The following is a 44,356-nucleotide window of genomic DNA, read 5'->3' as shown; positions in this document are numbered from 1 at the left end:
CGCCTGCCGCCGCGCCGGCCCCGGCTCCCGCCCCGTCCTCTGGCGGCGTGATGAGCCAGGAGGAAATCGAGAAAATGCTGGCAGGAGGCGCGCCTGCTGCCGCCCCGGCCCCGGCTCCCGCAGCCCCGGCCCCTGCGGCCCCCGCGCCTGTTCCTCCCGCGGCCATGCCTCCCGAAGGCATGGCGCCCCCGCCCTATTACCCGCCCTACCCGGGGCAGGAAGGGCAGCAGGGCGGATATCCCGGGTACCCGGGATACTATCCCCCGCCCTACTATGGCTGGCCCGCTCCCCCGGCTCCCCAGCCGGCAGATCCCAAGGTCATTCCCACCCAGCAGCCGAAAATGCCCAGGTTGGAAAATGGCCAGGAGTTAAGCCAGGAGCAGGCAGAAAACCTGGATTTGATTATGAACGTGCCCCTGGAGGTCACGGTGGAAATAGGCCGCACACGGCGGCGGGTACAGGAAATCCTGGCTTTTGCCAAAGGCTCCCTGGTAGTGCTGGATAAGCTGGCAGGGGATCAGGTAGACCTGTTTGTCAACGGCAAGTGTATTGCCCGGGGCGATGTGGTGGTAGTCGATGACAACTTCGGCATCCGGGTGACAGAAATACTCAAAAAACCCGATCTGGAGGACGTGGCTCAGTTAAAATGAGCGCCAGATACGAACCAAACTAAGAAAAGAGGAGAACTACAATGGCAAAGATCTTATTAGTTGACGACGCTGCATTCATGCGCAAGGTTATCAAGGATACCCTGAGCAAAAATGGGTATACTGACCTCCACGAGGCTGTGGACGGGGCCGACGCCGTAGAAAAGTTCACGGAGCTTTCCCCCGACCTGGTAATCATGGACATCACCATGCCCAACATGGACGGCCTGGAGGCCTTGAAGGCTATGAAGGCCAAGAACCCCGCCTGCAACGTGGTTATGTGCTCTGCCATGGGCCAGGAAGCCATGGTTATCGAAGCCATCCAGTCCGGGGCCAAGGACTTTATCGTAAAGCCCTTTAAGCCGGATCGCATTATGAAGACGGTTTCCTCCATCGTCGGGGAGCCGTAAGGAACCATGCCCCAGGGAGTTTTATCGCTCTTAGGCATGCTGCTGACCATAGGGGTGGTGCTGGTGCTGGCCTATTGGTGTACGCGCCTTATCGCCCGCCGGGGCCTGCCGGGCCTGCCCGGATTTCCCCGGTCAGGAGAAAAAGCCCATGAAAACATGGCCCTGTTGTGGCAGCGGAACGTGGGCAAAAATGAACGCCTGGTGCTGGTGCGTGTACACAGCCGCTGCCTGCTTTTAGGCGTGACAGGCGGGAGCATCCAGGTGCTGACAGAGCTTTCCCAGGAGGAAGCAAAACAGTGGCTGGAGGGCCAGCCCCCGGGCGGGGACAGCGCTCCCAGCTTTGCCCAGATACTGAAAGGGAGCTTTCCCTCAAAAAAATGACGAAAGGATGGTGACAGCGTTTGGACAGCGGCCTTGACAGCCTGAACAATCTTGTAAACATCAACGGTGACAGCGTGCAGGTGCTGGACATCATCCTTTTAACTACGATTATCACCCTTCTGCCCTCCCTGGTGATCATGTGTACATCCTTCACCAGATATGTGATTTCCCTGTCGTTCCTGCGAAACGCCATGGGCACCCAGCAGACGCCGCCCAACATGGTGCTGGTGGGCCTTGCCCTGTTCTTAACCCTGTTTACCATGGGCCCGGTGCTTTCCCAGGTGCAGGCAGAGGCTTACGAGCCATACATCAACGAGGAAATCACCCAGGAGGAATTTTTCGACCGGGCGAAAGCCCCTCTAAAGGAATTTATGCTGCGGCAGACAGAGCCATCCTCCCTGGATATGTACTGCGGGATGGCGGGCATCAGCAAGCCGGATACAGAGGAGGAGGCAAGGGAATTGCCCCTGCGGATTATCGTGCCCTCCTTTGCCACCTCAGAGCTGAAAAGGGCTTTTGAAATCGGCTTTTACCTCTATATCCCCTTCCTGCTCATCGACATCATCGTGGCTTCCACCCTTATGTCCATGGGCATGGTCATGCTGCCGCCTTCTATGATTTCCACGCCCTTCAAGCTCCTGCTGTTCATCACACTGAACGGCTGGGAACTGGTGTTTTCATCCCTGGTGCAGACATTCCGCTGAGGCAGATAGAGAAAGGCAGGTGGCAGTATGGGGACCACGCAAGTTGTAGACGTATTCCGGGACGGCATCGGTGTTGTCATCCGGCTGGCAGGGCCAATGCTGCTGCTGAGCATGGCAGTGGGCGTGCTCACCGCCATCATACAGGCCGTCACTCAAATCCATGAACAGACCATCTCCTTCATTTTAAAGCTGGTGGTGGTGGGGCTGTTCCTGGTTATCGGCGGGGACTGGATGCTGGGAAACCTCCAGGAATATGCCAGGGAACTGCTGGAACTGATCCGGGCATAACCTATGGACAATTTAGACAATCTGTTAAATTGGGACAGCTTAACCCTGTTCATCTATATCACAGCCCGCATGTCGGGCTTTGTGCTGTTTACCCCCTTGTTCAGCCGGTCTAATATCCCCCGGTATTTCAAGGCCGGGTTTATTATGCTTTTAAGCGTGTCGGTAAGCTATGCCTATACAGGCGTTGTGACAACCCCCGGCACCCTGCTGGAGCTGATGGTAAAAATTCTGCTGGAGCTGGGCCTGGGCTTCATGGTAGGCATGATCATGCAGATGTTTTTCTTTATCCCAGCCCTGGCCGGTACGGTTATGGACGAACAGATGGGCCTTGCCATGGCCGCCACCTATGATCCCGGCTTTCAGGGGAACATGACCCCCTCGGCAAACCTGCTGAATATCTATGCCATGCTCCTGTTCATTGCCGCTAATGGGCATTACACCCTTTTGCGGCTGATGATCTCCTCCGGAAACCTGGTGCCCTTTGGGGCGGCAGCTTTTGGGGAGGCCACGGCGGAGCGGGTGGTGGAAATTTTTGCAGACTGCGCCCTGATGGGGGTGAAGCTTTGTATGCCCATCCTGGCGGCAGAGTTTATGGGCCAGATAGGCATGGGGGTGCTGATGAAGGTCATCCCCCAGATAAACGTGTTTGCGATTAACATTGAGTTAAAAGTGCTGGTAGGCACCGTCATCCTGTTCTTCCTGCTTTCCACCTTCAGCGAATACATCCTGGCAATGGAAACCACCATGCTTTCAGAGCTGGAGAAGGCTGTGTCCCAAATCGCCGGCGGGTAGCCCCAGCCCCTCCAAAACCGAGAGGGATCCATAAAAAAAACCATTTCCCAAAACGAAAGGTTTTTGAGGGGGGCACGGGGGCAGGCAAGCACGCCGCAAAAGCGGGGAAGCGCAAAGGGGGGACACTGTGGGAGACAAAACCGAAAAGGCCACGCCGAAACGAAGGCGCGACGAACGGAAAAAGGGCAACGTGCTGCTGGTGCAGGACGTGATAGCAGTGGCAACCCTCATAGGCAGCGTCATGATGATCCGGGTGCTGTTCCCCACCTATGTGGAGAAGCTGCAAGGCATGTTCCGCTATACTTATTCCTATCTGGGCCTGATGGCGGAAGGCGCAGCCATAGAAGAATTCCTGGGGGAGATTGTGGTGCAGGGCGCCATCATTTTCGTGCAGACCGCCGGACTGATGCTGGCAATCACCGTATTGATGGCGGTGTCAGCCACCTTTGCCCAAACCCGGCTCCTGGTCACTGGGGAGCTTTTGAAACCCAAGTTCAACCGCATAAGCCCGGCCCAGGGCATCAAGCGGATTTTTTCCCTGCGCAGCATCGTGGAGGCCCTGAAGGGCCTTTTGAAAATCAGCATCCTGCTGTACCTGATTTACACCAGCGTGGAAGAACTGGTGCGGGTTTCCGGCAATTTCCTCTACACCGCCCTGCCGGAAGCCTGCGGCTACTTGCTGGAAGCCATTTTCTTCATGCTTTTGAAGGTAATTTTGGCCTTCGCCGCTCTGGCAGGCTTTGACTTCCTCTACCAGTGGTGGGATCACGAGCGGAAAATGAAAATGTCCAAACAGGAAATAAAAGAAGAATATAAACAGACCGAAGGCGACCCCCAGGTAAAGGGGAAGATTAAGGAGATCCAGCGGAAGATGGCCCAGGCCCGTATGATGCAGCAGGTGCCCCAGGCCGATGTCATTATCCGCAACCCCACCCATTACGCCATTGCCCTGGCCTATAAGCCGGGGCAGGACGCTGCTCCCAAGGTGCTGGCTAAGGGCCAGGATGAGCTGGCCATGCGCATTGTGCAGAAAGCCGAGGAGTGCGAAATCCCCACCATCGAAAACGTCCCCCTGGCCCACGCGCTTTATGACACCGCGGAGCTTTACCAGGAGATCCCGCCGGCGCTGTACGGGCCGGTGGCGGAAGTGCTGGTGTATGTGTTTAAACTGGCAAACAAGCTGCCCGGATAAAAGGCCTTTTACCTTTGTGCATTTCTGCCAAATCTCTGGCAGCACAAAAGGTGACAAAATGGTTTCAGAAATGACAAAATGTTTACAAAACTACCGTTTTTTCCCAAAAACCAGCAGTTTTTTGCAGAAAAACAGCAGGTTTTTCACCGCCTCGCAAAGGCAGGTTTTATAGGGAACAGGCTTGCAGGCGCGTTTTTTATGCATTTTGACGGCATGGCAGATATTTCTTCCCGCAATGCCGCAGGATAGTCTTTATTTATCCGGGAGTTTATGATATAATAGGCTGTACCCTTTAAGCAAGTCCAGAAAAAGGAAGGGAGGATGCCCATGAAGCGGATACTGGACAACGCGGTTTCCCTGTTTGTGGTGGTAGTGGTGCTGTTCCTGATTTTGCCCCTGCCCACCTTTATGCTGGATGTCCTTCTGGTCATCAACATAGCCCTTTCCGTGATAATCCTTCTTATCACCATGAATATATCGGAGGCCCTGGAATTTTCCATTTTCCCCTCCCTGCTGCTCATCACCACCCTGTTCCGCCTAGGCATGAACGTTTCCTCCACCCGGCTGATTCTGTCAAACGGGGGCAACGCGGGACAGGTTATTGCTGCGTTTGGGCAGCTTATCACCAGCGGCAACATTGTAATTGGCTTCATCATATTCTTTATAATTGTGCTGGTGCAGTTTATCGTTATCACCAAGGGCGCGGAGCGCGTGGCCGAGGTTGCCGCCCGCTTCACCCTGGACGCCATGCCTGGCAAGCAGATGGCCATTGACGCGGATTTGAACACCGGCGTAATCGACGAGCAGGAAGCCCGTATGCGCCGCTCAAAAATCCAGAAGGAATCCGACTTTTACGGCGCTATGGACGGCGCTACGAAAATCGTCAAGGGCGACGCGGTGATGTCCCTTATCATTACCCTGATAAACCTTATCGGCGGCATTCTTATCGGCGTGGTGCAGGGCGGCCAGGACATTGGGACAGTGGCCTCTATTTACTCCACCGCCACCATTGGCGACGGCCTGGTTTCCCAGCTTCCCGCCCTGATGATCTCCACCGCCACCGGCATGATTGTCACCCGCTCTGTTTCCGACGGCAGCCTGAACAGCGACGTGCTGGGACAGTTCAAGGCCCAGCCCCGGGCGCTGATGACGGCGGCAGCGGCGCTGGTGTTCCTGGCGGTTATCCCCAACACCCCCACTGTCCCCCTGGTGATAGTGGCCAGCGTTATCTTCGCCATGGGCTTCATGATCAGCCGCGGCGGCAGGGCCAAGCAGGTGCAGGAGCAGGAGGCCGAGGAGGCTGCCGCCCTGGAGCAGGTCCCGGAGGCCGCGCCTGCGGAGTCTGACTATTATAAGGATATCAGCAACGTGTACTCCCTGCTTTCTGTGGAGCCGATTGAGCTGGAGGTGGGCTACAGCCTTATCCCCCTGGTGGATGAAAGCAGCGGCGGCAAGCTGATTAACCGGGTGGTTATCTTCCGGCGGCAGTATGCCCAGGAAATGGGCTTCGTGGTGCCCACCGTGCGTATGCATGACAGCTCTATTATCGGCACCAACCAGTATGTGGTGCGCGTGAAGGGCGAGGAAGTGGCAAAGGGCGAAATCCTGGTGGACTACTACCTGGCTTTGGAGCCTGCCAAGCCCCTGGGCGAAATTGACGGCATTGAGACAGTGGAGCCGGCCTACGGCATCCCCTCCCGGTGGATTCTGCCGGAGAACAAGGAAATGGCGGAGATTTACGGCTATACGGTTATCGACCCCCTGTCCGTTATGCTGACCCACCTTTCCGAAACCATCAGGCGCCATGCCCACGAGCTGCTTACCCGTTCGGAGACGATCCAGCTTGTGGAGAACCTGAAGAATACATCCCCGGAGCTGGTGGAGGAGGCCTGCCCGGCAGTGGTTTCCTATGCCATGCTGGAAAAGGTGCTGCGGAACCTCCTGATGGAGGGCGTGCCCATCCGGGACATGGAAACCATCCTGGAAACCATGGTGGACGCCATGAACACCACCCGGGATCCGGATATTATTACGGAGAGCGTGCGCAGTGCCTTGAGCCGCACCATCACCCGGCGTTTCTGCGAGGACGGGCAGCTTAGGGCCATGACCCTGGACGCAGAGGTGGAGCGGAAGATTGTGGCTTCCCTGGTGAAAAACGACCATGGCATCTATTTGGCAATGGAGCCGGAACTGATACAGACCGTTATCACCCAGCTTGCGGAGCACATTCCCAAGTTTGGCGATTTGAACCAGTCGCCCATCCTGCTTACCAGCCAGGTGATACGCATTTATCTCAGCCGGCTTTTGTCCCAGTATTTCAACAACCTCTACGTGCTTTCCTTCAGTGAGATTGTGGGCACAGTGCAGATCCAGTCTATCGGCAACGTGACCATGCAGCAGGGGGCAAACGTGCGAAGGGCGGTGGGCACATGACGGATTCCGCCCGGAAGCCTTATGAGGAAATGACCACCGAGGAGCTTTTCGCCCTGTACGGGGAAACCCGGGATCAGGATTTGAAATGGGAAATCGCCTTACGGTATACGGGGCTGATACGCAGCATAGCCCTACAGATACGAGGCGTGTTCTGCAGCTTCACGCAACTGGACGACATCATCAACGAAGGCCTGATTGTGCTGGCCGACGCGGTGGATAAATTTGACCCGGAGAAGGGGCGCTTTGAAATGTATGTGGCAAAGCGCATCCGGGGGATGATTGTAGACCTGGCCCGGCAGCAGGACTGGGTGCCCCGCACAGTGCGGCAGCGCGCCCAGCGCATTGACAAGGCTGTAACGGAAATGTATAACCAGACGGGGAAAATGCCCAGCGACAGCGAAGTGGCGGAAAAGCTGGGCATTACTATAGAGGAATACCGGGAGGCCATGGCAAACGCCTCCCTGCACAACATCCTGTCTTTAGACGAGGTTTTCGAGGGCAATGACAGTTGGGAGGCCGCCGCGGATCCGGAAAGCGGGGGGCACCCCGAGCAGGCGCTGATGGGGGAAGAGCTGGTGAACACTCTGGCAAAAGCTGTCAGCACCCTGAAGACCAACGAACAGCTTGTTCTGTCCCTTTATTATGAGCGGAACCTGAAAATGAAGGATATTGCCACAGTGCTGGAAATCAGCGCGCCCCGGGTGTCCCAGATACACGCCAGGGCTGTGCAGAAGCTGAAGGTGCTGATGGAGGACTATATGCGCAGCGGGTAAGGCTGCGGCAGGGGCGGACTTACCCCCCAAACCAATTTCAGAAATCTTTTTCGGGAGGAAAAGGAAATGTTCAAAGGCTTTTACAACCTGGCGTCCGGGATGATTACCCATGGCAAAAACCTGGATGTCATTTCCAACAACATGGCAAACGTGGCCACTTCCGGCTTTAAGGAGGACTGCTTTACAGGGCAGACCTTTGATGAGGTGATGTGGAGCCGCGTAGGCAACAAGGAGAAAATCTATACGGATATCGGCGGCATCAGCTATGCCACTGTGCCCAGCCAGCTTTATACCGATTACACCCAGGGCGCCTTTGATGAAACAGGCATGCCTTTGGATTTCGGCATAGAGGGGGAGGGCTTTTTCGCCATTCAGACGGGGGACGGCATTGCGTACAGCCGGGCCGGCAACTTCACCCTGGATGACGAGGGGTATCTCACCCTGCCGGGCTTTGGGCGGGTGCTGGACATTAACCGGGAGGAAATCCTGCTGGTGACAGACAAGGTGCGTGCCGACGATTACGGCAGGATTTACACGGAAAACGGCGGCTTCTTAGGGCAGATCGGCGTTTACGAGTTTGCGGACAACGGGGAGCTGACCAAAAACGAGCGGGGCCTGTTTGTGGGCGGGGGGGAACCCCAGCTTGGCACAGCCAGGGTGCTTCATGGCATGGTGGAACGCTCCAACGTGGGCATGGTGCAGCAGATGGTGAAAATGATGTCTACCCAGCGGGCCTACCAGAGCGCGGCGCAGCTCACCAAAATGTATGATCAGGTGATGACCCACGCCACCACAGATGTGGGCCGGCTGCAGTAAAACCGCCGGGCAATGAGCGCGGTTCTATAAACACAGGGAAAGAGGGCATGAAACGATGAACCAATCCTTCTATACAGCGGCGGTGGGGGCCTGGCAGCAGCAGGAGCGGCTGAATGTCCATGGCAACAACATTGCCAATGTGAACAACTATGGCTTCAAGGCCAAGAAGCCTTCCTTCGCGGCGCTGATGTATGATTTCATTGCCGGGGCGCAGGCCGACGAGCTGCCCCGGGGCACCGGCACCTATATGGTGGGCGCGGACACAGACTTCGGCAGCACAGGCTTTGCGGACACAGGGCTTGATTTGGATTACGCCATTGAGGGCCACGGCTTTTTCGCTTTGTGGGATCCTGCCAGCGGGGAGTACAGCTACACCCGGGACGGCTCCTTTACCAAGGCCGAATTTTATGTGGAGGGGGCGGTGGATCCGGACACCGGGGAACCCACCCAGGAAGCAAAATGGTATCTGTCAGACGGCGACGGGCGCTTTGTCATGGGCCGGGACGGCAGGCTGATTGAGCTGACAGAGGAGAACGTGAAGAGCGAACTGCCCATTGGCATTTTCGACTTTGTGAACACCAACGGAATGCTGCATGTGGGGCGCAACCGTTTTGTGCCTGTAGAGAAAAACGGGCAGCTCCAGATGGGGCAGGGAAAGCTGGTGAAGGGCTATCTGGAGCGCTCCAACACAGATTTGGCCCATGAGATGGTGAAGGTTATCGAGTCCCAGCGCTCTTTCAGCTATGCGCTGAAAATGATCCAGACCTCGGATGAAATCGAAACCACAGTAAACGGCCTGCGCTAAAAAAGAGGAAAAAATCGAGGCTGGCATGGCGCCTGGCGGGCGGAAAAGCCAGACAGGAAAGGCTGGAATGCCTGAACAGAACGGGCAGGACGGCGTTCTCCTGCGGGGCTGGGAATGCGGGCCTCTGAGAGGAGGAACCATATGGAAATTAAGAATTATGACTACTTGGGCAGCATGGAAATGGATACCCTGCGGGAAGTGGGAAGCATTGGCACGGGCAACGCGGCCACAGCCCTTTCCGGGCTTTTGAACCGGCGGGTGCGCATTACCATGCCGGAGGTGCGCATTATGGAGTATAACGAGGCTATCGACTGGATAGGCGGCCCGGAGAATGTGACGGCCGGGGTGCTGGTGCGCATTGGCGGGGACATTGGGGGCATTATGCTTTCCGTGCTGCCCCTGGAGTTTGTAAACATGGTGCTGGAATGTATGCTTGACAACAAGGTGGAGGAGTTCGAGCATCTGGACGAACTGCAGCGCTCTGCCCTGGTAGAGGTGGGGAACATCATGATTTCCACCTTCATCAACGCCCTGTCCGGGCTGTCCGGCGTAACCATGGAACTGACCGTGCCCAGCCTCACCGTGGACATGCAAGGGGCTATTCTGGCAGTGCCCATGGCGGAATATGGCGGGCAGACAGACTACCTGATGACCATTGGCGGCAATTTTACCTGTGATGATTATGAGCTCCCCTGCAGGCTGCTGCTTTCCCCGGAGATTCGGGGCCTCAATTATCTTTTGCGTAAGTTGGGCGTGACAAATGGCTAACGGACAAAAGCTGGTGGTGAAGATAGCCGACATGAAAATGGCGCAGTATGGAGAGGAGCTTATAACATACGCGTTGGGATCCTGTATCGGCATCTGCCTGCAAGACAAGCGGACAAAGCTTTCCGCGCTCATCCATATTATGCTGCCTATCAATATGGAGGCGGGGCGGAAGAATACCATGAAATACGCGGACACAGGCATACGGGAAACCCTGAAACAGATGGAAGCAAGGGGCGCCCGGCGGGCAAACATTGTGGCAAAGGTTGCCGGGGGCGCGAAAATGTTTGAAACAGCCCAGGGGAGCGCCCTGGGGAATATCGGCAAGCGCAACGCCGACAGCGTACATATGATTTTGCGGGCTGAGAAAATACCCCTGCTGGCAGAAGATTTGGGGGGCACTACAGCCCGGACCATCTCCTTTGACCCGGGTACGGGGAAGGTGACGGTGCGCAGCTATGGCAAGGCGGACTATGTGATTTGACTCAGGAGAAGAAAGGGAGCGAGTGTAATGGCGGCCATCATGAATGATGAAATCCTGCTGGAATCTGGTACCAACGAAATAGAGATTATGGAGTTCACCATTGACGGGGTGCTTTACGGCATCAACGTGGCGAAGGTGACGGAAATCATGATCTCTGCGCCGGTAAAATTCATGCCCCACACCCATATGGCGGTGGAGGGGATTTTCAAGCCCCGGGACGCGGTGATTACGGTGATAAACCTGCCTAAGTACCTGGGCGTGGAGGAATGCGAGCCAAAGGAAAAGGATTTGTTTATTGTAACCGGGTTCAATAAAATGACCCTGGCTTTCCGGGTGCACACGGTGGTGGGCATTAACCGCATTTCCTGGACGGAAATCCAGAAGCCGGATAAGACCATCAGCGGCGGCGACGACGGGGTGGCCACAGGTATTGCCCAGTGCGGCGGGGATTTGGTGACTATCCTGGACTTTGAGAAAATTGTGGCGGAGATTGCCCCGGAAACCTCCATCCAGATAAGCGAAATTGACGAGATGGGCCCCCGGGAGCGGAACCTTCAGCCCATTTACATAGCGGAGGATTCCATCCTCCTTTCCCGCATGATCCGGGACGCCCTGACAAAGGCGGGCTACACCCACCTGAGCATGTTCCCCAACGGCAGGGAGCTGTGGGAGCATTTGCTGGAAAGCAAGCGCCATGGCACCATTGACAACGATGTGTCCCTCATTGTGACAGATATTGAAATGCCCCAGATGGACGGACACAGGCTGACAAAGCTTGTGAAGGATGATCCGGAGTTAAAGCATATCCCGGTGATCATCTTCTCCTCCCTGATAAGCGAGGAAATGCGTATTAAGGGCGAAGAGCTGGGGGCAAACGAGCAGCTTACCAAGCCTGAAATTGGGCGGTTGGTTTCCGTTATGGACGGCCTTCTCCAGGAAAAGGCGGCGCAGGGCGAGACAGCCTGACACTGCCGGGGAGAAGCAGGCCGGTTTTTTAGAGAAAACGCCTGATATGAGGAGGCTCTATGAGAGAAAAATATATTGTGCGGCAGCCTATTAAAAATGCGGGCAGCCAGGTGATAGGCTATGAGATACTGTATCATGGCGAGAACCAGGCATATGGCAATGAGGAGGCTACAAATGACTTTGCCGCGGCGGATACGGTATATAACTTTTTGCTGCAAAACGTGGAGCGCTCCCTAAAAGGCCCGGTCCACTTCATGACATTTACCACAAACCTTCTGATGCGCAAGGCCCCCCGGCTTTTTGGGAAGGAAAGCCTTGTCATCCAGATAGATGACAGCGTGATTATCCACCCCTTTGCCATGCGCTTTGTGCAGCAGTTCGCCAGGGATGGGTATAAAATCGCGGTGAACGAGTTCCGCTTTTCTCCCCGGTACATGGCGCTGATGGGGGAGATTGATTACATCAAGTTGAACTTTGAGACAACTGCTGACGCTTCTTTGCGCAACATTATTGAGATGGCCCACAGCATGAACAAGCAGTGCATTGCCACCCAGGTGGAAACAGAGGAGATTTATAACAAAGCCGTTTCCATGGGCGTGGATGCTATGCAAGGCTCTTATGTGGCCCAGAAGCTTGCCACCAAGGCCCACACCAGCGGGTATCTCCAGAGCAACTTCTTCCGGCTGATGGTGGCTGTGGTGCAGGAAGAGCCGGATATGGAGGAGATAGAGCAGATTATCGCCACAGACGCCACGCTGACCTATGGCCTGCTGCGGGTGGCGAACACAGCCTATTTCTCCACCAGCCGGGTTACCACTATCCGGCAGGCCATTATGACGCTGGGCATTGGGCAGCTTAAACAGTGGATTTACCTTTTGAGCGCCAGCAACGCGGAAAACGAAATTGACCCGGATTCAGAGGAATTCCTGAAGCTTTCCTTTATGCGGGCCAGCTTCTGCAGCGAGCTGATGCGCTATGCAAAGAATATGCCTATCAGCCGCACAGACGCTTACCTGATGGGCATGTTCTCCACCCTGGATTACCTCATTGCCGCTCCTTTGGAGGAAATCCTTTCTACTGTGCCTGTGGCAGAGGAGATTAAGGACGCTTTGCTGCGCCACGAGGGCCGCTGCGGCGCGCTGTATGACCTGGCCATCAGCTATGAGCGGGCAGACTGGAAAAACATCAATGTGTACGCGGAAAAGCTGGGCATTGCCACAAACCTTCTCACCAGCACCTATTTTAGCTGCACAGAGGAAGTAAACATGATTTGGAAGCAGCTTACGGAGATGGAATCTTACGCCCCTGCAGAGGAGGCGTAAAGGTCGCTTCTGGCTTCATGAAACAGCAAAAACAGCATGTGCGTTTTATAACACATGCTGTTTTTGCTTTATTGTCTTATGGAGGGGAGATATAGTAAACACACTTGAAAATCACTATACATCAGGCCCGCAGGCTGTTAAGCAAAGCGAAGCTTTCTTTGGCGTCGGGCAGGAAGTTTGCGCACTGGCCTTCCACGCTTACCCGGCCCTCATAGCCCATGACCCGCAGGGTGGAAAAGAGGGCGGCATAAGCCTCCCGATCCTGCTGCGGGTCTTGCCTGCTGGGATAGGCCCGGTTCTGGGGCCTTGCCATGTGGACATGCCACAGCAGTTCCCCTGCCTCTGCAAGGGAGGAAAAGGACTCGTTTCCAGCGGCCATGTGGTAGGTATCCCCCAGCACGCCTACATGGGGAAGCTGGAGCAGGGAGGCCAGGATAAGGGCTTCCGAGACAAAATGGAGGATGTTGCACTCCTGCCGGCGCAGAGGCTCTATGGCAATGCGCAGGCCGTTTTCCCTGGCAAGGCCGTCTGCCAGGGTGAGGAAATCCCCTAGCTGCCGGAAGGCTTTTTCATGGGGAAAGTTTTCCGGCACCCGGCGGCTGGCCCCGGATCCAAAGACAATAACCTTTGCACCCAGCTTTCGGACACGGCTGAAGGCCCGAGAGAGATATTCCCCGGCCCGGGATACATCTGCCTGGGGGCCTGTAAGGGGGATTTCCCCTGGCATCATCACGTTCATGGCCTCACAGGAAAGGCCCGATTCCAGAAGGGTTTTCTCGGCCTGCTGGAAGTCCTCCTCGGACATGGCGGCAACGGCGCTGAGGCTGGTTTCGATGTAATCAAAGCCGGCTTGGGCCAGGGCTTTGGCGTTTTCAACTCCTGTGCATACACCCAGCTTTATCATAATGGGTTCCTCCTTTATGGGTTTTCCTGGCTTTGGAAAAAGGCGGGCAGGTCGAGAAGGGAGGGCAGGACAGGGGCGGGGCACTGGGCAAGCCGCCTGACGCTCTGGTGGCCCTGGGCCACCAGCACACAGCGGCAGCCCATCTTTGCCGCCACCTCCCAGTCGTGGAGGGTGTCCCCCACGCACCACACCTGCCCGGGGGCAAGGGAGCGGGCCTGGAGGTATCTTTGGGCCACCCCGGCCTTCCCGGCACCCAGCGCGTCCTGGATGCCCAGGAGAGCGTCAAAATAACCCTCAATGCCCAGGGCTTTTACCTGCTCCTCCAGGGCCTCCTGATGGGAGGCAGAGGCCACAGCCTGTCCCACGCCCCAGGCCTTAAGCCGCTCCAGGGCTTCCTCTGCGCCGGGGCACAGGCCGCAGGCAGCGGCGGCCTGGTTATAGGGGCGGATATATTCCTCCGCCAGCAGAGGGAAAGGCTCCTTTGCGAAATCGAAGCCGACGGCGCGGTAATAGTCTTCCACGGGGAAGGTGAAAACCTCCCGGTAGCGGGCCATGGTGAGAAGGGGCAGGCCCCGTCTGCTGAGCATGGCGTTCATGGTGTCCACGCAGGTTTGGGCATCGTCCAGCAGGGTGCCGTTCCAGTCCCAGATAACGTATGCAGGCTTCACAGGCTTTCCCCCTCTCCTTTTTCTTCGGCTATCATCCGGTAGATATCCCCTTTGCGCAGGCCAGTGGCTTTGGCGGCCTCCTTGGCGGCGGCGCTGGGGGAAAGGCCTTTTTCCATCTGCGCCCGGGCCAGGGCGGCAGCTTCCTCCAGGGAGGGGCCGCTTTCCTCCTGGGGAGCGGGGGAGGCCCCCTTGATAACCAGCACATACTCTCCCCGCGGCTCCTGCTCCCGGTAACGGGCGGCGGCTTCCCCTAAGGTGGTGCGCCACACCTCCTCGTGGATTTTCGTAAGCTCCCGCACCACAGCTATGGGCCTGTCCGGCCCAAAGGTTTTAGAGAAGTCGGAGAGGGTTTTGCGCAGCTTATGAGGGGCTTCATAGAAAACCATGGTGCGCTCCTCCTTTTCCACTGCCAGCAGGTGCTCCCGGCGGCTGCGCTTATTGACGCTTAGAAAGCCCTCAAAGGTGAAGCGCCCGGTGGGCAGGCCGCTGACAGCCAGGGCGGAAATCACCGCCGTTGGCCCGGGCACCACGTATACGGGCAGGCCCTCCCGGGCGCAGGAGGCCACCAGGGCTTCCCCGGGATCGGAGATGGCAGGCATGCCTGCGTCGGAAACCAGGGCGCAGGTTTCGCCCCCCTTTAGCCGGGACAGGATTTGCGCCCCCCTGTCCAGCTTGTTGTGCTCGAAATAGCTGATGAGGGGCTTGTGGATGTCGAAATGGGTGAGCAGCCCCCGGGTTACCCGGGTATCCTCCGCCGCGATGAAGTCCGCTGCCCCCAGCACCTCCCTGGCCCGGGGGGAGAAGTCCCCCAGGTTCCCAATAGGTGTGCCCACTATGTATAGCGCGCCTTTTTCCAGCATGTGCCGCCCTCCTAAGTTCATGGGACTCTGTCCCATACCCTGCAACCCCTTTTGAAAAAAGGGGTTGACCCTAAAACCATGCAGGGAATTTTTCTTGTATCACAATAACCAGTGCAAGTATGCTTGTCCTTCTTACATGATTTATGTTGTGCGGTAGTCCCCGTATATCCCCAAAAGCTCTGGGGAGGGGGCGCCGGCGGGATGTTCCAGCAGCAGGGCAGGCTGCATCTCCAGGCCGGGCTTCCCGCCCTTGCGGCACTCCAGCAGGAACAGGTAAGGGGCTTTGTCCAGGCGCTGCTGCACAAGGCGCAGGCGCTTTGGCTCCAGGCCCATCTGCCCGAAGGCCAGAATTGCCTGGGCCAGGCGCTGCACACGCAGGCAGACGCAGAGCCTGCCCCCATACCGCAGGGCAAATTTCGCGGAGCGTCCCAGCTCTTCCAAAGAGAGGGTGCTGCCCACCCGAGCCAAGGCCCGGGCCGGGCTGGGGCTTAAAAGGCCTGTGCCCGCTGCCTGGTAGGGCGGGTTGCAGGCCACCAAGTCCAGGCTTTCGTGGGGCAGGAGGGACTTTATCTGCCGCACATCCCCTTGTAGAACCGTGATGACGCCGGAAAGCCCGCTGGCCTGGACCGAAGCCGCCGCAAGGGCCGCCGCCTCTTTTTGCAGCTCTATGGCCCGCACAGCCCCGGGCTTTCCCCGGGCGGCCCACAAAAGGGGGATGGCTCCGCAGCCTGTGCCAAAGTCTGCGCAGGACTCCCCGGGGTTTGGCTTGGAAAAATCTGCCAGCAGCAGGGTGTCTGTATTAAAGCTGTGCTCTTTTGTCACCTGCACCCGGCAGCCCGGGGCCAGGGTTTCCCAGCGCGGTTCCATGGCGCACCCCCTTCCTGTATACAAAAAGAGAGCCTGCAAAAGGGAAAGCCCCCTTCCCAGACTCCGCTTTTCTTGTTTGGCAATGCCAATCAGCCCTCGACAGGAGCGCCTACGGGGCAGGTGCCGGCGCAAGCGCCGCAGCTGATGCAGGTATCGCCGTCGATTACGTACTTGCCGTCGCCCTCAGAGATGGCGTCAACAGGGCAGTCGCTGGCGCAAGCGCCGCAAGCGATGCACTCGTCATTGATAACATAAGGCATAGGGAACACCTCCATATATTTTTACACCCACATTATATCACATTTTCTGAAAATTGCAATGCCCACAGCCCATTTCCCAGCAGGGAATTTCTGTTTTCCACGAAAAACCGCCGTTATTTTTCCCCGGAGGCCTGCCGGCGGAAGCGGCGGGGGGGATAGCCATGCTCCCGGCGGAAGGCTTCTGTGAAATAGCTGGGGCTGTTGAACCCGCAGGCATAGGCGATTTCCGTGACAGACTGCCCGGTGGTGCGCAGCAGGTGGGCGGCGGCCTCCAGGCGGTAGGCCATGAGGAACTCGCCGGGGGTTTTCCGGAAATATTTTTTGAAAATCTGGCAGCACTTGCTTTTGCACACGCCGCCGGCCTGGGCTATCTGCCCCAGGGTGAGCTTGCGGGGGTAGTTGCGGTAAATGTAGTCTGCCATCTGCTTCTGTACGGCTACGTCCGGGTCGGACCGGGGAGGCGGGCCGGCGTTGCTTTCCTGCTGGACAAGCTGGAAGAACAAGGCCCACATCTGGTTGAGCTGGCTTAAAACACGCAGCTCAAAGGCAGGGGCCTTTTCCCGGTGGAGCCGGGCGGCTTCGTCCAGGCAGGCGCAGAGGGGATGGCTTTCCTCCAGAAGCAGGTAGGGGATATGGGCGCTTATGACGGGATCGATATAATTGCTGCGCAGGGCAATGTTATTGCTGAGGATTTCCGGGCGGAACAGCACTGCCAGGTAGACGCAGTCCTCCTCGCTGGTGGCCTGGGCATGGTGAAGCTGCCTGGCGTTTATCAGCACAGCCTGGCCGGCGCCCAGGGGGATTTCCACGCCGTTGACATGGTAAGCCATTTTCCCTTCCCGCACGTGGATGTATTCAATGTCCTCGTGCCAGTGGGCGAGCATTTCCCGGTTGGGGAACATGGAAAGGCGGGAATTGTCGTTGACGTAAAAAGGAACCTCGGGATCGTTATAGTACATGATTTCCGAATCGTCCTCCCGCCGGTGGATTTGAGCCACAGGACACCCCTCCTTTGTGGGAAAAATACGATTGTTATAAAAGCAGATGTTTTTCTTGTAGAAATCTCAGGACTGTTCGGGTATGATTATACCATAAACCATAAGGAAATGTCCAGGCTGGCAGATTCTTCTCCAACTGCTTATAAGTTATCCTTTTCATACTACATCCTCATAAAAGGGAGGCCCCCGCAAAACCTGCGGGGGCTTCCCTTTTTGCGGTTCATTAGGGGCATGTAGGGCTGGCCGCGTGCCGCCAGGCGCCTGCCCGCACCAGGGGGCGGTGCGCGGGGAGCGGAGCGAGGGATTCTTAAGGGCGGAAGTCCTTAAGCGGGTTCTTCGGGAAGCGCCCTAAGCGCTGCGCTTGCGGGCGCGGCGGCGCTTTTTGAAGGGATACATGGGGCTTTGGGAGTTTGCGATGACGTGGTCTATAAAGTGGAGCAGGGCCAGCATCAGGACGATGGCGAAAAGGAGCATGGGCAGCAGGGCAATGAGCATGGGCAGGGTGAGGCTTACCAGAGAGAAGAACTGCCCCAGGAACAAAAGGGCCACCACGAACACGGCAAGCAGGCCACCGAACAGGAAGCCCCGCAGGGAATTGAAGGGGGTGCAGACCTTAAAGAGCATGATGAAGCCTGTGAGGGAGGTGAGGATAACCGCCAGGGTGGACATCTCCTGGGGGGCAAGGCCCAGGGGGCCGCTGAGGGCACACAGCAGGACAATGTTCGCGGTCATGGTGAGGGCGGCGGGGATGCACATTTTCAGGACGTTGAAGATGAACTTCCCCCGCAGGCGGTCCCGGTTCGGCTCCAGGGCCAGGATGAAGCTGGGCACGCCGATGGTGAGGGAGCTGATGAGGGTTTGCTGGATAGGCTCGAAGGGGTAAGTATAATTGATGAAAATAAACAGCACGCCGATGAGGGCGGAGAAGATAGTTTTTTGCAGGAACAGGGAGCTGGAGCGCTGGAGGTTGTTGATGGAGCGGCGGCCCTCCTGCACCACCAGGGGCATGGAGGCAAAGTTGGAGTCTAAAAGCACCAGGTTGGAGACGGTGCGGGCGGCGTCGCTGCCGGAGGCCATGGCAATGGAGCAGTCGGCTTCCTTTAAGGCCAGCACGTCGTTTACCCCGTCCCCGGTCATGGCAACGGTGTGGCCGTCCTCCTTTAAGGCCTTTACAAAGGCCAGCTTCTGCTGGGGGGTCACCCTGCCGAACACAGCGTATTCGCTTACAGCCCGGCGGATATCCTCGTCGCTGCGCAGGGTGGTGGCGTCGCAGTATCTGTCCGCGTTTTCCAGCCCCGCCCGTTTGGCTATCTGGGAGACGGTGACGGCATTATCCCCGGAGATAACCTTTAAGTCCACCCCCTGGTCGGCAAAGTACCGCAGGGTGCGGGGGGCTTCCCGGCGGATTTTGTCGCTTATCAGCACAAGGCCCATAGGCTCCAGGCCTTCCGGCAGGGACTTGTCCTCAAAGGGGCTGTCCGACCGGGCCAGAAGCAGCACCCGCTGGCCGTTTTTGGAGTATTCCTCCGCCTGGGGGAACCGCTGCTGGAAGGCTTCCCCCAGGATGAATTCCCCTGCGCCCATGACATAAGCCCCTTTGCCGGGGAAGAAGGCCCCTGACCATTTTCGGGCAGAGGAGAAGGGCACTGTGCCGGAGGCATACCAGGCGCTTTGGCCGGGGAGGTAGTCCTTCAGGGCCAGGAAGGTGGGGTTGTCATCCTGAAGGCTGCCTGTGAGCGCGGCAAGGGCTTCTTTCATCTCCGCCTCTGTGCGGCCTTCAAAGGGGGAAAGCCCGTCTACCTGCATGGAGCCTTCGGTGATGGTGCCGGTTTTGTCCAGGCACAGGGTATCTACCCGGGCCAAAGTTTCGATGCAGTACATATCCTGCACCAGGGTTTTGTGCCGGGAAAGCTTGATGACGCTGACCGCAAAGGCCAGGCTGATGAGCAGCACCAGGCCTTCGGGGATCATGCCCACCATGGCGGCGCAGGTGCTGACCACCGAGCCTTGGAAGGTGTCCCCCAGGACAAAATACTGCTTCCAGAACAGCAGGCCCCCAATGGGCAGGATGGCAAAGCCGATGATTTTTACAATCAGGTCAATGGAATCCATAATTTCGGAATTCCGCTTTTTGATGTATTTGGCGTCCCCGGCGATTTTGTTGGCGTAGTTTTCCGCACCCACATGCTCCACCTGGGCGGAGCACTGGCCGCTTACCACAAAGCTGCCGGAAAGCAGGGGTTCCCCCGGCTGCTTTAAAATGGGATCGGACTCGCCGGTTATCAGGGACTCGTTTACCTCGCACTCCCCGGCTGCCACTACCGCGTCGGCGCAGATCTGGTTGCCGGCGGTGAGCAGGAGGATATCGTCTAAAACCACCTGCTCCACCGGGATGGTCTGGCGCCTGCCGTCCCGCAGGACAGCCGCCTTGGGGGAGGAGATGAGGGAGAGCTTGTCTATGGTGTGCTTGGCGCGGATGCCCTGGAAGGATCCGATGACGATATTCGAGAGGATAACCCCCATGAAAAGGGCGCTGCGGGGGGAGCCTACCAGGATAACCGCTGCCGCCAGGGCGAAGTTCAGAAGGTTAAAAAAGGTGAACACGTTTTCCCAGATAATCTGGCCCTCGGTTTTGCTTTTCACGCCGGAATCCCCGTTGTGCAGGCCCCGCTGTATCTGCCCCGCAACCTGCTGGGAGGAAAGCCCCGCGGCCGGATCCGGGTGGAGCCGCTGCCCCCTTGTCTGGTCTGTCTGTGCCATGTATGCCGCTCCTTTCTGCGCCTGGAAACGCCGTCCCGTTTATTGGCTGTGCGTATGTTTTTTACAGTTGCAAAGCTGCCGGCGGAAAAGGCAGCACTTATAGTATACACCAGGGAAATGGCTTTTCCAAGCGGGATTTTCCCAGATTCCGGAATTTATTTTTTGCCGAATTTAAAAGCGCCCCGGCGGAAAGAATTACCTATAATGGCTAAAAATTCATGCCCTAAGGGGGGCGGTTCGCCAAAAAGCGGGGCCATATGCGGGGAAAACACCTTTTTCACAAAGGAGTGATATTTGACAGAAAGAGAATGAACCGCTATAATGATAACAGCGGAAAGCGCTGTGAAACGGCGCTGCCACGCGGAAAACAGGCAACAAGGCCCTTTGTATATTTATAAACTGTGCAATGGCGAGCTGAAAGGAAGTAAGGATATGGTTGGGAAGAAAACGGCAGAATTTATGATTGTAAACCGCAGGACTGGCAAGGCACTGCAGGCCGCTGGCGTGGAGAACGGCCAGGGAGTGTGCCAGACCGCCCCCACCGGAGAGGACGCTCAGTTGTGGGCCCAGGACGGCGGACGGCTTATTAACAGGCTTAGCGGCAAGGCCCTGGACGTGGTGCATGGCGGCGTGGAAAGCGGCGCGCGGGCGCACCTTTGGGAAAAGGTGGAGGACGCGTCCAGCCAGCAGTGGGAGCTGGTGAAGGTTACCGCTACTTACAAGAAGCTTTTGAACGTCCAGTCCGGCAAGGTGCTGGATATTGTGGACATGAGCGAGGAGGACGGCGCGTCTGCCCAGCTTTGGGATGACGTGGACGGCGTGGGCCAGCAGTGGAAGCTTGTCCCCGCCGGGGAGAGCGCCCCTGCGAAAACTGTCACCAAAACTGTGAAAAAGCCTGCCTCCCCTAAAAAAGAGGCGGTGAAGGACGCTGCCAAGAAGGTGGAGGAGGCTGTGAAAGAGACTGCCGCCACCGTGAAGGAGGCAGTGAAGGAAACGGTGGCAAAGCCTGCCGTGCGGAAGGCTTCCGAGGGGGCGGCCCCTGCAAAGGCCCCCAGGGCAAAGAAGGCCCCTGCCAGAGGGAAAAAATAAGAACCTGTTTGTAACCGGAGCCGCCAGATCCGGCGGCGGGCAAACGGGTTTTAAAAAGAGAGACGGAAAAAGGCCCCGGCAGGCTTCTGCCAGGGGCCTTTTCTTTAAGAAAAATCCCTTGGAAAAATCTTGCCAAAAGGCCCTGCAAGAGGTATTATATAGTAGAGTATATTTTTGAGAAGCTGTACCGGCAGTTTCCATGCGCGGCGATGGTGCGGCGGCTCCGGGACATACATATAGAAAGGAAGATAAACATGGCACAGCTTTTATCCATGGGCGAGCTTTTGATTGATTTCACCCCTGTAGGGACAACAGAGGACGGCAGGCTGCTTTTTGCCCGCAATCCAGGCGGGGCGCCTGCCAATGTGGCGGTGCAGGCCCTGCGGGCCGGGGTGTCCGCCGGGTTTTTAGGCCGGGTGGGGAAGGATATGTTCGGGGATTTCCTTGCGGACACCCTGCAGGGCTGCGGCGTGGAAACCCAGGGCCTTTCCCAGGATCCGGACTACGCCACCACCCTGGCCTTTGTCCAGCTTAGCGAAACAGGGGACAGGGACTTCAGCTTTTACCGCAATCCCGGCGCGGACACCCGCCTTGCTGCCGGGGAGCAGGAGCGGAGGCTGATAGATCAGTGCAGGCTTTTATGCTTTGGCTCTTTGCTGCTGACAGCGGAGCCTTCCCGCTCCGCTGTGGAGGAGCTGGTGGGGTATGCCAGAAGCCAGGGGAAGGTGACGGCCTATGATCCCAACTGGCGGCCGCCCCTGTGGCCCAGCCAGGAGGAGGGCGTGGCCCGGATGCGCAGCCTGGTTCCCCAGGCAGACATTATGAAGGTTTCCGACGAGGAGCTTTCCCTGCTGACTGCGCGGGAGGGCATGGAAGAGGGGGCCAAGGCCCTGCTTGCCAAGGGCGTCAGCGTGGTGGTGGTGACCATGGGTCCCAAGGGGTGCGCTGTGTTCACCCAGGGCTATTCCTTCCGGAAGAACACCTATGACACCCAGGTGAAGGACACAACCGGGTCTGGCGACAGCTTCTTCGGGGCGCTGCTGGCGAAAATTGTGCAGAGCGGCAAAAAGCCCGGGGAGCTTGCCCAGGAGGAGCTGGAGGGCTTTGTGGACTTCGCAAATGCCGCCGGGGCTGTGTGCGCCACCAAAACAGGGGCCATCCCGGCCCTGCCGGACGCGGCTGCCATTGAGGCGTGCCGCAAAACAGTGCCCCTTTTGAAGCTGTAAAGGCAGCGTGTGATAATAATACAAGTGAGAGAAAGGCTGACTGCATATGGTAAAGATTTTAACGGACAGCTCCTGCGATTTAAGCCCTGCGCGGTGCGAGGAACTGGGCGTGGAGATGCTGCCCATTACGGTGAATTTCGGGGAGGAAAGCTTCCGGGCTAACATAGACATTACAAACGACGAGTTTTACGCAAAGCTGTCCCAGGCAAGCGAGCTGCCTAAAACCGCCCAGATTTCCCCGGCCTTCTTTGAAAAGAAATTTTCGGAATACAAGGACAGCGGGGACGAGGTGGTGTGCCTGTTTATCTCCTCCCGCATGAGCGGCACCCTCCAGTCTGCCGCTGTGGCAAAGGACATCCTGGGGGCGGAGAACATCTATCTGCCGGACACGCTGAACGTGACCTTCGCTTTGGGCCTGCTGGTGGAGGAGGCTGTGAAAATGCGGGACAGGGGCCTGCCTGGGGCGGAAATTGCCCGGCAGGTGGAGGAACTGGTGCCCCGGGTGCGGCTGTGGGCCTTGATTGACGATTTGAAGTATTTGAAAATGGGCGGCAGGCTTTCCGCCACCAGCGCCCTGGTGGCCAGCATACTGGGCATATGCCCCATTATCACCCTGAAAGACGGCTTGGTTGAGGTGGTGGGCAAGGCCCGGGGGAAGAAAGCGGCTTTCAAGTTTATGCAGGGCTTAGTGGACAAGGAGCCGATTTCCGCCGACTACAGCGTGACAGTGGGACATGCCGCTGTGCCCCAGACCCGGGATGACTTTATGGAATTCATGAGCGGGGAGCTGAAAAAGCGGGAGGTACATAAGCTGGACATCGGCAGCATTGTGGGCACCCACACAGGCCCCGGGGCCTGCGGGCTGGCGTATATCAAGAAGTAGGCAAGGAACAAAAAGGCCGCCCGCCTGCCGCCCCGGCGAAGCCGGGGCCGGGAGGGCGCAGCCCTCCCCCAGGGCGCCAGCTTGCTGGCGGCAGGGGCAGGCGGGGCAGGCGCTACGGGCCGAGCAGGGAGAAGCCCGGCAGGTTTCGCAGCAGGGTGAAGGCTGCCGCCAGCAGGAGCACGCCTAAAAAAGCCAGGCGCGTCCCCTTCCTTTTATAGAGGGGCGGTTTTCCGGACCCATACCGCCAGCCCTCCCACAGGGCATAGATCGCCCCCAGGGGCAGGGCAAGGAACATAAAGGGGTTATGGGAAAAGGCCCTGGGGATATCCCCCCGCAGCAGGGCGGTTACCATCCGCTGGGTGCCGCAGCCGGCGCAGTACAGGCCGGTGTGCTGCAAAATCAGGCAGGGGGGCCGCAGCAGGTAGACGGCGGCCCCGCAGAGGGCCAGCCCGCAGAGCAGGGCCGCGGCTTTGCATACCCGTTTTTTGTCCATGATGTTTCTCCCCTTTCGCTGTGCTTCTTCCAGTATAGCAGGCGGGGCGGGAATTTGCCAGGGGAAAAATCTTACAGGTGTTTACAAAAAACTGTCTTGACTTTAAGTGTGCTTTAAGCTTTATAATAAAGAAAGGGAATGCCTGTTTTGAAAATGTGCGCGGATGGGGCATTCCAACGCGGCCCGTAAAAAACAGTTTTTCAGGAAGAAAACGAGAAGGAGTGCTGGCAATGGCTGACAAGTACTTAGGAGAAAGCATTAAAAAGCTGGGCTTTGGCCTGATGCGCCTGCCCATGAAGGATCAGGAAATTGACATGGAGCAGACGAAAAAAATGGTGGACGCCTTTATGGAAAAGGGCTTTACCTATTTTGACACGGCTTATGTGTATATCGGCGGCAAATCGGAAGTGGCTTTAAAGGAAGCTGTGGTGGATCGCTATCCCCGGGAAAGCTTCCAGTGCGCCAGCAAGCTGCCTATGTTCGACATCAAGAAGCCCGAGGACATGGCTCCCATTTTCCAGGAGTCCTTGGACAGGGCGGGCCTTTCCTACTATGATTTTTATCTGCTCCACGCATTGAACCGGGACACCGCCAAAAAGTCTGAGGAGCTGGACGCCTGGGGCTTTGTCCAGAAGATGAAGGAGGAGGGAAAGATAAAGCATATCGGCTTCTCTTTCCACGACACCGCGGACGTGCTGGAGGATATCCTTACAAAGCACCCGGAGGCGGAGTTTGTGCAGCTTCAGATTAACTATGCCGACTGGGAAAGCGACAGCGTCCAGTCCAGGCTGTGCTATGAGGCGGCCCGCAGGCACAATGTGCCTGTTATCATCATGGAGCCTGTAAAGGGCGGCTCCCTTGCCACCATGACCCCCGAGGTGCAGAAACTCTTTAAGGACGCCAATCCGGAGATGTCCATCCCCTCCTGGGCTGTGCGGTACTGCGCCTCTCTGGACGGGGTTGTGACAGTGCTCTCCGGCATGTCTGACGAGGCACAGTTAAACGACAATGTTTCCTATATGGCAGACTTTAAACCCCTTTCCGACAGCGAACGGGAGGTTGTGGGCAAGGCGGTGGAGATCCTGAACAGCATCCCCACCATCCCCTGCACCGGCTGCAAATACTGTGTGGACGGCTGCCCCCAGAAGATTAACATCCCCTCTGTGTTCACAGCCATGAACAAGCTTACCCTGTATAATAACCCGGAAAGCTCCAAGGGCGAATACGGCAGGGTGACAAAGGACGGCGGCAAGGCCTCCGACTGCATCCAGTGCGGGAACTGCGAGTCCCACTGCCCCCAGCACATTGAGATTATCGAGACTTTGAAGAAGGCTGCCGCCCAGTTTGAATAAAAACAGGGCGCGAGAAAGCTTTGGCCCCCAATCCGTAGGGATTGGGGGCCTTTTGCTGCTTATGGCTCTTTTTCCTCCAGCTCATCCAGCAGGCGCAGCACCTTCTCGATGACAACCAGCGCCCGGGCATAGGTTTCGCTGGCGTCTATCCGGGTGTCTTTCCCGCTGTCCTCTGTGCCCAGCAGATCCAGCCGCCGGTAGACCTCCTCCACCGGGCCTCTGGCCCAATCTGGCAGGGAGGAAATGCGGGGATACCGGGCTTCGTTTTTGTCATACACTGCCTGGGCTTCCTCCCGGGCAAGCTTTGCCACCTCGTCTCGGGTCATATCCGTACCCTCCATTCCCTTTATGATGGCGGGATAGTCCCGGAAGGCCCTGTTCATGTCGAAACGCCTGCCGTTTATCACGCCCCTGTCTGTATACTGCCACAGCCCTGCCCCCTGGTAGTCCAGGGTGTCGTTCCACTGGGCCACCCATTTGTCAAAGGGGTTTAACCGGGGGCTGTTCAGCCGGGTGCGCCACCAGTTTAAAGAGGAGTAGATGCCGCAGTACAGCCCGGCCTTTTCCATCTCCCGGCAGTAGGTTACGCAGTTGTCAATCAGGGTTTCCCCTGCGGGCAGGGCCACGTCCTCTACGTCATACCACACCCCGTACAGGGGCCTGCGCCCCTGGAGCAGCCGCAGGGTGTGGCGGGCTTCGCTGCGGGCCATGTCCGTGTTGCGGGCATAGGAGTACAGGTACACCCCGTAGGGCATGGCTGCCGCTTCGCATTTCCTTACATTTGCCTGATACTGTACGTCGTCCTGGGAAGCGTAGTCGCTGCCATAGCCGCAGCGGATTATGACGAAATCCACTTTGCCCTTTAGCGCCCCTATATCCACATCTCCGTTAAACTGGGAGATGTCTACGCCTGTCGCTACATACTCTGCCAAAAAAAGTCCTCCTTTCCACTTGCGCCCTGTATATGCTATGCTTTCCCCTGACAGGCTGTGCATGGCTGGGGCGGAAAGCAAAAAGCCCTGCCTTCCTGCTGGCAGGCAGGAGGGCAGGGGGATGGTTTGGGAAAGGGAGAGGGAAGGCTCAGGCTGGCTCCGGCGTTTCTTCCGGCTGCGCCCCGCTGGACTTGATACAGCGCTTGAGCCAGTTCATCCGCAGATAATAGACAGTGAACACCAGGGCTGTCACCGCCCAGGTGACGGGATAGTTCATAGCCACCATCTCCATGGTGGGCAGGAAGGGCACCGCCGCAAAAATCCATAAAACCCGCAGGCCGCACACCCCGAAGGTGGTGATAAGCATGGGCTGCAGGGCTTCCCCAGCCCCCCGGATGGCGCCGGAGAAGATTTCGATGAACACGAACAGGAAATAGGAGGGGCCTAATATCCACAAAAAGCGCTGCCCGATGGCGATAACCGTTTCGTCCCCGGTGAAAAACCGCAGCAGCGGCTCCATAAACGCCAGCATCAGGGCGCTGAGGGCCAGGGTGGTGCCTAAGGTCAGCCCCAGGCACACCTTTACACTGCGCTTTACCCGGCTGTACTTCCTGGCCCCGAAATTCTGCCCCACAAAGGTGGTGATGGAGATGCCGAAAGCGCCCATCACCATCCAGATAAAGCCGTCTATCTTGCCGATGGCTGCCCAGGAAGCAATGGCGTCGGTGCCAAAGGAGTTGATGCTGGCTTGGATAACCAGGTTGGAGAAGGAATACATGACAGACTGCAGGCCGGCGGGCAGGCCGATGCGGATGACGTTCTTTAAAATGCCCCTGTCAAACCGGATGTGCCGAAGCTCCACCCGGTAGCCCTCCCTTGTACACATGAGCCGCAGCATGATCAGGACAGCGCTGACCACCTGGGAAAGGACGGTGGCCAGGGCCACGCCCATCACCCCCCAGTGGAACACCACCACAAAGAGCAAGTCCAGCACAATGTTTACAAGGCAGCAGGCAATGAGCACATACAGGGGCATACGGCTGTCCCCGATGGCCCGCAGCACGCCGGTGCCCACGTTATAGATCATGCAGAAAACAATGCCTCCATAGTAGATGTTCAGGTACAGCAGGGCGTCGTCCAGGATTTCCTCCGGCACGCCCAAAAGCCCCAGGGAGGGCCTTGCGGTGAGCAGGCCCAGCACCATGATAACCGCCCCGCCTCCCAGGGCCAGGGCCACGGAGGTGTGGACGGCCTTGGAGAGGTTCTTCCAGTCGCCGCCGCCAAAAAACTGGGAAATGATTACGGTGGCGCCGGAGGAAAGCCCCACAAAGAAGCCTACCAGCAGGTTTATGAGGGTGCCGGTGGTGCCCACTGCCGCCAGGGCCTGGGTGCCCACATACTGGCCCACGATGATGGTGTCCACTGTGTTATAGAGCTGCTGGAAAAAGGTGCCGATGAGGATGGGGAAAAAGAAGATGAGAAGCTGTTTCCAGATGACCCCTTCGGTGATACTGTTTTCGCGAACCGCTTTTTCCATTGTTTTACTCCTTCCTTGCGCGTCCCTTTGGGGGCCTTGCCCTCAAACTCCCACAAATCCTTTTGAAAACGGATTTGATTCTAAAACGAATGTAAAACCAATTTAGGTAAACAGATTCCCCATAGCATGCGGCTTTGCCGTGTTGCCTATAAAGCCCGCTGCTCCCGCTGGCTAAGCCCGTGCATCCGCGCGTAATATCCTGCCACCAGCAGCAGGGCGGCCCCTGTCCAAGCGCCTACCTCGGCGTAATAGATGCCCTCCTGCCCTATAGCCAGGGGCAGGAAAAGGGCAATGCCTATGCGCACCGCCATCTCCACAAAGCCGGAGCTCATGGGGATAACGGTATCTCCCAGGCCCATGAGGGCGGAACGGTAAATGTGCAGCATATATAAAATGGGCAGGCCCAGGCTCATCAGCGCCAGATAGTGGTAAGCAATGGCCATGGAGGCTTCAATCTCCTCCGGGGTGCCGGAGATGAACAGGCCCAGGATGCTTTTGCCGAAAAGCAGCATGGCCGCGGCAATTACCATGGAGGTGATCAGGGCCACCAAAGCGGCGGCCCGCATTCCCTGGCGGATGCGGCCCAGCAGCTTTGCCCCCAAGTTCTGGCCTACATAGGAAGTGACCGCGTAGCCGTAAGAGGTGGCGGCAATCTCCAGGATGCCGTACAGCTTGTTGGTGGCGGTAAAGCCTGCGATAAACAGCATGCCAAAGCGGTTGACCACAGACTGCACCACCATGCCGCCTACGGAGATGATGGCGTTTTGCAGGGCCACAGGCGAGCCAAGCCGGAGGAGGGCTGCCACCATGTCCCGCTGGAGCTTGAAATCTGTTTTTTCCAGGCGGATGATGGTGATTTTCCGCACATTCCCATAGCAGTATAGGGTGGAAACCGCCTGGGCAAACACCGTTGCCCCAGCCGCGCCCCCGATGCCCCAGTGAAAGCCCATTACAAAGAGGAGATCCAGGGCGATGTTCACAAAGGTGGCCAGCACCACAGCGTATAAAGGCGTTTTGCTGTCCCCCAAGGCCCGGAGGATGGAGGCCAGCAGGTTATAGGCCGCCACAATGGGGATGCCGCCAAACATGATGCGCAGATAGAGCACAGAGCCGCCCAGGATGTCTGCCGGGGTGTTCAGCAGCCCCAGCACCGGCAGGATGGCAAGCTGGCTGACCGCCAGCAGCAAAAGGGCCGCAATGGCGCTTAGGGTTACCGAGGCCCCCACAGAGCGGGAAAGCTGGCGGTAGTCCTTGGCGCCGAAATATTGGGCCATTAAAATGGCAAAGCCCTGGGTGAAGCCCTGGATGATCCCTAAGGTCATCCAGTTGAGCCAGTCTGCGGCCCCCAGGGAGGCCAGCGCCCCCACGCCTACCACCTGGCCCACCACTGCCGTATCCACCACCGTGTAAAGCTGCTGGAACACATTGCCTACCATTAGCGGCAGGGCAAAACTGATGAGCAGCTTTACAGGGCTTCCTTCTGTCATACTGCGAATCCGCTGTTGTGCCATATACCCTCCATTTTCGTTGCAGAACCGTATACAGGATGCCTGTGAAAAACCCTGGAAAAGCAGCCTTTCAGGCCCTGCGTCGTTTCTTCTGTGTTTTTTGCAGAAAGCTTTATGTAAAAAAACAGCGCAAACGGTTTCCCGCTTCCGCCGCTTTTTGCGTGCATGGCTATCCTATCACAGTTTTTGGGTTTTTGCAATATGGGAGCGTAAATTTTTACAAAGGGGTGCAAAGGGCCTGGGCAGAAAAAGAGCCTGGGGACAAGCCCCCAGGCTCTTGGACAGACGTGGACGCGCCAGGGCTTTAGGCCGGCATGACAAGGGTGATGATGCGCAGCACGAACAGGGCAAAGGCCACCCACATAACGGGATGCACGTCCTTAACCTTGCCGGTGCAGACCTTCAGGACAACCCAGGCCAGGATGCCGAACATGATGCCGTTGGCGATAGAATAGGTAAAGGGCATCATGATGAGGGCCAGGAAGCCGCCAACGATGTCGGCGATATCCCCCTCAAACTTCATCTTCAGCACAGACTTCATCATCAGCAGGCCCACAAACAGCAGGGCCGGCGTGGTGGCAAAGCTGGGGATTGCCAGGAAGATGGGGGACAGGAACAGGGCCAGCACAAACATAACGGCAGTGGAGATAGCGGTCAGGCCGGTGCGCCCGCCTTCCGCCACGCCCGCGGTGGATTCCACATAGCTGGTGACAGTGGAGGTGCCCAGCACAGAGCCTGCCACTGTGCCGATAGCGTCGCTCATCAGGGCAGCCCCTGCTTTGGGCAGCTTGCCGTCCTTTGTGAGCAGGCCGCCCTGGTCGGCCACGCCGATAAGGGTGCCCACAGTGTCGAACAGATCCACAAAGAGGAAAGCAAACACAATGGCGGCGAAGTTTACAAAATGCTGGCCCACAAAGGCGAAGTCAAACTGAAAGAAGGTGGGGGCTAAGGACGGGGGCAGGATGCCGGCGCTGAAATCGGGGATAAGGGACAGGCCCTGATACCAGCCGGCAAGCTGGGCGATAATGCCCAGCACCCATGTGGCGAGAATGCCCCACAGGATAGCGCCCTTGATTTTAAAGTGCCACATGACGCCAATGGCGATAAGCCCTGCAAAGGCCAGCACTACGCCGGGATCGCTGAGGTTGCCCATGGCGACCAGGGTGGAGGAGCTGACTGTTGCGGTGCCGTCCTCTGCCACAATGGCGAAAGCGTCTGTGGTGACAATGCCCGCGCCTTTAAGGCCCACAATGGAGATGAACAGGCCAATGCCCGCGGAGATGCCGTACTTCAGGTTGGCGGGGACGGAATTGACCAGGGCCTCCCGGAACTTGAAGAAAGACAGGATAATGAAGATGACGCCTTCTACCAGGATGGCGGTGAGGGCTACCTTCCAGGGGTCTGTGATGCCCATGCCAATGAGCATGGGGCAGACGGTGTAGGCAAAATAGGCGTTAAGCCCCATGCCGGAGGCCAGGGCTACCGGGTAATTTGCGAAAACGCCCATGATGATGGTGGCCATGGCGGCGGACACGGCGGTTGCCGTGAACACAGCCCCCTGATCCATTCCCGCGTCCGCCAGCATGCTGGGGTTCACAGCCAGGATATAGGCCATGGACAGGAACGTGGTGATGCCGGCGATAACTTCGGTCTTTACGTCGGTGCCGTGTTCCTTGAGCTTAAAAAAACGTATGATCTTTTCCAACGCAGTTCACTCTCCTTATTCCAAAAAGTATGATGAAAATAAAGGCGCCCCCGGCAAGCGAAAAGGCCGGGGGCTTTCAGGCTTATACCCTTAGTATAGCCTGTCCTTTATAGAAAAGCAATAGTCCTGTTACAATTTATTCATATATTTTCCTGGTTTCCCCCTTTTTTCTTTGCCACAAAGCCCTGATACCAGGAAATTTTGTGGTCGATTTTTTGTAGATATTTTTCCATCACGGCAATGCCCTCTATCACCCGTTCCCGGTGGGAGGTGAAAATCTCCAGCCGCTGGTCCAGGGTTGCGTCCCCTTCCTGCACCAGCTGGAAGTACCGCTTGATTTCCTTTAAGGGCATGCCTGTGCTTTTCAGGCACAGGGCTGTTTCCAACTGGCTGACATCCTCCTCCGTATAGGTGCGGATGCCGCTGGGCGTGCGGCCCGGGGAGACAATCCCCTCTTTTTCGTAAAACCGCAGGGTGTGCGGCTCCAGCCCGAACTTTTCTGCCACCTGCGAAATGCTGTACTTTTCCATACTCTCGTCCTTTCCGCGCGGCTTTCTTGGGGGCTGCCCTGCAAACCTGCCGCCCCAGACACCGGGCAGGGAATTTTCAGGAAAAACGCCGTGCCTGCTGTTAAAAACCTTTGTGATGGCGCGCGTTTTGTGATTACGAGCCTTCCTTACAGAATTAGTTTACCTTTCCAATCAGGGTTTGTCAACTGGGCGGGAAGGGAGGGGAAAACGGGCGGAGTTGTATTTTTATACAAAACCATGTGCATAAAACTCGGTAAATTTCCCGTTTTACCCCTTTTCAACTGAAAAAATATGCTGTATAATAGGGCCTGTACTAAAACCATAATTCACAAACGGGCCGCGGTTTTCACAATAAAGAAGGGGAAAACGGCCCAGTAAGGAGAGAAAGAACATGAAAAAATTTGCAATGCTTCTGGCAGCCCTGCTGCTGATGATGACTGTTTTCGCCGCCTGCGGCGAATCGAAGGACGCGGCTTCCGGCGCTTCCCAGCCCGGCGGCGCAGCCTCCAGTTCCGAAGCTGCCGGGGAGGAATCCGCCCAGCCCGCAGACACGGGCGACGGGGACAACACTCTGGTGATGGCCACCAACGCTTTCTTCGAGCCTTACGAGTATTATGAAGGCGACGATATTGTGGGCATTGACGCCGAGGTGGGCAAGGCCATTGCAGACAAGCTGGGCATGGACTTTGAAATTTCCGACGTGGATTTTGACGCCATCATCCCCAACGTCCAGAGCGGCAAGGCCAGCATGGGCATGGCAGGCATGACGGTTACAGAGGACCGGCAGAAGAACGTGAACTTTACCCGCAGCTATGCCACTGCCGTGCAGGTGGTTATTGTGCCTGAGGGCAGCGACATTGCTGCCATTGACGATATGGCCGGCAAGAAGATTGGCGTGCAGCAGGGCACTACCGGCGACATCTACTGCTCTGCCCCTGTAGAGGAGGACGGCTTTGGCGAGGAAAACGTCACCCGCTACAACAAGGGTACAGACGCGGTGATGGCCCTGCTTTCCGGCAAGGTGGACTGCGTGGTTATTGACAACGAGCCTGCCAAGGCTTTTGTGGCTGCCAACGAGGGGCTGAAGATTTTGGACACTGCCTATGCTGAAGAAGAGTATGCCATCTGCATTGCCAAGGACAACGAGGAGCTGCTGGAGAAGGTGGACACCGCCTTGGGCGAGCTGATTGACGACGGCACAGTACAGAAAATCGTGGACAAATACATTACCGCCGAGTAATTAAGGCATGCGGCACGAGGAATAGGCTGGGCAGCGCCACGCTGCCAGGGGGGGCTTTTTCCGAAAAGCCCCCCTGATGCCTTGGGAAGAGGAGGAGTTAAAATATGGAATGGCTGTTGGACCAGTTGACACAGACATTCATAACGGACAACCGCTGGCGGTACTTTGTATCCGGCATCGCGGCCACGCTGGAGGTAACGGTGCTGGCGCTGGTGCTGGGGACCATCATCGGCGTGCTGGTGGCGGTGGCGCGCTCTGCCCATGATTCCCAAAGGGGGAACCAAAAGGGCCTGGGGCATATCGTATTGGGGGTGCTGGACTGGCTGTGCAAGCTCTATCTTACCGTCATACGCGGCACGCCCTCCACGGTACAGCTTTTGATTATGTGGTTCATCGTGTTCCAATGGGCCGGCAGCGATTCCATGCTTTGGGTGGCGTCCCTTTCCTTTGGCATCAATTCCGGCGCTTATGTGGCTGAAATCGTGCGGTCGGGCATCATGTCCATCGACCTGGGCCAGACTGAGGCCGGGCGCTCCCTGGGGCTGAATTACGCCCAGACCATGCGGTACATCGTTATCCCCCAGGCCGTTAAGAACATACTGCCTGCTTTGGGCAATGAGCTTATCACCCTGCTGAAGGAAACTTCGGTATGCGGCTTTATCGGCCTGACGGATCTGACCAAGGGTGCTATGATTGTACAAAGCCGCACCTATTCGCCCTTTGTACCCTATATTGCCATCGCCGTTCTGTATCTGATTATGGTGCTGGCCCTTACCTCACTCTTGGGACTGCTGGAAAGGAGGCTGCGCACCAGTGATAGACGTTAAAAACCTGACGAAAGCCTTTGGGGATCATATGGTGCTTGCCGGTATCAACGAGCATATCCACAAGGGGGAGAAGGTGGCGGTGATTGGGCCTTCCGGCTCGGGCAAATCCACCTTCCTGCGGTGCCTGAACCTTTTGGAGCAGCCTACCGGCGGCACTATTACCTTTGAGGGCGTAGACATTACCGACCCCAAAACCGACATCAACAAGCTGCGCACCCGCATGGGCATGGTGTTCCAGCAGTTTAACCTGTTCCCCCATCTGTCTGTGCTGGAGAACATCCGGCTGGCCCCGGTGAAGCTGAAGCTGATGACAAAAGAGCAGGCCGGGGAAAAAGCCCTGGAGCTTTTAAAACGGGTGGGCCTGCCGGACAAGGCCGACGCTTATCCCAAGCAGCTTTCCGGCGGGCAGCAGCAGCGCATCGCCATCGCCCGGGCTTTAGCCATGAATCCGGATGTGATGCTCTTTGACGAGCCTACCTCTGCGCTGGATCCGGAGATGGTGGGGGAGGTGCTGGAGATTATGAAGGAGCTGGCGGACGACGGCATGACCATGGTGGTGGTTACTCACGAGATGGGGTTTGCCCGTTCTGTTGCCACCCGGGTGCTCTTTATGGACGAGGGGAACATCGCGGAGCAGGGCGCCCCGGAGGATTTCTTCGGCAATCCCCAGAACCCCCGGCTGCGGGAGTTTTTATCTAAGGTGCTGTAAATCCCAGGCTTTCAAAAGCGGCAGGATAGAGAGACAGGAGGGCCAAAAACCTGTATTCTTGCAGGTTTTTGGCCTTCAATTCTGGGAAAGGCGTCGCCTGCTGAAAAAATTCAAAAAATCTGCAAAAAGATCTTGCTTTTTCCGGCAGGATAGGGTATAATTATCTACGTTGTCCGGGTGTGGCGCAGTTGGTAGCGCGCTTGACTGGGGGTCAAGAGGCCGTGAGTTCAAGTCTCGCCACTCGGACCACCACCATAAAACCGTTGAAATCTCTAGGGTTTCAGCGGTTTTTTTGTTTTGTCAAGGGTTATATTTCTTATAACCGAAGCGCTTGATTTTTTGCAAAATTCGAAGAATCAAGGAGTGTGAGAGATGGTCAAAATCGCAGTGCAAAACACCATACCCTTAGAGGAAGTCCTTCAAGATTTTCTGCTTGCCAAGAAAGCGGCGGGGCTTGCGGACAAGACTTTGAAAACCTATCAACAGCATTTTTCAGCTATAGGAAAGCACCTGGACATGGCAACGCCTATAGGAGAAGTGACGAGGGAAAAACTTGATACCATGATAGTCAGTATGAGAAACGCAAGTTTAGCTCCAACATCAATCAAAAGTTACGTGCGTTCATTCAAGGCTTTTCTATCGTGGTGCAATGAGGAGGGTATTACACGGCTTACTATGCGGCCTTACAAGGCCTCTGAGCCAATCAAGGAGCTATATACGGATGAGGAACTGCTACGGCTGTTAAAAAAGCCCGACATGAAGCGTTGCGGATTTACAGAATACCGAAGCTGGGTTATCGTCAACTTGCTAATAAACAGCGGATGCAGAGCGGCAACGGTACGTAATATCAAGATTAAAGACGTTGATCTACCCTCAAAGATAATATACCTACGGCACACAAAGAACGGACATGCACAGACAACGCCCCTTTGCGCAGAAATGGTAAAGGTGCTTAAAGAGTATATGCGGGTGCGTGGTGGTGCGGAAGAAGATTACTTGTTTTGTAATGACGTTGGAGAGCCTTTGAGCGAGTATGCCATGTACAATAGTATTGCAGCATATAACAAGCGGCGGGGTGTACTAAAGACAAGCATTCACGCTTTCAGACACACTTTTGCCCGAAAGTATTTAGTTGATTGTCAAGGAAACGCCTTTACATTACAACACTTGTTGGGACATTCAACTTTGGAGATGACAAAACACTACTGCGCTATATTCGATGCGGATATATCAAGAGAGTACGACAGCGTTTCACCTTTAGCCCAGCTACAGGGCAAACAAAAGCACAAGATTAAAATGCACAAATAACATACTGTAACACGGCAGAAAATTGTGCAGCACATAGAAAAAGCGGTGACAAGTTAGCAAAGATTTATGTAGGCCTGTAAATATAGAAGAGTAGATAAGGAGAGTTTTCATTATGAAATTAAGAAACGGTATTTTTAGCACTGAGCAGTACAACGGTTTTGCCCTGGACATGGACAACATTCAAGCAGAAAACCCCAGCTTGCGCGGGGATCGAATTGAGCTTACCTATACTGGCAGACTGCCAGCACAGTTTAGGGACTGCGAGAACGCAAGAGTTTCTTTGATCGTTAAACCCCGTGATGTCAGGGTTTGCCTTAGAGCTTACAGAGACAAAAAGAATTTGCTTGCCGTTATCGATGCGGAGCCGCCTGAGATTGAGAATCTACTTGACCGCTTTTTTGAAACTCCAAACAGCGGCAGCACTGGCCTTGAAAGTTTTTGGTCGGGAGTTTGGTTTGCACATTTTGTGGACTGGAAAGCAGCGCAGAAGAGCGCATAAAGGAGGGTTAGCTATGGTATTAGTGAACGAGTACGGACAAGAATACGGCGGCTTTGTGCTTGATATAAGCAAAATCAAGGCTGCTGGGCCAAGCTTGCGTGAAGATAAGGTTGAGCTACCTTACACTGGAAAGCTACCAAAACAGTTTGACGGATGTTCCGTTGCGCGAGTATCTTTGATGGCAAGGCCGTTTGAAGTGCGTATTTCCTTGAAAGCCGATCGTGGCGATGAGCCGGTATTTGCCAATGTCGATGCAGAACCGAGAGAAGTTAGGGAAATTCTCGATCAGCTTTTCAGAACGGCTAACTTTGGGAAAACTGGTTTAGCCCCATTTTGGGAGGGGACATGGGCGGCACACTATGCGGACTGGAAGGTAGTACTGCGCGAGATCGCAAGAACGGAGCCTACCAGCGAGGCCGTAAACAAACCCTAGTGGAAAGCTAGTTTATATATAGGGAAGCCCTGGCATTGCGCTGGGGCTTTTTTATTTAGCACAAGAAGCGGCGGGCGGTAGTTGCCCTATACAAGCCAAGGGGGGTACAAAACATTTTCAAAGATTTCCTTTTACCGGGATGTGCCCTCAGTAGGTCAGTATTCACGCCTTGAAATTTTACATAAAATGTTGAAGTATTTGCCCCTAGAATCGATTATACAGGCTTAAAGGTATTGGGACACGTTTAATCTTGTAAAAGCCGACACAGAGCTTTTTAGGGCTTGTAATGCTATTTGTTTTGGGTGTCCGCCATATTATCTAATGCAAACTGGATCATCTGATTGATAAGCTCGTTTCGGCTTATGCCAAAAGCGGCGGCTTTGGAATCGACTTCTTGTAGCAGATCAACAGCTATGCGCATACTGATAACTTCTTTTTCCAGACGCCTGGGAATAAAAGTTGGCATAAGTATCGCCCTCCCTCTTGACATAGTATAGCCTGTCTGTTATACTGATTCTATATTCCAAATTCGATATCGAAATTAGAATACGGAAATCGCTTGGAGGGATTGGACGATGAAAAGGGTACTTGTACTGATGTTGACAGTTATGGTTGCGTTTTGGCTTACGGGATGTGGAAGCTCGGTTTCACAAGAAGAACTTGATGCACTGAATAAACAAAACAGTGAGCTGCAAGAACAGATTGATGCACTAGAATCGAGATTATCAGCAACACCAACGCCATCGCCCCTAGTTCAAGAAGGTTATAACAATTTTGTTCAGAGATATAATGAATACATTGGTGAAGCTGATACTCCGGACAAAATCGAGATGTTATCGGAAGACAATAACTCTTTTCAGCCAACAACATGGACAAAGGCAACTATATGTTTTAACGAAGATGGGACTTTAGACAACGTGCTTTTTGCAGCTGAACCAGATACAGCAGTGGAAGACATTGCATATTTTTTCAAAACAGTGAACGCAATGACGGTTGTAGCTTATGGGATAGACGAAAGCATGACAGAAAATCAAAGTGTGGATTTCAGAATGGATATCATGCAGAATTATTTTTTTGATGATCAAGCCCTCAAAAGTACTTACGAAACGAGATTAAACCAATTCAATTATAGCTTTTTCATTTTATCGGGTAACGTGTGCATGAGTATTGAGGTGGCGTGAATTTCTGGTGATGCTGGTGTATATATGCTGCACACATGGCTTTTGTACAGAGAATCACCGAACCCGAATAAAAGACACTTTATCGCACTAAAGTAAAGGCGTTATGCTGTTGATTAACTTAGGTTTTGCGAACTGCCACCGAACCACTATTTTATGAGAGTTTTTAACCCCATTCCCGCCGCTTTTCTTTTGGAGTTCGATATACTGCTTTTAGAGATATCATCATAACCTATACAAAAAAATACAGAAGTATAGTGTAATCTGAAGTACTTACCGCCGTTTCCCATAAACAAAGAAAAAATTTTCTCTCAAAGTTAGCAAAACCCCTTGATTTTCTGTAATATAAGCAGAGCCGTAAGGCTACTTATAGAAGTGGAGGTTTTCATAAATGAGCAAGGATTACACTCCGGAGGAGATTGCAGAAATGCACGACCGCAACGAGAACTTTATAGGTAAACGAGCAGACTTTGAGAAAGTACGCCTGTACTACAAAATCAGGGCAGAGTTAGAGCGGCTGGATGGATGCACAGTAGGCGGCTATGAGCCTAACCCACATGAACAGAACGCCTTACTTTGGCTGGATATGCCCGACTTAATCATGATGGACGGTGAAGCGGCTGGGAGGCTTGCAAGGGCTATTAGCATGGCAGACCGTTTGAGCATTAGCGCAAGCGGCGGGAAAGTGCGCTTTGCTTTCGGAGTTGAAAGGGTTTGGAAAGATTGAATTACCCCCTTGACAAAGGGCGGTAAAGATAGTATCATAATGGAACAAGTGAATAAGATGCGTTCCGGAAAAGGGGACGCTTACAGCAAACAAGTCGAGCATTGGAAAGGCTACCATTACTAGCCTAACATTGTTGCGGCATTTTTTATTTTAAAGGAGTGCAAGCGTATGCGATTTAGACTACCACTATACATTAACGGCGAAGAGGATAAACGCTATTTTAGCCATATCCCTGGAAAGCTTAGCGAATGGCTGAATGAAAATGACATTCAATCATGGACACCCGGCAGTAATACCATTATCTGTAGCGGAACCGGGACAGGAAAAAGTTATTTTGTGCGGAACAATTTGCTCGACTTTTACAGAGAACAACATAAGCAAGTGCTATACCTTGTCCCACGAGCGCTATTAAAGGAACAGCTACAAAAAGAAATTGGGGATAGCGACACAATAGCCCTTGCAACTTATCAGAGCCTTGAGGCCGCTATAAAATTTGGTAAGCCTATAACGAAAGATTGGGATATTATCATATGCGATGAAGTCCACTATTTCATCAGTGATTCAAGCTTTAGCAAACAAACAGATCTTTCTTTTGACTGGATTGTAGGCCAGGAAAATGCGGTTAAGATTTTTCTCACAGCAACCCCAGATAGAATTGAAGCGCACCTAGAAGCAAACAAGATACCCTTTACAGAATATTTTGTGCCTATAGCAAACTCTAATATAACCAGCTTAAACTACTTCTCGCAAGAATCACAATTTGAGATTTTAGCAAATCAGATTATCAAGGATAACAAGAAAGGTATCTTTTTTCTATGGAGCGCACAAAAAGCTTATGAATTACATTGCAAATATCAGCAAAACAGCTTATTCCTTTGCAGCAAAAGTAATTCGACTTATGCAAAGTGTATGGACGAGGACGCGATAGCGGCTATGATAGCAACAGAACATTTTGGCTGTAATCTATTATTCACCACACCAGCACTGGATGTTGGCGTAACTTTCAAGGATTCAGAGTTAAATATTATTGTTATCGATATGCTAGACCCCGATGCCGTTATACAAAGCATTGGACGAAAGCGACCGCTGGATATAAGCGATACGGTCAATGTTTACGTGCGCAACTACGGTAACAATCGCATTGCGGGAGCTAAACGCAAGCTATTAGAGCTAGTAAAGAAAACTGACCAGTTTACCGATGAGGGAGCAGAGAATTATAACGCCGCACATGATAGGAGCAATGACAGCTTGGGTGTTGTGGTAGATGTTCCTATAGAAATCGATGGCAAGACTTATTTTGAAAAACAGCTTGCGCCTACTAAGGTTGGCTATGCAAAACAAACAATAGCTGTGTACGATGAGATTATGACACATGAAGATGGCTACAGAGGTTATATCGCTGAACGATTACAGCTCGATAAATATAGCGTTGTCGAAGAAGTTCGGCACAAGGAAAGCCTTGCAGGATATCTTGATTCTATAGTGAATAGACCACTGCTGACAAAGCAGGAGAAAGACGCATTTATTCAAAGAATGGATATTCGGCAAAACCGAAAATTGTCTCGATCATTTGAGAGTATAGAAGGGTGGCTTAAAGGCAGCAGACTGCCTTATAGATTAATAAAGTTTCGTACAAGTCGTATGGAAAACAACAAGCAAAAATTTTATACTGCATGGGAAGTGGTCATATATCAGGAATGAAATATGCAGTTTTGGGCGCAAGGGTTATATTAAAGCCTTGTGCTTGAAAATGCATGTGGCAACGGAAATTAAGGTAGAATTTTCCTGATATTTATGCAATATTACCAATGGGTTTACGGCTTCCCGCTCTGGGTCAACAGGCGCCTTTGTTGTGCGCAGTTGCCCCGCCGCTTACTTTTGATAAAGCCCATACACGAAAACCTTTGATTGTATCGCAGTAACATTTGTTCCGCAGAATCAATCTGTACCACATCTAAGATTACGTTAGTGTCAAGCCGGGTGTAGCCCCTAAGCGGAACCCGGCGCAGATACGGCAGCATAGATCAGAGAGGATACTTTTCTTTTTTCTTATGGGATATGCAACTACAGTCTTGCACAAGATTTTAGATGTCGTAGGGAGTAGGAATTGCAAACTAATTTCTACGTAGAGTTTAGCCAGTACCACAGCCAAGCTTAAATGTGTTACTCATTTCTTTCTTTATATGGGGCAGTTGCAGTTTCTACGCTTGATTTGTTACTATAAAACTCCTAAAATTGAAAACCGACTCTCGAAAAACCCAGTATTTATGCGGCTTCCGGGACTTTAGAAATCGCTTTCCCTTAAAGAATAATGTATAGAGCAGAGATCATAGGCGCGGTAGGAGGCCAAACGGCAGTAAGTCTATTTTGTTAACAGAATGTTCACAATGTATAAACGTAAGTGAGTGTTCTAAGGGTTTCCTTTAGTGCGGAACTCAAAATTGTTAGGTTTTATGCGGCTTCCCAAAAGCATGATTTAATTTTAGAACTTTTCTCTGTAAAGGAGCGCTGTATTTTTGGCTAGGATTACAGTAGAAATGCAAAAAGGAGCGATGTAAAATGAAAGAACTATTATTCAAAGAAAGCGGAAGGAAAGTATACTACAACAAAATTTTTTCTTTCGATGATGACTGCGATTGGGTTCTGGAAGTCGGTAGAACAAAATCACCTGAGAAAGTTATCGGTTATGAATTTGAGGGTTTGTATAGGGTGGATGTGAAAGCCTTTGCAGGTGTTTATACTGGCTTAGAGCCTGGAGCAGATGGCAAAGTGTACGTTTATGAACTGTTGAAAGCTCATATAGAACAAGTAGGAAAATTTTCATTGATAGGCAATTCTGTAATACCATCGCGAATAGATCCAATCTACAAGCTAAGTAACGTACTTTACGCCATATACCAAGAAACAGATTTTAAGAATATCAATGGGATAGAGGTTGACTTAAAAAGAAAGTACTCCGCTAATATTTCTACCACTGGTGAGTATGCGGAGTATTTGAAAACACATACAGTTTATGAGGTAAACCGAGATAGCCTATATAACACACTGAGTGCTAGCCCTGACAGTAGCGGAATGATTAGGGTAGTTGATAGCCCAAAAAGAAATTGTATTCAGTTGTGCCACAGATCGGGAAAGATTTTAAACACCGAATACAACGAAACGCTATGTTACATCTTCAACACAATATCATCATGGGAGCTTACAGATAAAGGCCACTTGAGAGTAAAACTAAACAAAGTGCCTATCTCTACGGCTGAAATAATTTGCGGGTATCATATGGGCTATCTTTCAGACGCTTTGATTGGTAAAGTGACATCTGAGATCGAAGTTGCACTAGTTGAGATGCACAAAAGGTTTTCTGCGGCGGGAATTGAGGCGGATCACTTATCAGAAAACCCACACAACGAGTATGCTTATTTTCTGGCGGCTGTGTCTGGAGGCCTTAATACTTCACTTGGTGCGCGGCGTACTGGAATTATAGCGCCGTACTACTGGTATAATATTCACGATTGGGCGCGGGATAAGGTGCTTGTTGAATGCGGTGTTGATGGTACGAGTTATAAAAAATCCTTTTCTTTTAGCGATTTGAGTAATCCTTTAGAAGCAGAAGCGTTTAAGAATTGTTTCAATGCGTTCATGGCGAAAGTCCAGGAATATGGGTACTATGCTGGGAAAGGCATAAAAGCTAAAAACAATCTTTTGGCGCACTGGACACAGGTTACAGAGTACCGCAAGAATACACCATGTACGGCTAAAGATCCGAATAACCCTATGCTGGCGCTTTTGCAAAAACCCCTTGCGGAGTTTGGGCGGTATGCTGGCGAGGATTTTCAAGACATGCCGCAGATGCGAACGCAGAGCAACTACTGATATTTTTCTTTATGGTAATACTCTTACAAATGTATAGTAGCCCCCTGGTAGATATACTTAGAGGGAAGCGGCGGGTAGGCAATAAACTACTCCCGCTTTTTCTTTGTTTGCAAAGTATCAAATCTGACGTTTTTAAGAAATGTATTAAAACCCCTTGACTTTAGCACCAGTTTAGGGTATAATGCAAGTATCAAATCTGACGAACGATAAATCAAATACTTTTAGTGGGAGATACAGCAATGAGCATTTACGGTTATGCGAGAATCAGCACGGCAAAGCAGAGTATTGAACGGCAGATCAGGAATATTGAGCGAGAATACCCCGGTGCTATAATCGTGCAAGAATCCTATACAGGAATAAAATTTGATCGCAAAGAGTGGAAGAAACTTTTTACAAAAGTCAAAGCGGGTGATATTCTGGTGTTCGACAGCGTGAGCCGCATGAGCCGTAACGCTGAAGAGGGCTTTGCAGTCTATGAGGAACTTTTTAAGCGTGGTGTGTCTCTTGTGTTTCTAAAGGAACACCATATCGATACAGACACTTACCGTAAGGCGCTTGAAAGCAGTGTGCCTATGACGGGGACAGCGGTAGACTGCATTCTGCGAGGCGTGAATCAATACCTGATGGCATTGGCAAAAGAACAGATCAGGCTTGCTTTTGACCAAGCCGAAAAAGAAGTTGAGGACTTGCACCAGCGCACAAGGGAGGGCATACAGACGGCCCGCCTTAATGGGAAGCAGATAGGCCAGCGGGAAGGAGCTAGGCTGACCACTAAGAAAAGCCTTGAAATGAAGCCCATCATTTTGCAGCACTGCAAAGACTTTGGCGGGAGCCTGTCGGATATCGAGATAATGAAACTGACAGGGCTTGCGAGAAATACGTATTACCGATATAAGGCTGAATTAAAAGCGAATAAATAATAACCTCTTGCAAAAATTGATGTATAGGGTTGACTTTTTCGCGGCTGGGTGGTATAGTAAATCAAGTGAAGAATCAAGCGCCAAATGTTTGACTGAATCAAGCGGCCTGTCTTCAAAAACCCAGTAATTTCAACAGATTTTGCCTAGTCGTGGCGCAGTTGGTAGCGCGCTTGACTGGGGGTCAAGAGGCCGTGAGTTCAAGTCTCGCCACTCGGACCATCCTGTGGATATAAAAAAGATATTCGCTCAAAAAACCGCGCCGTGGCGCGGTTTTTTGATGCCCGAAAGCCTGGATTTGAAAGGTCAAAAACGCGGATGTAAGTAAGCGAAAAATAGATTCGAACCCTCGTAAAAAAGGAAAAAAGCAAGAGCGGTTCCCATAAGGAGCCACTCTTTGAAATAATTAATGCATTAAATTGGCCAACTGGTTATCGGCACAAGTCTTGTGCCGCATCATTCCAAGGCGCGCAATCGTCAGCAGAGGTTCCTACCGGCAGCCGTTCCAATAAGAACTGGAAGTACCGGAAAGGCCGCAGGCCGTTGGCTTTAGCAGTCTCCACAATAGAATAAGCGACTGCACTGGCGCTGGCCCCTCTGGGCGTGTTGGAAAACAGCCAGTTCTTCCGGCCCACGGCAAAGGGCCGATAGTAACCGCAAGGTTACTATTCAGCCCGCTCCGCACGGTTGTTGGACAGTTCCAAGCGACCGTCCAGGAACACGTGCATCAGCCACTCTTTCTGTTTCACAGCATAGGTCAGCGCCGCGCCGTAGGCAGACTTTGGCACGGGATTATGGTCATATTCATTTTTTGCCCAGGAGAAAAACTCCTCCGCTATTGGCACGGAACACTCTTTTCTTTCCAAAAACCGCTCCTGGAAGGAGAGCTTTTTCTCCGTGTACCCTGTTTCCAATTCAAACAGCTTGTTACAGTACCGTAGGCCGATCTGTGCCGGATGCTTTTCTTTAGCCTCTTTTGGCAGGGTTTTAAGCGTATCTGTAAACTTCCGCCGCATATGAGCCCAACATCCAACCGCAGCAATTGTATCCGGCAGCTTACAGTGGTACGCCTCATACCCATCCGTGTGGAGGAACCCGGAGAATCCGGTGAGGAAATCTTTGGCGTGCTCCCCGGCCCGGCTGGGCTGGTAATCATACAGAACCACCGGCCTTTCACTGTCCCCAGAGGTCCGGTAGACCCACACATAGCTTTTTTGTGTAGCTTTCCTGCCATCTTCCCGCAGCACGGTCAGTGTGGTCTCGTCCGCGTGGAGTATCTCGTTAGAGAGCAGTTCACT

Annotated in this window: 46 protein-coding genes and 2 tRNA genes; 32 read left to right on the top strand and 16 right to left on the bottom strand. The window is 54.2% G+C overall.

The window, feature by feature from the left end:
• The 15 genes from fliN to D1841_RS10015 form a co-directional block, all read left to right on the top strand.
• Positions 1 to 650, top strand: a 650-nt coding sequence (fliN, locus tag D1841_RS10085) for a flagellar motor switch protein FliN (protein ID WP_166554255.1), incomplete at its 5' end; no start/stop codon positions are given.
• Between the two features lie 41 nt (positions 651 to 691).
• Positions 692 to 1,057, top strand: coding sequence for a response regulator (locus tag D1841_RS10080; protein ID WP_160642420.1), 366 nt, complete (start codon positions 692 to 694; stop codon positions 1,055 to 1,057).
• Between the two features lie 6 nt (positions 1,058 to 1,063).
• Positions 1,064 to 1,438, top strand: coding sequence for a flagellar biosynthetic protein FliO (locus tag D1841_RS10075; protein ID WP_160642421.1), 375 nt, complete (start codon positions 1,064 to 1,066; stop codon positions 1,436 to 1,438).
• Positions 1,439 to 1,458: 20 nt separating this feature from the next.
• The gene (gene fliP, locus D1841_RS10070) at positions 1,459 to 2,142 is read left to right on the top strand and encodes a flagellar type III secretion system pore protein FliP (RefSeq protein WP_371721730.1); all 684 of its coding nucleotides are present in this window, start codon (positions 1,459 to 1,461) and stop codon (positions 2,140 to 2,142) included.
• A 27-nt stretch (positions 2,143 to 2,169) separates the two neighbouring features.
• A complete protein-coding gene (locus D1841_RS10065) occupies positions 2,170 to 2,430 on the top strand; it encodes a flagellar biosynthetic protein FliQ (protein ID WP_160642422.1) in 261 nt (86 codons plus the stop codon).
• Positions 2,431 to 2,433: 3 nt separating this feature from the next.
• On the top strand, positions 2,434 to 3,222 hold the full coding sequence (locus D1841_RS10060) for a flagellar biosynthetic protein FliR (protein WP_237076220.1): 789 nt from the start codon (positions 2,434 to 2,436) through the stop codon (positions 3,220 to 3,222).
• A 127-nt stretch (positions 3,223 to 3,349) separates the two neighbouring features.
• Entirely contained in the window at positions 3,350 to 4,414 is a 1,065-nt protein-coding gene (gene flhB / locus D1841_RS10055; protein ID WP_160642423.1) for a flagellar biosynthesis protein FlhB, read from the top strand.
• Between the two features lie 327 nt (positions 4,415 to 4,741).
• On the top strand, positions 4,742 to 6,847 hold the full coding sequence (gene flhA, locus D1841_RS10050; RefSeq protein WP_237076221.1) for a flagellar biosynthesis protein FlhA: 2,106 nt from the start codon (positions 4,742 to 4,744) through the stop codon (positions 6,845 to 6,847).
• On the top strand, positions 6,844 to 7,620 hold the full coding sequence (locus tag D1841_RS10045; protein ID WP_160642425.1) for a sigma-70 family RNA polymerase sigma factor: 777 nt from the start codon (positions 6,844 to 6,846) through the stop codon (positions 7,618 to 7,620). Before flhA ends, D1841_RS10045 begins: the two co-directional genes overlap by 4 nt.
• 66 nt (positions 7,621 to 7,686) lie before the next feature.
• Positions 7,687 to 8,436 carry a flagellar hook-basal body protein gene (locus D1841_RS10040; RefSeq protein WP_160642426.1) on the top strand — a complete coding sequence of 250 codons (750 nt, stop codon included), beginning with the start codon at positions 7,687 to 7,689 and terminating at the stop codon, positions 8,434 to 8,436.
• A 55-nt stretch (positions 8,437 to 8,491) separates the two neighbouring features.
• A complete protein-coding gene (locus D1841_RS10035; RefSeq protein ID WP_160642427.1) occupies positions 8,492 to 9,241 on the top strand; it encodes a flagellar hook-basal body protein in 750 nt (249 codons plus the stop codon).
• 141 nt (positions 9,242 to 9,382) lie between these two features.
• On the top strand, positions 9,383 to 10,009 hold the full coding sequence (locus tag D1841_RS10030) for a chemotaxis protein CheC (RefSeq protein ID WP_201751233.1): 627 nt from the start codon (positions 9,383 to 9,385) through the stop codon (positions 10,007 to 10,009).
• Positions 10,002 to 10,490 (top strand): chemotaxis protein CheD, encoded by a 489-nt coding sequence (locus D1841_RS10025; RefSeq protein WP_160642428.1) that lies wholly within the window; start codon positions 10,002 to 10,004, stop codon positions 10,488 to 10,490. The genes D1841_RS10030 and D1841_RS10025 overlap by 8 nt, the downstream gene beginning before the upstream one ends.
• A gap of 27 nt (positions 10,491 to 10,517) precedes the next feature.
• Positions 10,518 to 11,456, top strand: a complete 939-nt coding sequence (locus D1841_RS10020; RefSeq protein WP_237076222.1) for a chemotaxis protein — start codon at positions 10,518 to 10,520, stop codon at positions 11,454 to 11,456.
• A 59-nt stretch (positions 11,457 to 11,515) separates the two neighbouring features.
• Positions 11,516 to 12,778, top strand: a complete 1,263-nt coding sequence (locus D1841_RS10015) for an EAL and HDOD domain-containing protein (protein WP_160642429.1) — start codon at positions 11,516 to 11,518, stop codon at positions 12,776 to 12,778.
• Positions 12,779 to 12,899: 121 nt separating this feature from the next.
• Here D1841_RS10015 and D1841_RS10010 read toward each other — a convergent pair whose 3' ends face one another.
• The 7 genes from D1841_RS10010 to D1841_RS09980 form a co-directional block, all read right to left on the bottom strand.
• Positions 12,900 to 13,682, bottom strand: coding sequence for a sugar phosphate isomerase/epimerase (locus D1841_RS10010; protein WP_160642430.1), 783 nt, complete (start codon positions 13,680 to 13,682; stop codon positions 12,900 to 12,902).
• Between the two features lie 14 nt (positions 13,683 to 13,696).
• A complete protein-coding gene (locus D1841_RS10005) occupies positions 13,697 to 14,350 on the bottom strand; it encodes an HAD family hydrolase (protein ID WP_160642431.1) in 654 nt (217 codons plus the stop codon).
• Positions 14,347 to 15,210, bottom strand: a complete 864-nt coding sequence (gene rsmI, locus D1841_RS10000; RefSeq protein WP_160642432.1) for a 16S rRNA (cytidine(1402)-2'-O)-methyltransferase — start codon at positions 15,208 to 15,210, stop codon at positions 14,347 to 14,349. The genes D1841_RS10005 and rsmI overlap by 4 nt, the downstream gene beginning before the upstream one ends.
• Positions 15,211 to 15,351: 141 nt before the next feature.
• Positions 15,352 to 16,077 carry a tRNA1(Val) (adenine(37)-N6)-methyltransferase gene (locus tag D1841_RS09995; protein WP_160642433.1) on the bottom strand — a complete coding sequence of 242 codons (726 nt, stop codon included), beginning with the start codon at positions 16,075 to 16,077 and terminating at the stop codon, positions 15,352 to 15,354.
• A gap of 89 nt (positions 16,078 to 16,166) precedes the next feature.
• Positions 16,167 to 16,337, bottom strand: coding sequence for a DUF362 domain-containing protein (locus D1841_RS09990; RefSeq protein WP_160577953.1), 171 nt, complete (start codon positions 16,335 to 16,337; stop codon positions 16,167 to 16,169).
• Positions 16,338 to 16,450: 113 nt separating this feature from the next.
• Positions 16,451 to 17,335 carry an AraC family transcriptional regulator gene (locus tag D1841_RS09985; protein WP_160642434.1) on the bottom strand — a complete coding sequence of 295 codons (885 nt, stop codon included), beginning with the start codon at positions 17,333 to 17,335 and terminating at the stop codon, positions 16,451 to 16,453.
• A 348-nt stretch (positions 17,336 to 17,683) separates the two neighbouring features.
• Complete coding sequence (locus D1841_RS09980; RefSeq protein ID WP_160642435.1) at positions 17,684 to 20,095, bottom strand: cation-translocating P-type ATPase; 2,412 nt, start codon at positions 20,093 to 20,095, stop codon at positions 17,684 to 17,686.
• Between the two features lie 432 nt (positions 20,096 to 20,527).
• On the opposite strand from D1841_RS09980, the gene D1841_RS09975 reads away from it, so the two are divergent.
• From D1841_RS09975 to D1841_RS09965, 3 genes are all read left to right on the top strand, one after another.
• Positions 20,528 to 21,184, top strand: a complete 657-nt coding sequence (locus D1841_RS09975) for an RICIN domain-containing protein (RefSeq protein ID WP_160642436.1) — start codon at positions 20,528 to 20,530, stop codon at positions 21,182 to 21,184.
• Between the two features lie 254 nt (positions 21,185 to 21,438).
• Complete coding sequence (locus D1841_RS09970; RefSeq protein WP_160642437.1) at positions 21,439 to 22,410, top strand: carbohydrate kinase; 972 nt, start codon at positions 21,439 to 21,441, stop codon at positions 22,408 to 22,410.
• A gap of 46 nt (positions 22,411 to 22,456) precedes the next feature.
• Positions 22,457 to 23,293: a DegV family protein gene (locus tag D1841_RS09965; RefSeq protein ID WP_160642438.1), complete on the top strand. Its 837-nt coding sequence runs from the start codon at positions 22,457 to 22,459 to the stop codon at positions 23,291 to 23,293.
• 112 nt (positions 23,294 to 23,405) lie between these two features.
• On the opposite strand, the gene D1841_RS09960 is transcribed toward D1841_RS09965, so the two are convergent.
• Complete coding sequence (locus tag D1841_RS09960) at positions 23,406 to 23,786, bottom strand: DUF2752 domain-containing protein (protein WP_160642439.1); 381 nt, start codon at positions 23,784 to 23,786, stop codon at positions 23,406 to 23,408.
• A gap of 230 nt (positions 23,787 to 24,016) precedes the next feature.
• Here D1841_RS09960 and D1841_RS09955 point away from each other — a divergent pair, with 230 nt between their 5' ends.
• The gene (locus tag D1841_RS09955) at positions 24,017 to 25,138 is read left to right on the top strand and encodes an aldo/keto reductase (protein ID WP_160642440.1); all 1,122 of its coding nucleotides are present in this window, start codon (positions 24,017 to 24,019) and stop codon (positions 25,136 to 25,138) included.
• A gap of 59 nt (positions 25,139 to 25,197) precedes the next feature.
• Here the strand turns inward: D1841_RS09955 and D1841_RS09950 are convergent, their stop codons facing one another.
• The 5 genes from D1841_RS09950 to D1841_RS09930 all read right to left on the bottom strand — a co-directional run bounded on the left by D1841_RS09950 (position 25,198) and on the right by D1841_RS09930 (position 31,350).
• Complete coding sequence (locus tag D1841_RS09950) at positions 25,198 to 26,070, bottom strand: glycoside hydrolase family 25 protein (RefSeq protein ID WP_160642441.1); 873 nt, start codon at positions 26,068 to 26,070, stop codon at positions 25,198 to 25,200.
• A 148-nt stretch (positions 26,071 to 26,218) separates the two neighbouring features.
• Positions 26,219 to 27,607, bottom strand: coding sequence for an MATE family efflux transporter (locus D1841_RS09945; RefSeq protein ID WP_160642442.1), 1,389 nt, complete (start codon positions 27,605 to 27,607; stop codon positions 26,219 to 26,221).
• Between the two features lie 146 nt (positions 27,608 to 27,753).
• The gene (locus tag D1841_RS09940) at positions 27,754 to 29,118 is read right to left on the bottom strand and encodes an MATE family efflux transporter (protein ID WP_201751234.1); all 1,365 of its coding nucleotides are present in this window, start codon (positions 29,116 to 29,118) and stop codon (positions 27,754 to 27,756) included.
• Positions 29,119 to 29,419: 301 nt separating this feature from the next.
• The gene (locus D1841_RS09935) at positions 29,420 to 30,811 is read right to left on the bottom strand and encodes an NCS2 family permease (protein ID WP_160642463.1); all 1,392 of its coding nucleotides are present in this window, start codon (positions 30,809 to 30,811) and stop codon (positions 29,420 to 29,422) included.
• Positions 30,812 to 30,960: 149 nt separating this feature from the next.
• A complete protein-coding gene (locus D1841_RS09930) occupies positions 30,961 to 31,350 on the bottom strand; it encodes a MerR family transcriptional regulator (RefSeq protein ID WP_160642443.1) in 390 nt (129 codons plus the stop codon).
• A 391-nt stretch (positions 31,351 to 31,741) separates the two neighbouring features.
• Here D1841_RS09930 and D1841_RS09925 point away from each other — a divergent pair, with 391 nt between their 5' ends.
• From D1841_RS09925 to D1841_RS09895, 7 genes are all read left to right on the top strand, one after another.
• Complete coding sequence (locus D1841_RS09925) at positions 31,742 to 32,590, top strand: transporter substrate-binding domain-containing protein (protein ID WP_160642444.1); 849 nt, start codon at positions 31,742 to 31,744, stop codon at positions 32,588 to 32,590.
• 104 nt (positions 32,591 to 32,694) lie between these two features.
• The gene (locus tag D1841_RS09920; RefSeq protein ID WP_160642445.1) at positions 32,695 to 33,417 is read left to right on the top strand and encodes an amino acid ABC transporter permease; all 723 of its coding nucleotides are present in this window, start codon (positions 32,695 to 32,697) and stop codon (positions 33,415 to 33,417) included.
• A complete protein-coding gene (locus tag D1841_RS09915; protein WP_160642446.1) occupies positions 33,404 to 34,126 on the top strand; it encodes an amino acid ABC transporter ATP-binding protein in 723 nt (240 codons plus the stop codon). The genes D1841_RS09920 and D1841_RS09915 overlap by 14 nt, the downstream gene beginning before the upstream one ends.
• Before the next feature lie 173 nt (positions 34,127 to 34,299).
• Positions 34,300 to 34,375: transfer RNA gene (locus tag D1841_RS09910), tRNA-Pro, on the top strand.
• 123 nt (positions 34,376 to 34,498) lie between these two features.
• A complete protein-coding gene (locus D1841_RS09905; RefSeq protein WP_160642447.1) occupies positions 34,499 to 35,434 on the top strand; it encodes a site-specific integrase in 936 nt (311 codons plus the stop codon).
• A gap of 112 nt (positions 35,435 to 35,546) precedes the next feature.
• Positions 35,547 to 35,933 carry a hypothetical protein gene (locus tag D1841_RS09900; protein WP_160642448.1) on the top strand — a complete coding sequence of 129 codons (387 nt, stop codon included), beginning with the start codon at positions 35,547 to 35,549 and terminating at the stop codon, positions 35,931 to 35,933.
• Between the two features lie 13 nt (positions 35,934 to 35,946).
• Complete coding sequence (locus tag D1841_RS09895) at positions 35,947 to 36,366, top strand: hypothetical protein (protein WP_160642449.1); 420 nt, start codon at positions 35,947 to 35,949, stop codon at positions 36,364 to 36,366.
• Positions 36,367 to 36,655: 289 nt separating this feature from the next.
• Here the strand turns inward: D1841_RS09895 and D1841_RS09890 are convergent, their stop codons facing one another.
• A complete protein-coding gene (locus D1841_RS09890; RefSeq protein ID WP_160642450.1) occupies positions 36,656 to 36,832 on the bottom strand; it encodes a CopG family transcriptional regulator in 177 nt (58 codons plus the stop codon).
• A gap of 109 nt (positions 36,833 to 36,941) precedes the next feature.
• On the opposite strand from D1841_RS09890, the gene D1841_RS09885 reads away from it, so the two are divergent.
• The 6 genes from D1841_RS09885 to D1841_RS09860 all read left to right on the top strand — a co-directional run bounded on the left by D1841_RS09885 (position 36,942) and on the right by D1841_RS09860 (position 43,280).
• Positions 36,942 to 37,547, top strand: coding sequence for a lipoprotein (locus tag D1841_RS09885; RefSeq protein ID WP_160642451.1), 606 nt, complete (start codon positions 36,942 to 36,944; stop codon positions 37,545 to 37,547).
• A gap of 388 nt (positions 37,548 to 37,935) precedes the next feature.
• Positions 37,936 to 38,271 (top strand): hypothetical protein, encoded by a 336-nt coding sequence (locus D1841_RS09880; protein WP_160642452.1) that lies wholly within the window; start codon positions 37,936 to 37,938, stop codon positions 38,269 to 38,271.
• Positions 38,272 to 38,439: 168 nt separating this feature from the next.
• On the top strand, positions 38,440 to 39,972 hold the full coding sequence (locus tag D1841_RS09875; RefSeq protein WP_160642453.1) for a DEAD/DEAH box helicase family protein: 1,533 nt from the start codon (positions 38,440 to 38,442) through the stop codon (positions 39,970 to 39,972).
• Positions 39,973 to 40,830: 858 nt separating this feature from the next.
• A complete protein-coding gene (locus D1841_RS09870) occupies positions 40,831 to 42,141 on the top strand; it encodes a hypothetical protein (protein ID WP_160642454.1) in 1,311 nt (436 codons plus the stop codon).
• Positions 42,142 to 42,380: 239 nt separating this feature from the next.
• Positions 42,381 to 43,061, top strand: a complete 681-nt coding sequence (locus D1841_RS09865) for a recombinase family protein (RefSeq protein ID WP_160642455.1) — start codon at positions 42,381 to 42,383, stop codon at positions 43,059 to 43,061.
• A 142-nt stretch (positions 43,062 to 43,203) separates the two neighbouring features.
• Positions 43,204 to 43,280, top strand: a tRNA-Pro gene (locus tag D1841_RS09860).
• 209 nt (positions 43,281 to 43,489) lie between these two features.
• Here D1841_RS09860 and D1841_RS19825 read toward each other — a convergent pair.
• Positions 43,490 to 43,621, bottom strand: a complete 132-nt coding sequence (locus D1841_RS19825; RefSeq protein WP_157767197.1) for a transposase domain-containing protein — start codon at positions 43,619 to 43,621, stop codon at positions 43,490 to 43,492.
• A gap of 102 nt (positions 43,622 to 43,723) precedes the next feature.
• Positions 43,724 to 44,356 (bottom strand): transposase (locus D1841_RS09850; RefSeq protein WP_160642464.1); only part of this gene is annotated, 633 nt, incomplete at its 5' end.

This window comes from Neglectibacter sp. X4, assembly GCF_009917365.1.
Classification (GTDB): domain Bacteria; phylum Bacillota; class Clostridia; order Oscillospirales; family Acutalibacteraceae; genus Acutalibacter.
Note: the sequence above shows the minus strand (reverse complement) of the source record. Positions and strands in the feature narration are given on the sequence as shown.

Excerpts from the sequence above, each read along its gene's own strand:
- D1841_RS10080 (WP_160642420.1), top strand. The coding sequence starts at position 692 with ATGGCAAAGATCTTATTAGTTGACGACGCTGCATTCATGCGCAAGGTT.
- D1841_RS10075 (WP_160642421.1), top strand. The coding sequence starts at position 1,064 with ATGCCCCAGGGAGTTTTATCGCTCTTAGGCATGCTGCTGACCATAGGG.
- D1841_RS10065 (WP_160642422.1), top strand. The coding sequence starts at position 2,170 with ATGGGGACCACGCAAGTTGTAGACGTATTCCGGGACGGCATCGGTGTT.
- D1841_RS10060 (WP_237076220.1), top strand. The coding sequence starts at position 2,434 with ATGGACAATTTAGACAATCTGTTAAATTGGGACAGCTTAACCCTGTTC.
- flhA (WP_237076221.1), top strand. The coding sequence starts at position 4,742 with ATGAAGCGGATACTGGACAACGCGGTTTCCCTGTTTGTGGTGGTAGTG.
- D1841_RS10045 (WP_160642425.1), top strand. The coding sequence starts at position 6,844 with ATGACGGATTCCGCCCGGAAGCCTTATGAGGAAATGACCACCGAGGAG.
- D1841_RS10040 (WP_160642426.1), top strand. The coding sequence starts at position 7,687 with ATGTTCAAAGGCTTTTACAACCTGGCGTCCGGGATGATTACCCATGGC.
- D1841_RS10035 (WP_160642427.1), top strand. The coding sequence starts at position 8,492 with ATGAACCAATCCTTCTATACAGCGGCGGTGGGGGCCTGGCAGCAGCAG.
- D1841_RS10030 (WP_201751233.1), top strand. The coding sequence starts at position 9,383 with ATGGAAATTAAGAATTATGACTACTTGGGCAGCATGGAAATGGATACC.
- D1841_RS10025 (WP_160642428.1), top strand. The coding sequence starts at position 10,002 with ATGGCTAACGGACAAAAGCTGGTGGTGAAGATAGCCGACATGAAAATG.
- D1841_RS10020 (WP_237076222.1), top strand. The coding sequence starts at position 10,518 with ATGGCGGCCATCATGAATGATGAAATCCTGCTGGAATCTGGTACCAAC.
- D1841_RS10015 (WP_160642429.1), top strand. The coding sequence starts at position 11,516 with ATGAGAGAAAAATATATTGTGCGGCAGCCTATTAAAAATGCGGGCAGC.
- D1841_RS10010 (WP_160642430.1), bottom strand. The coding sequence starts at position 13,682 with ATGATAAAGCTGGGTGTATGCACAGGAGTTGAAAACGCCAAAGCCCTG.
- rsmI (WP_160642432.1), bottom strand. The coding sequence starts at position 15,210 with ATGCTGGAAAAAGGCGCGCTATACATAGTGGGCACACCTATTGGGAAC.
- D1841_RS09995 (WP_160642433.1), bottom strand. The coding sequence starts at position 16,077 with ATGGAACCGCGCTGGGAAACCCTGGCCCCGGGCTGCCGGGTGCAGGTG.
- D1841_RS09990 (WP_160577953.1), bottom strand. The coding sequence starts at position 16,337 with ATGCCTTATGTTATCAATGACGAGTGCATCGCTTGCGGCGCTTGCGCC.
- D1841_RS09980 (WP_160642435.1), bottom strand. The coding sequence starts at position 20,095 with ATGGCACAGACAGACCAGACAAGGGGGCAGCGGCTCCACCCGGATCCG.
- D1841_RS09975 (WP_160642436.1), top strand. The coding sequence starts at position 20,528 with ATGGTTGGGAAGAAAACGGCAGAATTTATGATTGTAAACCGCAGGACT.
- D1841_RS09970 (WP_160642437.1), top strand. The coding sequence starts at position 21,439 with ATGGCACAGCTTTTATCCATGGGCGAGCTTTTGATTGATTTCACCCCT.
- D1841_RS09965 (WP_160642438.1), top strand. The coding sequence starts at position 22,457 with ATGGTAAAGATTTTAACGGACAGCTCCTGCGATTTAAGCCCTGCGCGG.
- D1841_RS09960 (WP_160642439.1), bottom strand. The coding sequence starts at position 23,786 with ATGGACAAAAAACGGGTATGCAAAGCCGCGGCCCTGCTCTGCGGGCTG.
- D1841_RS09955 (WP_160642440.1), top strand. The coding sequence starts at position 24,017 with ATGGCTGACAAGTACTTAGGAGAAAGCATTAAAAAGCTGGGCTTTGGC.
- D1841_RS09945 (WP_160642442.1), bottom strand. The coding sequence starts at position 27,607 with ATGGAAAAAGCGGTTCGCGAAAACAGTATCACCGAAGGGGTCATCTGG.
- D1841_RS09940 (WP_201751234.1), bottom strand. The coding sequence starts at position 29,118 with ATGGCACAACAGCGGATTCGCAGTATGACAGAAGGAAGCCCTGTAAAG.
- D1841_RS09930 (WP_160642443.1), bottom strand. The coding sequence starts at position 31,350 with ATGGAAAAGTACAGCATTTCGCAGGTGGCAGAAAAGTTCGGGCTGGAG.
- D1841_RS09925 (WP_160642444.1), top strand. The coding sequence starts at position 31,742 with ATGAAAAAATTTGCAATGCTTCTGGCAGCCCTGCTGCTGATGATGACT.
- D1841_RS09920 (WP_160642445.1), top strand. The coding sequence starts at position 32,695 with ATGGAATGGCTGTTGGACCAGTTGACACAGACATTCATAACGGACAAC.
- D1841_RS09905 (WP_160642447.1), top strand. The coding sequence starts at position 34,499 with ATGGTCAAAATCGCAGTGCAAAACACCATACCCTTAGAGGAAGTCCTT.
- D1841_RS09900 (WP_160642448.1), top strand. The coding sequence starts at position 35,547 with ATGAAATTAAGAAACGGTATTTTTAGCACTGAGCAGTACAACGGTTTT.
- D1841_RS09895 (WP_160642449.1), top strand. The coding sequence starts at position 35,947 with ATGGTATTAGTGAACGAGTACGGACAAGAATACGGCGGCTTTGTGCTT.
- D1841_RS09890 (WP_160642450.1), bottom strand. The coding sequence starts at position 36,832 with ATGCCAACTTTTATTCCCAGGCGTCTGGAAAAAGAAGTTATCAGTATG.
- D1841_RS09885 (WP_160642451.1), top strand. The coding sequence starts at position 36,942 with ATGAAAAGGGTACTTGTACTGATGTTGACAGTTATGGTTGCGTTTTGG.
- D1841_RS09880 (WP_160642452.1), top strand. The coding sequence starts at position 37,936 with ATGAGCAAGGATTACACTCCGGAGGAGATTGCAGAAATGCACGACCGC.
- D1841_RS09875 (WP_160642453.1), top strand. The coding sequence starts at position 38,440 with ATGCGATTTAGACTACCACTATACATTAACGGCGAAGAGGATAAACGC.
- D1841_RS09870 (WP_160642454.1), top strand. The coding sequence starts at position 40,831 with ATGAAAGAACTATTATTCAAAGAAAGCGGAAGGAAAGTATACTACAAC.
- D1841_RS09865 (WP_160642455.1), top strand. The coding sequence starts at position 42,381 with ATGAGCATTTACGGTTATGCGAGAATCAGCACGGCAAAGCAGAGTATT.